The 57,179-nt window shown below is 67.0% G+C and carries 50 protein-coding genes (1 of these 50 only partly in view); 29 read left to right on the top strand and 21 right to left on the bottom strand.

Translation table 11 applies throughout. From position 1 onward, the window contains the following. On the bottom strand, positions 1-1,303 hold the 5' portion of the coding sequence (locus ACQR10_RS30335; RefSeq protein ID WP_316216513.1) for a methyl-accepting chemotaxis protein. 128 nt of this gene lie to the left of the window's left edge; only the first 1,303 of its 1,431 coding nucleotides appear in the window; the start codon lies at positions 1,301-1,303; its stop codon lies off the left edge, out of view. 45 nt (positions 1,304-1,348) lie between these two features. Beyond that, the gene (locus tag ACQR10_RS30330) at positions 1,349-3,097 is read right to left on the bottom strand and encodes a methyl-accepting chemotaxis protein (RefSeq protein ID WP_316216514.1); all 1,749 of its coding nucleotides are present in this window, start codon (positions 3,095-3,097) and stop codon (positions 1,349-1,351) included. Between the two features lie 220 nt (positions 3,098-3,317). Between ACQR10_RS30330 and ACQR10_RS30325 the strand changes: the two genes are divergently transcribed. The 7 genes from ACQR10_RS30325 to ybgC all read left to right on the top strand — a co-directional run bounded on the left by ACQR10_RS30325 (position 3,318) and on the right by ybgC (position 8,310). Then, positions 3,318-4,064, top strand: a complete 747-nt coding sequence (locus ACQR10_RS30325; RefSeq protein ID WP_316216516.1) for a YebC/PmpR family DNA-binding transcriptional regulator — start codon at positions 3,318-3,320, stop codon at positions 4,062-4,064. A gap of 74 nt (positions 4,065-4,138) precedes the next feature. Next, positions 4,139-4,666: a crossover junction endodeoxyribonuclease RuvC gene (ruvC, locus tag ACQR10_RS30320; RefSeq protein WP_316216517.1), complete on the top strand. Its 528-nt coding sequence runs from the start codon at positions 4,139-4,141 to the stop codon at positions 4,664-4,666. After that, entirely contained in the window at positions 4,663-5,280 is a 618-nt protein-coding gene (gene ruvA / locus ACQR10_RS30315; RefSeq protein WP_008961684.1) for a Holliday junction branch migration protein RuvA, read from the top strand. The genes ruvC and ruvA overlap by 4 nt, the downstream gene beginning before the upstream one ends. A gap of 46 nt (positions 5,281-5,326) precedes the next feature. Next, positions 5,327-5,746, top strand: a complete 420-nt coding sequence (locus tag ACQR10_RS30310; RefSeq protein WP_315804798.1) for a cytidine deaminase — start codon at positions 5,327-5,329, stop codon at positions 5,744-5,746. Next, positions 5,743-6,789, top strand: coding sequence for a Holliday junction branch migration DNA helicase RuvB (gene ruvB / locus ACQR10_RS30305; RefSeq protein WP_315804799.1), 1,047 nt, complete (start codon positions 5,743-5,745; stop codon positions 6,787-6,789). The genes ACQR10_RS30310 and ruvB overlap by 4 nt, the downstream gene beginning before the upstream one ends. An 84-nt stretch (positions 6,790-6,873) precedes the next feature. Then, entirely contained in the window at positions 6,874-7,794 is a 921-nt protein-coding gene (locus ACQR10_RS30300; RefSeq protein WP_316216519.1) for a metallophosphoesterase, read from the top strand. 66 nt (positions 7,795-7,860) lie between these two features. Further along, positions 7,861-8,310 (top strand): tol-pal system-associated acyl-CoA thioesterase, encoded by a 450-nt coding sequence (gene ybgC, locus ACQR10_RS30295; protein WP_316216520.1) that lies wholly within the window; start codon positions 7,861-7,863, stop codon positions 8,308-8,310. A gap of 304 nt (positions 8,311-8,614) precedes the next feature. On the opposite strand, the gene ACQR10_RS30290 is transcribed toward ybgC, so the two are convergent. After that, on the bottom strand, positions 8,615-8,917 hold the full coding sequence (locus tag ACQR10_RS30290; protein ID WP_316216521.1) for a hypothetical protein: 303 nt from the start codon (positions 8,915-8,917) through the stop codon (positions 8,615-8,617). 338 nt (positions 8,918-9,255) lie between these two features. Further along, entirely contained in the window at positions 9,256-9,783 is a 528-nt protein-coding gene (locus tag ACQR10_RS30285; RefSeq protein ID WP_315804803.1) for a ParB N-terminal domain-containing protein, read from the bottom strand. A 276-nt stretch (positions 9,784-10,059) separates the two neighbouring features. On the opposite strand from ACQR10_RS30285, the gene ACQR10_RS30280 reads away from it, so the two are divergent. Both ACQR10_RS30280 and ACQR10_RS30275 read left to right on the top strand, forming a co-directional pair. Next, the gene (locus ACQR10_RS30280; protein ID WP_316216522.1) at positions 10,060-11,040 is read left to right on the top strand and encodes a catalase family peroxidase; all 981 of its coding nucleotides are present in this window, start codon (positions 10,060-10,062) and stop codon (positions 11,038-11,040) included. An 835-nt stretch (positions 11,041-11,875) separates the two neighbouring features. Next, complete coding sequence (locus ACQR10_RS30275; RefSeq protein ID WP_316216523.1) at positions 11,876-13,414, top strand: outer membrane protein; 1,539 nt, start codon at positions 11,876-11,878, stop codon at positions 13,412-13,414. A gap of 84 nt (positions 13,415-13,498) precedes the next feature. Here ACQR10_RS30275 and ACQR10_RS30270 read toward each other — a convergent pair whose 3' ends face one another. Next, complete coding sequence (locus tag ACQR10_RS30270; protein ID WP_434848566.1) at positions 13,499-15,688, bottom strand: methyl-accepting chemotaxis protein; 2,190 nt, start codon at positions 15,686-15,688, stop codon at positions 13,499-13,501. Between the two features lie 521 nt (positions 15,689-16,209). Further along, positions 16,210-16,716 (bottom strand): hypothetical protein, encoded by a 507-nt coding sequence (locus tag ACQR10_RS30265; protein ID WP_316216525.1) that lies wholly within the window; start codon positions 16,714-16,716, stop codon positions 16,210-16,212. Between the two features lie 453 nt (positions 16,717-17,169). Between ACQR10_RS30265 and ACQR10_RS30260 the strand changes: the two genes are divergently transcribed. From ACQR10_RS30260 to ACQR10_RS30245, 4 genes are all read left to right on the top strand, one after another. Beyond that, entirely contained in the window at positions 17,170-18,189 is a 1,020-nt protein-coding gene (locus ACQR10_RS30260) for a helix-turn-helix domain-containing protein (protein ID WP_316216526.1), read from the top strand. A 147-nt stretch (positions 18,190-18,336) separates the two neighbouring features. Beyond that, positions 18,337-19,854: an aldehyde dehydrogenase gene (gene adh / locus ACQR10_RS30255; RefSeq protein WP_315804808.1), complete on the top strand. Its 1,518-nt coding sequence runs from the start codon at positions 18,337-18,339 to the stop codon at positions 19,852-19,854. Between the two features lie 443 nt (positions 19,855-20,297). Continuing rightward, entirely contained in the window at positions 20,298-20,819 is a 522-nt protein-coding gene (locus tag ACQR10_RS30250; RefSeq protein ID WP_315804809.1) for a PAS domain-containing protein, read from the top strand. Further along, positions 20,797-22,107: a methyl-accepting chemotaxis protein gene (locus tag ACQR10_RS30245; protein WP_316216667.1), complete on the top strand. Its 1,311-nt coding sequence runs from the start codon at positions 20,797-20,799 to the stop codon at positions 22,105-22,107. The genes ACQR10_RS30250 and ACQR10_RS30245 overlap by 23 nt, the downstream gene beginning before the upstream one ends. Positions 22,108-22,173: 66 nt before the next feature. On the opposite strand, the gene ACQR10_RS30240 is transcribed toward ACQR10_RS30245, so the two are convergent. From ACQR10_RS30240 to ACQR10_RS30215, 6 genes are all read right to left on the bottom strand, one after another. Further along, positions 22,174-22,512, bottom strand: coding sequence for a Rieske 2Fe-2S domain-containing protein (locus ACQR10_RS30240; RefSeq protein WP_316216527.1), 339 nt, complete (start codon positions 22,510-22,512; stop codon positions 22,174-22,176). A gap of 239 nt (positions 22,513-22,751) precedes the next feature. Next, entirely contained in the window at positions 22,752-23,699 is a 948-nt protein-coding gene (locus ACQR10_RS30235; protein ID WP_316216528.1) for an ABC transporter substrate-binding protein, read from the bottom strand. 100 nt (positions 23,700-23,799) lie between these two features. Next, entirely contained in the window at positions 23,800-24,840 is a 1,041-nt protein-coding gene (locus tag ACQR10_RS30230; RefSeq protein WP_315804813.1) for an ABC transporter permease subunit, read from the bottom strand. After that, on the bottom strand, positions 24,833-26,356 hold the full coding sequence (locus ACQR10_RS30225) for a sugar ABC transporter ATP-binding protein (protein ID WP_316177369.1): 1,524 nt from the start codon (positions 26,354-26,356) through the stop codon (positions 24,833-24,835). Before ACQR10_RS30225 ends, ACQR10_RS30230 begins: the two co-directional genes overlap by 8 nt. A gap of 149 nt (positions 26,357-26,505) precedes the next feature. Next, positions 26,506-27,951 carry a xylulokinase gene (gene xylB, locus ACQR10_RS30220; RefSeq protein ID WP_316216529.1) on the bottom strand — a complete coding sequence of 482 codons (1,446 nt, stop codon included), beginning with the start codon at positions 27,949-27,951 and terminating at the stop codon, positions 26,506-26,508. A gap of 243 nt (positions 27,952-28,194) precedes the next feature. Further along, positions 28,195-28,656, bottom strand: a complete 462-nt coding sequence (locus tag ACQR10_RS30215) for a hypothetical protein (protein WP_316216530.1) — start codon at positions 28,654-28,656, stop codon at positions 28,195-28,197. 333 nt (positions 28,657-28,989) lie between these two features. Here ACQR10_RS30215 and ACQR10_RS30210 point away from each other — a divergent pair, with 333 nt between their 5' ends. The 4 genes from ACQR10_RS30210 (at position 28,990) to ACQR10_RS30195 (ending at position 34,176) form a co-directional block, all read left to right on the top strand. Next, positions 28,990-29,802 carry an SDR family oxidoreductase gene (locus tag ACQR10_RS30210; protein WP_316216531.1) on the top strand — a complete coding sequence of 271 codons (813 nt, stop codon included), beginning with the start codon at positions 28,990-28,992 and terminating at the stop codon, positions 29,800-29,802. A 172-nt stretch (positions 29,803-29,974) separates the two neighbouring features. Further along, positions 29,975-31,111, top strand: a complete 1,137-nt coding sequence (locus tag ACQR10_RS30205) for a GGDEF domain-containing protein (RefSeq protein WP_316216532.1) — start codon at positions 29,975-29,977, stop codon at positions 31,109-31,111. A 94-nt stretch (positions 31,112-31,205) separates the two neighbouring features. Continuing rightward, positions 31,206-32,540 carry an acyclic terpene utilization AtuA family protein gene (locus tag ACQR10_RS30200; RefSeq protein WP_316216533.1) on the top strand — a complete coding sequence of 445 codons (1,335 nt, stop codon included), beginning with the start codon at positions 31,206-31,208 and terminating at the stop codon, positions 32,538-32,540. Positions 32,541-32,625: 85 nt separating this feature from the next. Continuing rightward, on the top strand, positions 32,626-34,176 hold the full coding sequence (locus ACQR10_RS30195; RefSeq protein ID WP_316216534.1) for a GMC family oxidoreductase: 1,551 nt from the start codon (positions 32,626-32,628) through the stop codon (positions 34,174-34,176). Positions 34,177-34,179: 3 nt separating this feature from the next. Here the strand turns inward: ACQR10_RS30195 and ggt are convergent, their stop codons facing one another. After that, entirely contained in the window at positions 34,180-35,853 is a 1,674-nt protein-coding gene (ggt, locus tag ACQR10_RS30190; RefSeq protein ID WP_316216535.1) for a gamma-glutamyltransferase, read from the bottom strand. A 217-nt stretch (positions 35,854-36,070) separates the two neighbouring features. Between ggt and ACQR10_RS30185 the strand changes: the two genes are divergently transcribed. Then, positions 36,071-37,564 carry an amidohydrolase family protein gene (locus tag ACQR10_RS30185; protein WP_410051419.1) on the top strand — a complete coding sequence of 498 codons (1,494 nt, stop codon included), beginning with the start codon at positions 36,071-36,073 and terminating at the stop codon, positions 37,562-37,564. Then, entirely contained in the window at positions 37,561-38,490 is a 930-nt protein-coding gene (locus ACQR10_RS30180; RefSeq protein ID WP_316216536.1) for a CobW family GTP-binding protein, read from the top strand. The genes ACQR10_RS30185 and ACQR10_RS30180 overlap by 4 nt, the downstream gene beginning before the upstream one ends. Before the next feature lie 16 nt (positions 38,491-38,506). On the opposite strand, the gene ACQR10_RS30175 is transcribed toward ACQR10_RS30180, so the two are convergent. After that, complete coding sequence (locus ACQR10_RS30175) at positions 38,507-39,643, bottom strand: GGDEF domain-containing protein (protein WP_316216537.1); 1,137 nt, start codon at positions 39,641-39,643, stop codon at positions 38,507-38,509. A gap of 93 nt (positions 39,644-39,736) precedes the next feature. After that, complete coding sequence (locus tag ACQR10_RS30170) at positions 39,737-40,801, bottom strand: J domain-containing protein (RefSeq protein WP_316216538.1); 1,065 nt, start codon at positions 40,799-40,801, stop codon at positions 39,737-39,739. A gap of 129 nt (positions 40,802-40,930) precedes the next feature. Here ACQR10_RS30170 and ACQR10_RS30165 point away from each other — a divergent pair, with 129 nt between their 5' ends. The 3 genes from ACQR10_RS30165 to ACQR10_RS30155 all read left to right on the top strand — a co-directional run bounded on the left by ACQR10_RS30165 (position 40,931) and on the right by ACQR10_RS30155 (position 44,707). Continuing rightward, the gene (locus tag ACQR10_RS30165) at positions 40,931-41,098 is read left to right on the top strand and encodes a hypothetical protein (protein ID WP_315804823.1); all 168 of its coding nucleotides are present in this window, start codon (positions 40,931-40,933) and stop codon (positions 41,096-41,098) included. Positions 41,099-41,281: 183 nt separating this feature from the next. After that, complete coding sequence (locus ACQR10_RS30160) at positions 41,282-42,157, top strand: dihydrodipicolinate synthase family protein (RefSeq protein WP_315804824.1); 876 nt, start codon at positions 41,282-41,284, stop codon at positions 42,155-42,157. 216 nt (positions 42,158-42,373) lie between these two features. Continuing rightward, complete coding sequence (locus ACQR10_RS30155; protein ID WP_434848565.1) at positions 42,374-44,707, top strand: xanthine dehydrogenase family protein molybdopterin-binding subunit; 2,334 nt, start codon at positions 42,374-42,376, stop codon at positions 44,705-44,707. An 86-nt stretch (positions 44,708-44,793) separates the two neighbouring features. Here ACQR10_RS30155 and ACQR10_RS30150 read toward each other — a convergent pair whose 3' ends face one another. The 4 genes from ACQR10_RS30150 to ACQR10_RS30135 form a co-directional block, all read right to left on the bottom strand. Then, a complete protein-coding gene (locus tag ACQR10_RS30150) occupies positions 44,794-45,879 on the bottom strand; it encodes a tetratricopeptide repeat protein (protein WP_316177388.1) in 1,086 nt (361 codons plus the stop codon). A gap of 8 nt (positions 45,880-45,887) precedes the next feature. Continuing rightward, entirely contained in the window at positions 45,888-46,790 is a 903-nt protein-coding gene (locus ACQR10_RS30145) for a tetratricopeptide repeat protein (RefSeq protein ID WP_434848596.1), read from the bottom strand. Positions 46,791-47,132: 342 nt separating this feature from the next. Continuing rightward, positions 47,133-48,512, bottom strand: a complete 1,380-nt coding sequence (locus tag ACQR10_RS30140; RefSeq protein ID WP_316216542.1) for a sensor histidine kinase — start codon at positions 48,510-48,512, stop codon at positions 47,133-47,135. Continuing rightward, on the bottom strand, positions 48,487-49,152 hold the full coding sequence (locus ACQR10_RS30135; RefSeq protein ID WP_315713962.1) for a response regulator transcription factor: 666 nt from the start codon (positions 49,150-49,152) through the stop codon (positions 48,487-48,489). The genes ACQR10_RS30140 and ACQR10_RS30135 overlap by 26 nt, the downstream gene beginning before the upstream one ends. 119 nt (positions 49,153-49,271) lie before the next feature. Between ACQR10_RS30135 and ACQR10_RS30130 the strand changes: the two genes are divergently transcribed. The 6 genes from ACQR10_RS30130 (at position 49,272) to ACQR10_RS30105 (ending at position 54,316) form a co-directional block, all read left to right on the top strand. Then, a complete protein-coding gene (locus tag ACQR10_RS30130; RefSeq protein WP_315796993.1) occupies positions 49,272-50,051 on the top strand; it encodes an ABC transporter ATP-binding protein in 780 nt (259 codons plus the stop codon). Between the two features lie 17 nt (positions 50,052-50,068). Beyond that, positions 50,069-50,935 carry an ABC transporter permease gene (locus ACQR10_RS30125; protein ID WP_434886734.1) on the top strand — a complete coding sequence of 289 codons (867 nt, stop codon included), beginning with the start codon at positions 50,069-50,071 and terminating at the stop codon, positions 50,933-50,935. Between the two features lie 40 nt (positions 50,936-50,975). Further along, positions 50,976-51,989, top strand: a complete 1,014-nt coding sequence (locus ACQR10_RS30120) for an ABC transporter substrate-binding protein (protein ID WP_316216543.1) — start codon at positions 50,976-50,978, stop codon at positions 51,987-51,989. Positions 51,990-52,277: 288 nt separating this feature from the next. After that, complete coding sequence (locus ACQR10_RS30115) at positions 52,278-52,889, top strand: LemA family protein (protein WP_315804832.1); 612 nt, start codon at positions 52,278-52,280, stop codon at positions 52,887-52,889. A 15-nt stretch (positions 52,890-52,904) separates the two neighbouring features. Further along, positions 52,905-53,801 (top strand): TPM domain-containing protein, encoded by an 897-nt coding sequence (locus tag ACQR10_RS30110; protein WP_315804833.1) that lies wholly within the window; start codon positions 52,905-52,907, stop codon positions 53,799-53,801. Positions 53,802-53,818: 17 nt separating this feature from the next. Then, positions 53,819-54,316 (top strand): TPM domain-containing protein, encoded by a 498-nt coding sequence (locus tag ACQR10_RS30105; RefSeq protein WP_434912180.1) that lies wholly within the window; start codon positions 53,819-53,821, stop codon positions 54,314-54,316. A gap of 129 nt (positions 54,317-54,445) precedes the next feature. Here the strand turns inward: ACQR10_RS30105 and ACQR10_RS30100 are convergent, their stop codons facing one another. Further along, positions 54,446-55,414, bottom strand: a complete 969-nt coding sequence (locus ACQR10_RS30100) for a helix-turn-helix transcriptional regulator (protein WP_434886732.1) — start codon at positions 55,412-55,414, stop codon at positions 54,446-54,448. 87 nt (positions 55,415-55,501) lie between these two features. Here ACQR10_RS30100 and ACQR10_RS30095 point away from each other — a divergent pair, with 87 nt between their 5' ends. Then, positions 55,502-56,146 (top strand): glutathione S-transferase family protein, encoded by a 645-nt coding sequence (locus tag ACQR10_RS30095; protein ID WP_434886731.1) that lies wholly within the window; start codon positions 55,502-55,504, stop codon positions 56,144-56,146. A 117-nt stretch (positions 56,147-56,263) separates the two neighbouring features. On the opposite strand, the gene ACQR10_RS30090 is transcribed toward ACQR10_RS30095, so the two are convergent. Continuing rightward, positions 56,264-57,124: a hypothetical protein gene (locus tag ACQR10_RS30090; protein ID WP_434846168.1), complete on the bottom strand. Its 861-nt coding sequence runs from the start codon at positions 57,122-57,124 to the stop codon at positions 56,264-56,266. Between the last annotated feature and the right edge of the window lie 55 nt (positions 57,125-57,179).

Genomic DNA, 57,179 nt, shown 5'->3' with positions numbered 1-57,179 from the left:
GAAACGGCTTGTTGCTGGCGGCGGCGACCTTCTTCACCGCGCGGTCGTCGAACAGCCGGCGGTTGCGGCAGTTGGCGTTGTTCCAGACCGGATCGGGCCCCTGCGGCCTGCGGTAGTTCGGATTGTGCGTCGGCAGATAGCCGCCGCGCGCCCAGGCGACGCAGAACACGATGCGCTGGTCGCTGCCCTGGATCGGGTCCTGGATCGCGGGCAGCACGCGGTCGGTGAACTCGACGTAGCGCGTCATGTACTGCTTGGGATTGGTGCCGGGGATCTCGCGATAGCTCTCGTCCATCAGGTCGGCGAGCGTGATCTCGCCGCGATCGATCGCCGCCTCGAAGGTCGCCGAGATCTGCCGGGCGGTGTCGACGACGGTCTTGATCAGCGGCGCGTCCGTGGTCTGTACGCCGCTTTCGGCGATCAGCCCGATCAGCGCCTCGGAACGATCGAGCAGCTTGGCGATGCGGCTGTCGGCCTGTTTGAGCTCGACCGAGGACTGGTCGACGCCCTTGGCGAGCTCGTTGAGCTCGCTGATCACGGCGTCGCAATGCGCGAGGTTGGAGGTCGCGGCCTTCGCCACGCCGTCGATCTCCTGGCCGACGCTGGTGAAGCCGTCCTGGACGCGGACGATGATGCCGCCGATCTGCTGGGCGCCTTCACCCGCTGTCTTGGCGCGCGACGAGGCCTGGCCGCTCTCGCCGAGCAGGCTCTTCACCTGCGAGTCGAGCCCGCGCAGGGTATCGCCGATCTCCTGGGTGGCTTGGCGGGTCGCCTCGGCGAGCGACTTCACCTCGCTCGCGACGACGGCAAAGCCGCGGCCGGCGCTGCCGGCGCGCGCGGCCTCGATGGTGGCGTTCAGCGCCAGCAGGTTGGTCTGCTTGGCGATCGCCTCGATCGCCACCGAGACCTTGGCGACCTGCGACAGCGCATCGCCGACCGAGCCGAGCCGCTGCTCGATGCGCTCGACGGACTCGACCAGTTCGGCGATGTGCCGCACCGCGGTGTCGACCACGTTGCGCGACTGGGTGATGTCGCCGACCGCGGCGGTCGTGGCCGATTGCACCGCCTGCGAGGCGGTGGCGATGTCGTGATTGGCCGCGACCATGGTCTTGGCCGTGGCCTGCAGATGCCCGAACCGCTGCGACTGGTAGCTGACGCGGTTGGCGACCTCCTGGACGTTGCCGGCGACGTCGGCGAGCTCGACGCCAAGGCCGCCGATGCGGTCGGCGATCTCGTCGATCAGCCGCTCGGCGCCGGTGCGCGCGTCGTGACTTTCCAGAATGGCGCGTTGCGCGACCGACATGTCCAGACTCCCGGGCTTGATAGGATCAGAAAATCGCCGCTTGGCTCACAATTTGTAGGCGGTGCGGAAGCCGCCCCAGTGCCGGCCGCGGACGCGGATCGGTACGTCGATTTCGCGCATCATGATGGTGTTGCCGTTGCCCATGTCGCGCGCGTAGCTCTGGATCAGATAGGGCCGCTGGTTGCGCCCGGCCGCGAGCCCGGCCGGATCGTTGAAGATGCGGCGGTTGCGGCTGTTGGCGGTATTGAAGGCGACATCGCCCGGCCGCTGCGGATGCGAATAGATCTTGTTGTGCACCGGCAGATAGCCGTTGCGGTCGATCGCGACGCAGAACGCCAAGCGCTGGTCCTTGGCCAGGAAGGCCTCCTGGAACGCAGGCAGCGCGCGCTCGGCCCAGTCGAGGATCCGGCTGCGATGCTGCTGCGGATTGGTGCCGGGGATCTCGACATAGTTGGTGTCGAACATGTCCTCGATCGTGACCTCGCCGCGCGCGACGGCGCTCTCGAACATCCGGTTCAGCTCGGTGCCGGCTTCCATGGCGCGGGTGACGAACTCGTTGTTCTCCTCGTGCAGCGCCCAGAGCTTGTCCTCGATCTTCTCGCGCAGTTCGGCACTTGGCGCATCGAACCGCGCCTGGGCGCCGGCCTTGACCTGCTCGGTGACGCGCAGGCGGCACGGACCGACGTCCTCCAGCACGGCGTCGAGACGCTCGTTCACGGGCAGGCGGCTGGCATCTGGGCCGGTGATCAGAAGGCCGTCGTTGGAAATCTCATAGACCGGCGCATCGATCGTACGTGCGCCCGACTTGATCTCGAGCTTGAGGTGACAGGGCAGACGCTCGCTGCCGCTGCGCACGGGCCGATCGCCCTGCCGCAGCAGCACGGCGCAGCGCGCCTTCAGCTTCTGGGCGTACATGGTCACGGCGCGCCCGGCGTTCGTGACGCGCTCGCCATAGCTCTCGGCCTGCTGGGTGGCGCTGCCGATGTCGGCGGCGCTGTCGACCACCGAGGATATGAACTGCGAGGCCTGGGCCGCATTGTTCGACATCTCGCCGGTGGTCTGGTTCTGTTCGGCGACGGCGCCGTTGACGTTGGTGAAGACGGGGCGGATCGCCTCGATCGCCTGGGCGATGCGGTGGACGGCGTCGGCCGAGCCGGCGGCGTCCTTCTGCAGTGCCTCGATCTTGCGCGTGATCTCCTCGGTCGCGTTCTGGGTCTGCACGGCGAGGGCCTTGACCTCGGTCGCGACCACCGCGAAGCCGCGGCCGGCCTCGCCGGCGCGGGCGGCCTCGATGGTCGAGTTGAGCGCGAGCAGGGTGGTCTGGCGCGCGATCTGGGAGATCAGGTTGACGACGTTGCCGATCGCCGCCGAGGATTCGCGCAGGCGGTCGACGTTGGCCCGGGCTTCCGTGGCGGCGGCGCTGGCCTGGTCGGCGAGCTGGCCGGCGTCCTGGACCTGGGCACGGATACCGTGGGCGGACTGGGTCACCTTCTCCGCGGCGTGGGCGAACGTCGCCGCCGTTCCTTGCGCGGCGCTGCTGCGCCCGCTCAGCGCATCGGCGCGCTGGCGAATGTCCGTCAGCGTCCCCGCCGTCGCCTCGGCGCCGCTGGCGACCGCATCGGCGGCGCGCTCGAGCTGGCGAATCATGCCGCCGAGTTCCAGCTCCAGCAGGTCGAGGATGGCCTTGGCCGAATCGGCATCCGACGACGTCGGCGGCTCCGGCGGGGCCACCGGCTTCGGTTCGGCCGCCGGATCGGGCGCAGAGGGTCGTCTTGCAAAGAAACCAAACGCCATGGGGTGGGCCCCGGTGCGGGTGAAAAGGTGCAGAGGGGCGGGATCGTTGCACTTGACTGTGAAGCCATGGTTAACATTGGCTTATGCTGCAGGGCACCCGGCCGGCTTCCCGAAGGGGGCAGCCACCGCAGAATCCACCTCAAATCTTTGATTTTGCCGATTCCCGGCCTATAAGGCCGCGCTTCCCTCATTGATCCCCTACGATTGCAAGAGACCTCGCATGGCCGGCCATTCCCAATTCAAGAACATCATGCATCGCAAGGGCCGGCAGGATGCGATGAAGTCCAAGCTGTTCGGCAAGCTGGCGCGCGAAATCACCGTCGCCGCCAAGCTCGGCACGCCCGACCCGGCGATGAACCCGCGGCTGCGCGCCGCCGTGGTCGCCGCCCGGGCCGAGAACATGCCCAAGGACAATATCGAGCGGGCCATCAAGAAGGCGCTCGGCGGCGAGGGCGACAATTATGCCGAGATCCGCTACGAGGGCTATGGCCCGGGCGGCGTCGCCGTCATCGTCGAGGCGCTGACCGACAACCGCAACCGCGCCGCCTCCGACATTCGCTCCTATTTCACCAAGTCCGGCGGCAATCTCGGCGAGACCGGCTCGGTCTCGTTCATGTTCGACCGCGTCGGGATCATCGAGTTCGACCGCAGCGTCGCCTCTGACGACGCGGTGCTGGACGCCGCGATCGAGGCCGGCGCGGATGATGTGATCTCGGGCGAGGGCGGCCACGAGGTCTATGCCTCGCCGGACAGTTTCCACGAGGTCGCCAAGAACCTCGAGGCCAAGTTCGGCGAGCCGCGCAAGGCGGCGTTGACCTGGAAGCCGCAGAACACGGTGGCGGTCGACGACGAGACCGGCGAGAAGCTGGTGAAGCTGATGGACCTCCTGAACGAGCACGACGACGTCCAGAACGTCTACGCCAATTTCGAGATTTCGGACGCGCTGATGGCGAAGATGGGCGGTTGACGGACGCTTGACCACGTCGTTCGTGCGTTCCGTTTATGTTTCCATCGGTGCGGCGCAAGGCTATCTCTGAACCCATGAAAGCCCAGCCGATTCGCGCAGCCGTCCGCATCATCGGGATCGATCCTGGCCTCCGCCGCACCGGCTGGGGCGTGATCGAGAGCGAGGGCAACCGCCTGATCTATGTCGGCTGCGGCTCGGTCGAGCCGCCCGACGACCTGCCGCTGGCGAACAGACTTCTCGCCATCCACGAGGGTCTCGCCAAGGTCCTGAATGACTTCCAGCCGCTTGAGGCCGCGGTCGAGCAGACCTTCGTCAACAAGGACGGCGTCGCCACCCTGAAGCTCGGCCAGGCCCGCGGCATCGCCATGCTGGCGCCGGCGATGTTCGGAATTTCGGTCGCCGAATACGCCCCCAACCAGGTCAAGAAGACCGTGGTCGGCGCCGGGCACGCCGACAAGGGCCAGATCGCGGTGATGCTGAAGATCCTGCTGCCGAAGGCCGAGCTGTCGTCGGCCGACGCGGCCGACGCGCTGGCGATTGCGATCACCCACGCCCATCACCGCCAGGGCCAGGCGCTGCGCATGAAGGTGGCCGGGCTATGATCGGCAAGCTCAAGGGGTTGATCGATTCCTACGCGGAGGATTTCGTCATCCTCGACGTCGGCGGCGTCGGCTATCAGGTGCACTGCTCGGCGCGCACGCTGCAGGCCTTGCCGTCGCCCGGTGAAGCCGCCACGTTGTCGATCGAGACCTATGTGCGCGAGGACCAGATCAAGCTGTTCGGTTTTCGCTCGGATGTCGAACGGGAATGGTTTCGCCTTTTGCAGACGGTACAGGGCGTCGGCGCCAAGGTCGCCCTCGCGGTCCTAGGCACTCTGCCGCCGGCGGACCTCGCCAATGCGATCGCGCTGCGCGACAAGGCCGCGGTGGCGCGCACGCCGGGCGTCGGCCCCAAGGTCGCCGAGCGCATCGTCACCGAGCTGAAGGACAAGGCGCCGGCGTTCGCCGATGTCGATCCCGGTGTCGTCAGGCTGTCCGGCGCCATCGAGGAATCCCGCGCGCCGCAGCCGATCGCGGACGCGATCTCCGCGCTCATCAATCTCGGTTATGGCCAGCCGCAGGCGGCTGCCGCCATTGCCGCCGCGTCACGTGCGGCCGGCGACAAGGCCGAGACCGCGCAACTCATTCGCCTCGGCCTCAAGGAGCTGGCGAAATAGGCTATCGTCGCCCGGCCGGGCGAGCAGAAGGACATCCGTTTACCCCATGGTGAGCAAGAAGGACAAGGAGCTGATCGAGGCGGCCGCATCAGCGGTGAAGAGCCGCTATCGCAACGATTGGCAGGAGGTCGGCGCAGCCATGCGCACGCGCGACGGCCGCATCATCACGGGCGTCAACATCGATGCCTATCTCGGCCGCAACGCCGTCTGCGCCGAGGCCATCGCGATCGGCCGCGCCATCACGGAGTACGGCGACCACGGCATCGAGACCATCGTCGCGGTGCGCCATCCCAAGCCCGGCGAGCCCGGCGAGGTCGCCGTGGTCTCGCCCTGCGGCACCTGCCGCGAGCTGATCCACGACTATGATGCCAAGGCGCGCGTCATCGTGCCGTCGAACGGCAAGGGGCCTGCGGCGGTGACCATCGGCGAGCTGCTGCCGAACAAGTACAGGCGCGGCAACGAATGAAGCCGCCTGCGCGCATGGTCAGTCCTGAGCGGCGCTCCGATGATGTCGGCGACACCGCGCTGCGTCCGCAGCAGCTGTCGGAGTTCGTCGGCCAGCAGCAGGCGCGCGCCAATCTGTCGATCTTCATCGAGGCGGCGCGCAAGCGCGGCGAGGCGCTCGACCATGTGCTGTTCGTCGGCCCGCCCGGCCTCGGCAAGACGACCTTGGCGCAGATCGTGGCGCGCGAGCTAGGTGTCGGCTTCCGCGCTACCTCGGGTCCGGTCATCGCTAAGGCCGGCGATCTCGCGGCGCTGCTGACCAATCTCGAAGAGCGCGACGTGCTGTTCATCGACGAGATCCATCGTCTCAGCCCGGCGGTCGAGGAGGTGCTCTATCCCGCGATGGAGGACTTCCAGCTCGACCTCATCATCGGCGAGGGACCGGCCGCGCGGTCGGTGAAGATCGATCTGTCGAAGTTCACCCTGGTCGGCGCCACCACCCGCGCGGGCCTGCTGACTAATCCGTTGCGTGACCGCTTCGGCATCCCGATCCGCCTGAACTTCTACACCGTCGAGGAGCTCGAAGGCATCGTCACGCGCGGTGCCCGCGTGCTCGGAGTCGGCATGACCGCGGACGGCGCCAACGAGATCGCGCGGCGCGCCCGCGGCACCCCGCGCATCGCCGGCCGGCTGCTGCGCCGTGTGCGTGACTTCGCCTCGGCGGCAAACGCGGACGCGATCGATCGCGCCATCGCCGATCACGCGCTGAGCGCGCTGGAGGTCGATGCCGCCGGGCTGGACGCGATGGACCGGCGCTATCTCTCGACCATCGCGCTGAACTACGGCGGCGGCCCGGTCGGCGTCGAGACCATGGCGGCGGCGCTGTCGGAGCCGCGCGACGCGATCGAGGACATCATCGAGCCCTATCTGATCCAATGCGGCTATCTGCAGCGCACGCCGCGCGGCCGGCTGCTGACCACGCACGCGTTCAAGCATCTCGGCCTGGCCGAGCCGAACCGCGATCCCAGCCAGTTCGGCCTGTTCGGCAATGAGGACGATGATTAACGAAACTGCTGACAATCTGCACAGACGCACCCGAAATCGGTTGCAATGATCAGGGAGAAGGGAGCCGCTGCGAGGAGTTTATCGATGCTGTCACGCCGTCGCTTTCTGTCATTCTCAGGCGGTCTTGCCGCGACCGGTTTTTCGACTGCGACCTATGGCGTCGGCGTCGAGCCGCTCCGTCTCGGCGTCACCGACTATCACATCCATCCGCACAACTGGCCCGCTGGGCTGAGACTGAAGATCGCGGCGATCGCCGATATCCATGCCTGCGATCCGTGGATGTCGCTGGTGCATATCGACGGGATCGTCCAGCGTGCCAATGCGCTGCAGCCGGATCTGATCGTCCTGCTCGGCGACTACGTCGCCGGTCATCGTCATCACATCGGACGCATCGACGCCGCCGCCTGGGCGCCGGTGCTCGGCGGCCTGAAGGCGCCGCTGGGCGTGCACGCCATCCTGGGCAATCATGATTATTGGGATGATCGAACCGTGCAGCGCGACGGCCGCGGCGCGCCGTATGCCCAGAAGGCGCTCGAGGCCGCCGGCATTCCCGTCTACGAGAACGACGTCGTGCGTCTCACGAAGAACGGCCATGCCTTCTGGCTTGCCGGCCTCGGCGATCAGTTGGCCTACATGCCGGCGCGCCGCTTTCGGCCGATGCCGCGGATCGGCATCGATGATCTCGCAGGGACGCTGCGTAAGGTGACGGACAGCGCCCCGGTCATTCTGCTGGCGCACGAGCCCGACGTCGCGCTTCGGGTGCCGCCGCGCGTGGCGCTGCAACTGTCGGGGCATACGCATGGTGGCCAGATCCGCCTGCTCGGCTGGTCGCCGGCCGTTCCCGCGCGCAATGGCGTCAATCTGGCCTACGGCCACATCCGCACCCAATGCGACGTGATCGTCTCCGGCGGCCTCGGCTGCAGCATCATGCCAGTCCGGATCGGCATGCCGCCGGAAATCGTGCTGGTCACCGTCGGCAGGGAACCCGTCGAGGTGACGTCCTAGCCTGCTCTTGCGCTGGCCGTTGAACTGGGCGAAACGATCGCCATTTCCGGCTATCGAGGGCGTACCTTGACCCATCACCATCTCGACGGCGAGATCCGCGACGGCCGTCACCACATGCAGGTCCGCGTCTACTACGAGGACACGGATTTCTCAGGCATCGTCTACCACGCCAACTACCTTCGTTTCATGGAGCGCGGCCGTACCAATCACCTGAGGCTGATGGGCGCCGAGCAGCACGCGCTGTTCGCGGAGGCGGCAAGCGAAGCCCCGGGTTTCGCCTTCGTGGTGCGCTCGATGACGCTCGACTTCCTGCGGCCGGCCCGCATGGACGACGTGCTCGACGTCGTCACCTGGCCCGTGGCGGTGAAGGGGGCGTCGATCACGCTGGCGCAGGAGGTCAGGCGCGGCGAGGAGGTGCTCGTCAAGGCCGACGTGAGAGTCGCGTTCATCAGCGGCGGCAGGGCGCAGCCGATACCGAAAGCGCTGCGCGACCTGATGAAGGCGGACATCGCCTAAAGACGTGCTAACGGCGGGGCGGGCGGAGGGATGAAGATGCGCCTGCCGGCGATCGCGACCTCGCCGCCGTCCGGTCGGCCGCGCCATTTGCGCCGCGAACGCGGCGACAGCTCCGAGAATAGGCTCTTTCAGCCGAAGGCGGCTGCGACGGAGGGACGTGGCGGCCAACGTCGCTGCCATTGGCATGCTCGCAGTGCTTGCCGCGCCCGTCGCATCGCGCTGAGTCGGACGGGCGTGATCGGAGTTGCCTAGCCCGTCCAGCACTGTCCTCCGCGGAGCAACGTGCGGGACGGACACGCGGCGCCTACGGGCAGAACCAGGCCGGTCCGATCTGCATGCAGCCCCGGCGGTGATGGTCGTGCGGGCGGAAGCGATAGCGGTGCCAGCCGGCAGGAGGACCGTGACGCCGTCCGTCGTGGCCGCGATAGCCGTGACGTCTTTGCTCGTGCTGCCAGCGACCGTCTCCGTTGCCGTGATCCCGCTGCGCAAGGCGCATCGGAGAAGCAGCCGCTTCGCCCTCATCTGCCGCGGCGGCCATCGGCGCCGCCGAGGCTCCGACGGAGCTGACGAGAAGGATGGCGGAGAGTGCAACGATGGTTGCTCGCATCAGGGGCTCCAATTCATTGTCGGGGTTGGGTTGTGCCGGTTGATGGGATGGCGCGGGTCGGCTTGGCTGCACGGCAACGCCGCGCCGGCTTTGCGGATTTCGTTCCCGCGAGTGTCAGCAACGTGCGGCCGCAGGGCGCGTTCCCCACGGATCGCCGCGAGAGGCGCGTCAAACTGCCCCTGCGCGGGCCGGGGTCCAGCGCTGCTGCGCGCATGTGCGGGGATGGACGTGACTGTGCTGAACTGCGACGCGAGGCGGCGGATCACGCTGCGCTGATCCGCCAGACGGACTGCCGCTCAATCAGACCGCGGCCGGGGGGCACTCGCGCGTTGAAACCGTCAGTATCGCCCGCCGCTGCGCTCTTGTTGCTTGATCCAATCCGACAAGGTCCGGGGCGACGATCCTTGTCCGGGGCGCGATGGCTTCGCGGTGGCAGTCCTGTTGCTCCGGTTCGTCGTCTCGGTCGGCCCGCGCGGGCGCGTCGCGGCATGGGCGCCCGAGACGCCTCTCGGGGCCGTTGCGAGCTTCTCCGCTTCCTCCTTCTCCAGCCGCAGCTTGCGCAGCCGCTCCATCTTCTCGCGCTCCGGATCGACCGGCGGCGGTGGCAGCTCGCGCTGGCGGGCTTCCTCGGCGGAGATCAGCAGACCCATGATGGCGCTTTCGCCGAGGGCCTTGCAGGCTTCGAGGCGGTGCAGACCTTCGACCAGGACAAAATGGTCCTTGTCGCGGCGGACGAGGATCGGCTCGCGCTGGCCGGCCTCCAAAATGCTTTCGGCCAGCGCGTCGACCGCGTCCTGCCTCAGCGCCTTGCGCTTCTTGTCGGGGACGTGGATCCTGTCGATGGGGAAGCTTTCCGGTGCGGACACAGTCGAAACTCCGTCGTGGGCGCGCCGTCCGGCGTCAGGGTCGGAGGGGGCACGATCCCCCGATCCGCACCGCGGAGGGAGGCAGACCGGACACGCGCGACTACAATAGAGACATTCGCCATCTCGCCGCAAGGAGCGGGTGACGGGGCGTAATGGCTCCTGTCAGACGGCAAGGTGGATCATGCGGTGAGGGGCGCCCATCGGCCGCGCTCGAAAGTCGCTCGCGCGTCAATTCATGCTGCTATGCTGCATCGCTCATACAGGAGGACGCCGCTCATGACGACACGTACACTCGTTGCCGCGCTGGCCGGGATTGCCCTCGCGTTGCCGGCCGCTGCCCTCGCACAGGAGCCGCCGGTCGAGGAGCAGCTCGTCAATGCGATGAACAAGGTGTTCGGCGTGCACGCCGGCTTTCGCGCCAATCACGCCAAGGGCGTCGTCGTCGAGGGCAAGTTCAAGCCGTCGGCCGAGGCGGCGACCTTGAGCAAGGCGTCGCTGTTCAGCGGCGGCGAGGTTCCGGTCACGGTGCGGTTCTCGGACTCCACTGGCGTGCCGAACCTGCCGGACGGCTCCGGCGACGCCAATCCGCACGGCATGGCGGTGAAGTTTCATCTCGCCGACGGCAGCGACATGGACCTCGTGATCAACTCGCTGAAATTCTTCCCTGTCTCGACGGGGGCGGAGTTACGCGATTTGTTCCTGGCGATCGCGGACTCCGGGCCGAACGCGGCCAAGCCGACCAGGCTCGAGCAGTTCATTGCCAGCCATCCCTCGGTGCCGGCGGCGCTCGGCACCATCGCGACGCCGGACAGTCTTGCCGACGAGGCCTATTTCGGCGTCAACGCCTTCGTCCTCGTCAACAAGGCCGGCGAGAAGCAGGCGGTGCGCTGGCAGATGCTGCCGGAGAAGGTCGTGCATATCGACAAGGAGGACGCGGCGAAACGTGCGCCGGACTTCCTGATGGCCGAGCTGCCGGCGCGGCTGAAGCAGGGGCCGGTGACGTTCCGCTTCAAGGCGCAGCTCGCCGCGGCCGGCGACGACACCAGGGATCCGGCAAAGCCGTGGCCTGACGATCGCAAGCTGGTCGAGCTCGGCGTGCTGACGATCGACAAGGCGGTCGAAGACAGTGACGCGGCGCAGAAGAAGCTGCTGTTCCTGCCGGGCCAGCTCACCGACGGCATCGAGGCCTCCGACGATCCGATGATCGACATCCGCAACGGCGCCTATGCCATCTCGTTCTCGCGGCGCAATCCGTGATGCCGATGGCATGACGCGAAATCGGCCGCGCGCCGCCGCGCCACATCCGGCCGCAATCATGGATGTTTCGCGGCGCGCTGCTCCGATGAATTGCCGCGACGTCGACGAAGGTCCGCCCCATTCGGTGCGATTGCGGCGGCCTTTGCCGCTTTCTCTTCTGATCGATGACGTCGCGCTGGTGATCGATGACGTCGCGCTGGCTGCGCAATAGCGGCGAAACCAAGGGCAGGACTTGTCGACGCGCATGGATAGCCGAGCGTCGGCGCGTCGACGGCGAAGGCGACCGCACAGACCAAGTGCCGCCCTCTTCGCTGTAGTGCAATCGGAGCGTGTGGTTGATGTGAAGGCCGACGATCGCGAGGTGCGCGCGATCAGGACGCATGCCGCCGAGCGCGCTCTGCGCTTGCTGTGAGTTCGGTGCGGACGTTCGTCTACTACGAACTCATGAGCCGCTGCGGCATCGCGTGTCGCGCCGTTTGTCGCAATCGTGTCGCGCGCTGCTTCATTTTGCCAGAATCCTGCATCTTGCGTGCAACAGTCAAAGCCGAATTTCGATCGCGTCGGCGTCGCGATCTGCATTCCTTCCGAATGACATTTTTCAATTCAGTTCGCGACACAATCTCACCCTCCTGATGCGGCCGCCGTTTGTTGCGGCACGTGTTCAGGAGTTGTGAGTTCGATGCGTCGCGTATTTGGCGTATGCCTTTGCCTATCTACTTTCGCAGGAAGTACGACATCGGTCTGGGCGACTGATCTCGCCTTGCCTCCCCCGCTCCCGCCGCCCGACGTCTTCGCCTACAGGTGGAGTGGCTGCCATGCCGGCGCGAACGCCGGGATGGCCTGGTCGCGTCAGCAGCAGACGTGGAGCCAGGTCGCCAATGCCGCCGCCGCGCCGGTTCAGCCCGTGCAGCAGCCCGTCGGCAACGCAAACAACCCGCCGGTGGTCAAGCCGCCTGTGGTTGCAAACCCCGCGCCGAACCCGCCGCCGCCGAACAACCCCGGCGGGAACAACGGCGGATGGAAGCCGCCGCCGCATAAGCCGCCGGGCAAGCCTCCGATCTGCGAGCGCAACGACAAGGGCTGGTGGCAGCCCGGCAAGCAGTATCATGGCGACAAGGATCACGGCTGGCCGAACGACAAGCCGTCCTACAAGCCCGATCACGACGGTGGTCATCATTGGCCACAGGTTGGATCGAAAGGCGGCGACAACAAGTCTTCCTGGCCGTCGGCTCCATCCAAGAACAAGGACGACAATTACAACGACGTCAAATATGGCAGCGGCTGGTTCGACAAGCCTCACGACGACGACCATGGCAAGTCGAGCGGCTGGTCGCAGCTGCATTCGAGCGGCTACTCCGACCGATCGGCTTGGCTGCACCGTGATCGGCAGGACGATCACGACAAGCCGGCTTCCGGCTGGGGTGGGAAGAAGGACGACGGCACCGACAAGCCGCTTGGTTTCGGCTGGTCGAAGCAGCCGATGAAGAGCGAGCGTGACAGCTACGCCTGGATGAAGCCGGATGACCGGAACGACGACAAGCATGGCGGCTACGGCTGGGGCGGCAAGCCGCACGACAATGACGACGGCAAGGGCGGCTATGGCGACAAGCAGCCCGACAAGGATCATTGGCAGCAGCAGGGCGGCAATTACCATCATGGCGGATGGCCGCATCATCCGGACAAGCCCTGGCCGCCGAAGAATCCGCCGCCGAACAATGGCGGCGGTCAGCCGAACCCGCCGCCACAGGCCAACAATGGCAATCCGCCGGCGCAGAATCCACCGCCGGTGGCCGGCGGCGGCAACGTGGCGCCGCTGCCCGTCGCGGCCGTGCAGATTCCGACCGCCATCTCCAGCAATGGCAGCGACGTCGTCGGCGGCCTGCAGCTCGGTTGCGACTACCAGATGGACCGCTTCGTCGTCGGCATCCAGGCGATGGCCGATCTCGGCATCATCAACGCGTCGAGCCAGCTCGGACCGGCGCTGACGATGAACACGCGAACCAGCAACCTCTACACCGCCACGGTGCGTGCAGGCTATCTCGTGACGCCTGAGATCCTGGCCTATGTGCGCGGTGGCGCGGCGTGGACACGGACCAATGTTTCGGTCGTCAACACCGCCACCGGACAGTCCGCCAGCGTGGCGTTCAACCGCAGCGGCTGGACGGTCGGCGCCGGCGTCGAGTGGATGTTCGCCCGCAACTGGTCAGCCTTCGCCGAGTATGATTACGCCGATTTCGGCACGGTGACCGGCACGCTGCCGGGCGCCGCCGCGATCACCGGCGGGCCGAACGTCGTCAGCCAGAAGACCCAGCTCCACACGGCGATGATCGGCGTCAACTACCGCTTCGAGATGCTGTCGCGCGGCGGCCGCTGAGATCAGCGGCGGACGCATCGCATCCAACACGATAAAGGCCGCCTGGATCATCCAGGCGGCCTTTTCGCTTTTGTCGGCCGGCGTTCAGCTGGCGCGCACCGAGGTCAGGAACTTGCCGACCTCCTCCCTCAGTCGGCCGCTGTCGCGCGACAGCAGCTTGGCCGCGGACAGCACCTCGGATGACGCCGTCCCGGTGTTGCTGGCGCCGCGCTGCACGTCGGTGATGTTCGACGAGACCTGCTGCGTGCCCTGGGCCGCCTGCTGGACGTTGCGCGAGATCTCCTGCGTCGCCGCGCCCTGTTGCTCGACGGCGGCGGCGATGGTGGCCGAGATCTCCGACAGCCTTTCGATGGTCTCGCTGATCTCGCGGATCGCGCCGACGGACTCCTGAGTGGCGGTCTGGATGCCCGCGATCTGCTGGCCGATGTCCCCGGTCGCCTTCGCGGTCTGCTCGGCGAGCGCCTTGACCTCGGTGGCGACCACGGCGAAGCCGCGTCCGGCATCGCCCGCCCGCGCCGCCTCGATGGTGGCGTTGAGGGCGAGCAGGTTGGTCTGGCCGGCGATGCTGTTGATGAGCTCGACGACGTCGCCGATGCGCGCCGCCGCCTTCGAGAGCTCGCCGACCCGTCCGGTGGTGGAGCGTGCCTGCGTCACGGCTTCGTTGGCCATGCGCGCGGATTGCTGCACCTGGCGGCTGATCTCGGTCACCGAGGAGGCCATCTCCTCGGTGGCGGACGCCACGGACTGCACGTTGGTCGACGCTTGTTCCGAGGCGACTGCGACCGTGGTCGCGAGCGACTGCGCCCGCTCCGCGGTCGCGCTCAACGATCCGGCCGACGTCTCCAGCGTGCCCGAGGCGGCCGACACGGTTTCGACGATGCCGCCGACCGACGCCTCGAACTGATCCGCCATCGCGTTCATCGCGTGGCGCCGCTGGGCGTCGGCGGCCGCCTGGTCCTCGGCGCGCTGCGCGATGCTCTGCTTCAGGTCGCCCTGCATCGCCTTCAGGGAGGTGGCGAGGGCGCCGACCTCATCCGCCTGCTCGATGGTCAGGGTCTGGTTGAAGTCGCCTTTGGCGATGCCATTGGCGAATACGGCGCAATCCCGGATCGGACGGGCAATGCCCCGTGCCGCGACCCAGATGAGGAAGATCGCAAGCGCCGTAATCACCGCTCCGACCCCGAGCTGCCACAGCGTGTTGCTGGTCGAACGGCCGCTGAGCGAGGCGTCGAGCTGCCGTGCCGAGGCGAGTACCACGTCGCGTGGGATCGAGATCACGACCGACCAGGGCGTGTCGGTGAGACCGAATGTGATCGGGGCGTAGATGTCGACATTGGGATTGCTGGGCTCGTCGAGGACGGTGCCCTTGCCGGTGCGGACGATGGCGGCGCTGTCGGTCCAGCGCGAGTCGGCCTCGGCGGCGGGCCTGCCGATGACGTTCTGATTGGCGCTGTCGGCGACGACGAGGCCGGTGTCGTTCAGGATCACGACCTTGCCCTTGCCGTCGAACAGGGAGGTATTGATCTTGACCGCCAGCCTCTGCACGAAGTCCAGATTGTAGTCGGCGCCCGCAACGCCGCGGAATTTGCCGTCGATCATGACGGGCACCGACATCGTGGCCAGGAACACCGGCTTGCCCTGGACGATGTAGGGCAGCGGCCCGAGAATGTTCTCCTTCGCGGTAGTGCTCGGGTTGATGTACCAGGCGCCCTTCACGAGGCCATTCTGATGGCGCTCGCTGCTGTCGTACTCGACCAGCGGCTGGACGGCGATCGCGCCGCCGGCGCTTCGCGTCCAGTAAGGGAGAAAGCGGCCGGTGTGATCGGAGCCCATCTCCTTGTTGGCCTTGAAGGTGCTATCGTTGCCGTCGAGCGCATCGGGCTCCCAGGCCGAGTAGGTGCCGTTGAAGGCGGGATTGAGCTCCAGGACACGCCGCAGCACGGCGTTGAGCTGCGCGCGGCGTGCGCTCGCGGCGGTCCCGGTCTTGGCATCGGCCAGAACCGCAAAGGACTGCGCCAGCGTGCGCGCCGCGTCGAACCCGACCTCCAGCTCGGCCTTGATGACGTTGGCCTCGGTGGATGCCCGGTTCATCAGGCTCTCCTTGGTCTGGCGATCGACCAGCTGCATGACCTCGTGGTTGACGTACTGGTTCATGCTCTGCGTCGAGAACAGGCCGTAGCCGATCAGGATGACGCAGGTGAGCGCGAGGCAGAAGCCGGCGATCAAGGCAATCTTGGTCTGGATGGAGCGTATTGCCGCAAAGGATAGGCGCATGTTTCCCTCTCATATTGCTTCGCGAGACCGGCAATGACGTTCGTCGGTGCGAAGCGCGTGCGGGAACCATCCGCGACGGGGATTAACGCGTTTTGAGAAACTGGATTCGTGCGGGGGCTTCCGGCCCCATTCGGGCGAGAGAGTGTCGCAGCCTTGCGACACCCCCGTAGTCATCCGGGGCCTCTGTGCCGGTGCGACTGCCCTCACCGACGGAGGAGGGGCGCTCTCGCTGCGCTTCCCCGGACACCGCTCGGTGCAGTCGTGCGCCGTCCGGTGACAAGTCGCGCACACCGCGGACAACGCGGTCTCGTTCGTCCAGGTGACCTGTTTCGTCGGGAAGCGCCTTGCACCGCCTGGTGCCCTCGGGGGCCGCGGCCGCCTTGCGGCACCTGTCATGGCCGATGCGAAGGGAGCTGCCGTCGAACGAGCCGCGTCCCTGCGTCGTCCAGATCGTCTGCTCGCCGCCGGTCACCGCGGTGGCAGCGGCGATGCGGGGGACTTCGGTCGACATGTGCTCCTGGTCATGAGCCGGAATTCTTCGACGGACAGACGTTGCCCGGCCCGACATCCGGCTCCGCCGAAGAGTGATGCTGCATGATCTTTCCGTTGTGAAAGATGTAGGTGTAGCGTGCGCGTAGCAGGATCGGGGTGGGCTGCCCGTTCAGCGCGAACTCGTAGAGCCCGCTTGCAAATGTGTAGTCGCAGCCGCCGATCTCCGCCTTGTTCGGATCGACCGTGACTCTTGGCTTCTTCTTGAGGAAATCTACGAAATACTTCCTGATGTCTGCTTCATTGGTCAAGGGACCGTTGGCGCAGGTTGGCAGCAGGACCGCGTCTTTGGGAGCATAGGTCCTGAGAACCGGCGCTGGATCCGTTGACGAGGAGTTGTTCAACGCCTCCGCCCAGTTCGCCACGAGGCGGCGGACCTGATCGGTTTGGCATTGAAGCCGGCCCTTCCGCGACCAGCCCTCGGACGGAAAGGCGAGAAGGAGGAGGGCAGCAGATCCAAGCAGGGCGATGTGTTTCATGACGTGGCCTCGTCGCGGCATTCGTGGCAGGCTCGGTCGGGCAACGGTGCCCGCCTTGGCCTTTCATTCGACGGATCGTGTGATGGCTCGAATGAGGACGCGGACGGGCATTCGCGAGGGGCGTCTCAACTCACTCCACGTGCACGATCAAGCAAGGTCGGACGCCGATGATGCAATGGCGATGGTCAGACTAGCGGGGCGAAGGTTTTCACGTAAAGATAGCAAATACTAATTGATGCATCTCTTGAGTGTGTCGGACATCAGCCTTGGATAGAGCAGGGGACGTCGGGAGCACCGCAGCAGGGCCATCTTCGTGCGTATTCTGGTGGCGACCGGCTTCATCACCGTTCCTTGACGCGCGTCAAGGAGCGGTGCTGTATTTGCTCCAATATGCCGCCAAGTCGGGCTGCGCGTGGAACGCAGGGCCTGGGGGAGAGAGCCGGGAGGACGGACATGGGGCGTTCGCCCGGGAATGCCCATTCGGATCGCGTGCTCGACGCCCTCGCCAAGGGCGATGCGAAGCCTGACGACAGGCCGGGAAACAGAGCTGACTGCAAAGCAGACAAGACCACGCCGGCGGTCTCGGCGCTGGCGGCATCATGGCGCCGCTCCGGCCATCTGCATGCGCTCGATCCTGCCACCCCGAAGCTGCCGGCCCGGCTGACGGCCGCCGAGATCGCTGATGCGCGCGCCCGGCTCGGGCGGCTGCTCGCGATCGCGCAAGCGAGCCTCGACCGGCTGTTCCTGGCGGTCGGGGGCGTCGGCTGCTCGGTGCTGCTGGCCGATGCCGAGGGCACCGTGCTCGAGCGCCGCGGCGCGCGCGGCGACGACGCCACCTTCGAATCCTGGGGCCTGTGGACCGGCGCGGTGTGGAGCGAGCGGCACGAGGGCACCAACGCGATCGGCACCTGCCTGGTCGAGAAGCGGCCGCTGACCATCGACCGCGACCAGCACTACCTGTCGCGCAACGCGCGCCTGTTCTGTACCACGGCGCCGATCTTCGACGAGCATGGCCAGCTCAAGGCCGCGCTCGACGTCTCCTCCTGCCGTGCCGATCTGACCGAAGGCTTCAGTCGGCTGATCGCGACCACCGTCGCGGATGCCGCGCGGCTGATCGAGGCGGAGAATTTCCGCCAGGCCTTTCCACACGCCCGCATCGTGCTGACGCCGGACAGCGAGCGCGAGATCAACTCGCTGCTGGCGGTCGATCGCAACGACCTCGTCATCGGTGCCACACGGGCGGCGCGGCGGGCGCTCAACCTGTCTCCGTCCGCGCTGGCGCGCCCGGTGCCGGCCGGCGACCTGATCAAGGACACGACCACCGGTGGCGACGACATCGACGCCGCCGAGCGCGCCGTGCTGAAGCGCGCGCTGGCGCGCGCCGGCGGCAACGTCTCGAAGGCGGCGAAGGAGCTCGACATGTCGCGCGCCACCCTGCACCGGAAGATGAAGCGGCTCGGGCTCGAGCGATGAACGCGCCGCGACTGTCGAATCGCAGCCAACATGTCGCAGAACTGCGACACTTGTTCGGACGCGCTCGTTTCAGCCTCTGGTCTGTCGTGCCGGTTTGATCGAGCCTCCCTGCAACGCCGTGTGCATCGGCGTGAATGGGAGAGAGAGATGACCAAGGTTGACGTCAATGCGGCGCTCAAGCCGCCTTTCGCTGCGCGTTACGACAACTTCATCGGCGGCGCCTGGAAGGCCCCCAACGCCGGCAAATATTTCGACAACATTTCGCCGATCACCGGCCAGCCGGTGTGCCAGATCGCGCGCTCCGATGCGTCCGACATCGAGGCCGCGCTCGACGCCGCGCATGCCGCCAAGGACGGCTGGGCCCGTACCAGCGTGACCGAACGCGCGATGGTCCTCAACAGGATCGCCGACCGCATGGAGGCCAATCTCGACAAGCTCGCGCTCGCCGAGACCTGGGACAACGGCAAGCCGATCCGCGAGACCACCGCCGCCGACATCCCGCTCGCCATCGATCACTTCCGTTATTTCGCCGGCGTGATCCGCGCCCAGGAAGGCTCGATCGCCGAGATCGACCACGACACCATCGCCTATCACTTCCACGAGCCGCTCGGTGTCGTCGGCCAGATCATTCCGTGGAATTTCCCGATCCTGATGGCGGCGTGGAAGCTCGCGCCGGCGCTCGCCGCCGGCAATTGCGTCGTGCTCAAGCCGGCCGAGCAGACGCCGGCCTCGATCCTGGTGCTGATGGAAATCGTCGGCGACCTGCTGCCGCCGGGTGTGCTCAACGTCGTCAACGGCTTCGGCCTCGAAGCCGGCAAGCCGCTGGCGTCGTCGAACCGCATCGCCAAGATCGCCTTCACCGGCGAGACCTCGACGGGGCGCCTGATCATGCAATACGCCTCGCAGAACCTGATCCCGGTGACGCTGGAGCTCGGCGGCAAGTCGCCGAACATCTTCTTCAAGGACGTCTGCGCCGAAGATGACGACTTTCTCGACAAGGCGATCGAAGGCTTCGTGATGTTCGCGCTCAACCAGGGCGAGGTCTGCACCTGCCCGAGCCGCGCGCTCATTCACGAGTCGATCTACGAGCGCTTCATGGAGCGCGCGCTGCAGCGCGTCGGGGCGATCGTGCAGGGTAGCCCGCTCGATCCGGCGACGATGATCGGCGCGCAGGCCTCCTCCGAGCAGATGTCCAAGATCCTGTCCTACATCGACATCGGCAAGCAGGAGGGCGCGCAGCTCCTGATCGGCGGCGAGCGCAATGTGCTCGGCGGCGATCTCGCCGGCGGCTACTACGTCAAGCCGACGGTGTTCAAGGGGCACAACAAGATGCGCGTGTTCCAGGAGGAGATCTTCGGACCCGTGGTCTCGGTCACGACCTTCAAGACCGAGGACGAGGCGCTGGCGATCGCCAACGACACGCTCTACGGCCTGGGTGCCGGCGTGTGGAGCCGCGACGCCAACACCTGCTACCGCTTCGGCCGCAACATCCAGGCGGGGCGCGTCTGGACCAACTGCTATCACGCCTACCCGGCGCATGCGGCATTCGGCGGCTACAAGCAGTCCGGCGTCGGACGCGAGACCCACAAGGTGATGCTCGACCACTACCAGCAGACCAAGAACATGCTGGTCAGCTATAGCCCGAAGAAGCTCGGCTTCTTCTGAGGCAGGGGGCGCCGGGCCGGTCGGGCATGAGCGCCCCGACCGGCCCGTGCGCGTCTCATGAGGTTGCGGGGCGTCACGTACGCACCTCCTGGTCCTTGTGCCACATCTTCCGACAAGGCGACGGCCGACGCGATCCTCCGGCCAGCGGTCCGCACCGATCGCCGGCCATCGAGCCGGCGCGCCCCGTCCCCGCCGCGGGCGCCACCTGTATTCTGGCGGGGGCTCCCAGTTAACGCGATGTTTCACAGTTAACGTCAGATTGAGGCCGGGAGGCGGACAGCCTTCTCCTGGGCCCGGCGAAAGCCGGCCGATGGGGTCCTGGCGACACCTGGCCGCACGCCGGGCGGCGCCGGTTGTGCCCGCGCGTCGACCGGACCGGCCGTACGGGCCGGGCCATCCCGTCTGTCCGCCCCGCATCGTGATGACCGCAAGGAGGACCAGTCATGGCCCACATTGTGAAACCGACCGGCATCGAGCACATGCTCGGCGAAGAAGACCTGATCGTCTCGAAGACCGACCGCAAGGGACGCATCACCTACGCCAACGACGTCTTCGTTCGCATGGCCAGGTACAGCTATGACGAGCTCCTGGGAGCGCCTCACAGCCTGATCCGCCATCCCGAGATGCCGCGATGCGTCTTCAAGCTGCTGTGGGACACGCTGGAGGCCAAGCGCGAGATCTTCGCCTATGTCGTCAACCTGGCCAAGGACGGCAGCCATTATTGGGTGCTCGCCCATGTGACGCCGACGCTGGACGACCAGGGCAATATCATCGGCTACCATTCCAACCGCCGCAGACCCGAGCGTGGGCCGATCGAGAGCCTCAAGCCGATCTACAAGACGTTGTGCGACGAGGAGGCGCGCCACGCCAATGCCAAGGACGGCCTGCGCGCAAGCTTTGACATGATGGTCTCGGCGATCAAACAACAAGGCGTTGATTATGATGAGTTCGTGCTCTCTCTCTAAGGCCCAGATCGCGATCGCGGCCGCGGCGCTGCTGGCACTCGGCGGGCTGGCCTGGCTCGTCGTCGCCGGCGCGACCCCGCCCGCCGCAGGCGGAGCGCTGCTCATCGCTGTTGCGCTGCTGCTCGGCCTTGGCTTGTGGCAACTGCGGGTGGCATCTGCCGTGATCGCGGAGGCGGCCAAGGTCTGTCACAGCGCAGCCAAGGGCAATCTCGAGCCGCGGCTGCTGAGCCGGCGCCAGCACGGCGACATAGGTCTGTTGCAGAAATCGATCAACGACATGCTCGACATCACCGACGCCTTCGTGCGCGAGGCGTCGGCGTCGATGGACTATGCCAGCCGCGGCAAGCATTTCCGCAAGATCATGGTGCGGGGCCTGCCTGGCGCATTCCGCCGCTCGGCGGCGATCATCAACCAGGGCACCGACGGCCTCGGCCGCCGGGTGGTCGACATTGCGGGTCTGGCACGGCAGTTCGGCACGCAGCTCGATCAGATCGTCGTCAGCCTCGTCGGCGCGGCGGGGGATCTCGAGTCCGACGCCGGCCACGTCGCGACGGCCGCGACGGAAACCAGCCGCCGCACCGAGGATGTGATCGCGGCTTCGGGGCGCGCGTCGTCCAATGTGCAGACGGCGGCGGGCGCGGCGGATCAGCTCGCGTCCTCGATCGCCGAAATCGGCCGGCAGGTCTCACGCTCCACCGAAAGCGCGGGGCGTGCGGTCGGTGAGGCCAACCGTGCCGGCGGCGAGATCCGCGAGCTTGCCGATGCGGCGGTCCGGATCGGTGACGTGGTCAAGCTGATCAGCGAGATCGCTGAACAGACCAACCTCCTGGCGCTGAATGCGTCGATCGAGGCGGCGCGGGCCGGCGATGCCGGGCGCGGCTTTTCCGTCGTTGCGGCCGAGGTCAAGAGTCTCGCCGACCAGACCGCCAAGGCGACCGAGGAGATCAGCGCCAAGGTCAACGAGATGCAGCACTCGACCTCGACGTCGGTCGCGGCGGTCGAGGCGATCGCGCGGACGATCGCCGAGATCGACGAGATCGCGTCCACCATCTCGGCCGCGGTCGACCAGCAGGCGGCGGCGACGCAGAACATCGCGCACAACGTTCAGGAAGCCTCGTCCGGCACGGCACGGGTCGCGTCAGACGTCGGCGCGATCAGCAGCGCTGCCGCCGACACCGGCCGGATCGCATCGCGAGTCAACAATGCCTCCGAGCGGGTCCATGGCGAGGTCGAGACGCTGCGTCGCGAGGTCGACCAGTTCATGAAGCGGCTGATGGTGACCGGATAGCCGGCGCTACATGCGGCCAGATGTCTGCCGCGCGACCGTCGAGCGCCCGTGGCCGGTCTTGCCCGATCAGCTTGCGGCGCGTGCCGGCTTCACCGGCCCGACATCCACCAGGATCTCATCGCCCTCGACTTGCAGCGGGTAGACGTGCAGCGAATTGCGGACGAGGTGGGTGACGCACTTGCCATGGGTGGCGTCGAAGCCCCATTGATGGTGCGGGCAGGTGATCGTCCGGCCGTCGAAGGTCGCTTCCGTCAGTGGCACGTCGGCATGCGGGCAGCGGCCGCGATAGGCCTTCAACTCGCCGCCACGGGGCCAGAGCAGCAGCACGCTCTTCTTGCCGACCTGGTACAGACCCATGCCGCCTTCGGCCATGGCGGTTGTCGGACAGACTGCGGTGAAAGCCATCGGATCGGCTGCTGATTGATGCCGTCAGGCAGGCCCACGCAAGTTCCGGACCAGCGGGGAGGGCGATCTGCACCGCCCGATCAAGTGGATCATTGTCGCAAATGCGACAGACGTGGACTGCCATGCTGATTGTCGTGACGCCCGCGCATTTCAGTTCCCAAAGCAAGACGCCGCCCGGCAAGGGGCGGCGCCGAACCTCATGTGGGATGTTCGAGCTATGTCGGGTCGGCTATTCCTGGCTATTCCTTCCGCTCCGAGGTCCAGCCCTTGTACTCGCCGACATTGTCGCGCGTGATCAGCTTGGAGGGCAGCAGCTCGACGGTCGAGGCGGGCTTCTGGCCGTTGAGCAGGCCGACGCCGATCTGCACGGCGCGGCGCGCCATGAAGAACGGATCCTGCGAGGCCGAGGCCTGGATCTGCTGCGAGGCCGGATCCTTCAGCGCGGCTTCGATGTCGGGCGCGCCGTCGACCGCGGTGATGACGATGCCGGTGCGCCCCTGCTGACGCGCGGCGAGATCGGTGCCGATCGCCTGCGGATCGTTGATGGCGAAGATCGCGTCGATCTTGGGGAAGCGCGTCAGATAGCCCTGCGTCACCGTGAGGCCGCCCTCGCGCGAACCCTTGCCGTCCTGGTCGCTCGACAGCACCTTGATGCCAGGAGCCTTGGCGAACACGCTCTTGCAGCCGTTGACGCGGTCGATCACGGCCGACACCTGCGGTCCGTTCTCGATGATGACGTCGCCCTTGCCGCCGAGCTTGTCGACGATGTACTGGCACGAGATCTCGCCGGCCTGCACGTTGTTGGTGGTCACGGTGGCGTCGGCGCCCTCGGCCGCGGTGTCGACCGCGACGACGATGATGCCGGCGGCCTGCGCCTTCTTGATCGCAGGACCCACCGCCTTCGGATCACCCGGATTGAGCAGGATCATGTCGACGCCCGCGGCGATGAAGTTGTCGATCTGGGTGACCTGCTTGCCGAGATCGTATTCGAAGCCGACCGCGGTGATCTTGACGTTCGGGTTGGTCTTCTTGGCCTCGAACTCCGCGCCCTTCGACAACGCGACGAAGAACGGATTGCCGAGCGAGCCCAGTGAGACGCCGATCGATTTCAGCTCCTTGGCCGACAACGGCGCGGAGCTCATCACGAGCGCAAGCGCGGCACCGGCAAACAAAACCGACTTCAACATTGGTTTCCTCCCTGGCCCTTCCTGTTCGTCTACGCACGGCGGACCAGTGGCCGTGGAAGAATGCGTCGCGGCGGGCCCCGGTGGAGCCCGCCATGTCGTCTCAGGTGCGGGCCGAGCCCTGCAGCCGGTAGCGGTCGAGCGCGACGGCGCCGATGATCACGAGGCCCTTGATGACGTATTGCCAGATGTCGGACACGCCGACCAGGATGAGCCCGTTCGACAACACCGCGATGATGAGCGCGCCGACCAAGGTGCCCCAGATCGAGCCGATGCCGCCGACGAACGACGTGCCGCCGAGAATGACCGCGGTGATGGCGTCGAGCTCGTAGGACTGGCCGAGCTGCAGGCCGTTCGCCGCATAGAGCCGCGCCGCCTGCATGCCGCCGCCGAGGCCGGCGAGCAGGCCGGACATGCCGTAGACGAAGATCAGCACCGCCCAGACCTTGATGCCGGCGAGCCGCGCCGCGCTCTCATTGCCGCCGACGGCATAGATGTGCACGCCGAGCACGGTCCGGCGCAGGATCAGCCAGGAGCCGAGGATCACGAGCAACGCGATCACCGACAGCCAGGGGATCGAGACGACGCCCGGAATGATCGTCAGCGAGGCGTTGCCGATGAAGGCATAGGGAATGGACGGGTTGAACACGGTGGTGTCGCCACCCATCAGGCGGGCGAGACCGCGCACCGCGGTGAGCGATCCGAGGGTCACGATGAACGGCGGCAGCCGCAACAGCGCGATCAGCGCGCCATTGACGACACCGAAGGCAAGGCCCGTCAGCACCGCGGCCGGCAGCCACAGCGCGCCGAGATCTGGCATCTTCGACAGTGTCAGCCCGGCCATCGCCGCGGCGGCCAGGATCGAGCCGACCGAGAGATCGATGCCGCCGGTCAGGATGACAAAGGTCATCCCGGCGGCGAGCACGGTGTTGACCGCGGCCTGCTGCAGCACGATGCCGAGATTCTGTCCGGTGAAGAAGCGTCCCTCCGACAGCAGGTGGAAGCCGACGCAAAGGATGAGCAGCACCGGCAGCATGCCGGCGGCGCGGATCATCAGCCGCAGCCGCTGCTGCTTGTTGTCCGACGCGGACGGCAGGCCGGATGAAGGCGCGGTCTTGGCTTGCGACGAACTGTTGTCAGGCATCGACGTGCTCCGTCCCGGTGGCCAGCGCCATGATGTCTTCCTGGGTGATGGGTGATGTCGTGCTCTGCTGCAGCTCGCCGGCCAGGTGCCCTTCGCGCATCACCAGCACGCGGTCGCAGATGCCGAGGATCTCCGGCAAATCGGACGAGATCACCAGGATCGCGGTGCCCGACTTGGCGAGATTGTCGATGATCGAATAGATCTCGGACTTGGCGCCGACGTCGACGCCGCGCGTCGGCTCGTCCAGGATCAGGACCTTCGGCGCGGTCGCAAGCAGGCGCGACAGCAGCACCTTCTGCTGATTGCCGCCCGACAGCCCGCCGACGGTGACGCCGGGATTGGGGGCGCGGATGCCGAGCGCGGCGAATGCTTCGTCGGCGCGCGTCTTCGCCTTGTCGCGATCGAGAATGCCGCCGAGCTTCGCGTCGCGTCCGATCACGGCGAGGTTGATGTTGTCGGCGCAGGACATGTCGAGAAACAGGCCCAGCGCCTTCCGGTCCTCGGTCAGATAGGCGATCCCGGCATCGAGCGCATCGCGCGGCGTGTCGATGCTGACTTTCTCGCCGTCGAGCTCGATGTGTCCGGTCGTCTTCGGCGCGGCGCCGATGATGAGATGCGCGAGCTCGGTGCGTCCGGCGCCGATCAGCCCGGCGAGGCCGACCACCTCGCCGGCATGAACGGTCAGCGAGCAGTTCTTGACGCGATGGCCGTCGCCGAGATCGACGGCGCTGAGCACCGCGCGGTCACGCTTGGCGTGCGGGTCGTGGTCCTTCTTGTAGAACGACGACACGTCGCGGCCGACCATCATGCGGACGATGCTGTCGGCGCGGATCTCCGGCTTGTCGAGCGAGCCGACCAGCCGGCCGTCGCGCAGCACGGTGACGCGGTCGCCGAGCGCATAGACCTCGTCCATGCGATGCGAGATGTAGATGATGGCGAGCCCCTCGGCGCGCAGCTGGCGGATCAGCGCGAACAGCTTCTCGCTCTCGCCGGCGGACAGCGACGTGGTCGGCTCGTCCATGATCAGGATCTTGGACCGTGCATGCAGCGCGCGGGCAATCTCCACCAGCTGGCGCTGGCCCATCGACAACTCGGCCACCAAGGTGGACGCGGTGAAATCGGCGCCGAGCCGGTCCAGGATCGGTCCAGCGCCCTCGCGCATGGTGCTGCGCGCGAGCAGGCCGCTCTGCGACAGCTCGCGCCCGAGATAGATGTTTTCGGCGACCGTCAGGTTCGGCGCCAGCGACAACTCCTGGTAGATGATCGAAATGCCGGCGTTGCGGCCGCCCATCGGCCCTTCGATGCGCACCGGCCGGCCCTCGATGCGGATCTCACCGCCGGGATCCGGGCGATAGGCGCCGGAGAGAATCTTCATCAGCGTGGATTTGCCGGCACCGTTTTCGCCCATCAGCGCATGGACTTCGCCGGCGTAGACGGTGAGGTCGACCTTGTGCAGGGCCTTGATGGTGAAGAATGACTTCGACACCCCTCGCATCTCGAGGATCGGACCGCTCATCGTGCCTCCCAATGCACGTCGTCTTGTCGTCCGCGGCTCGTTGATCGCTGGCGCGGGGTAGCCATTAAACTAGAGGCTGTTGCCGAATACAATATGAAAGAGACGCCGCTGCAACGCGTCGCCGCGACGAATGCCTTTCGGAGATCGGGTTAGCTCGGCCGACGATAGAGCTGTTGCCAGCGCGGCCGCCGCTCGGCATAGGCTGCCGACAGCGCGACGTCCGGCGCGAAGGTCCGCATGCGCGCGGGCGGCGTGCAGACCGCGCCGATGTCCTCGCCGGTAACGGCAAGACGTGCCAGCCGGGCCGCGCCGAAGGCGGCGCCGGTCTCGCCCTCGGCCAGCCGATGAACGGGAATGCCGAGGACATCAGCCAGGATCGCCAGCCAGAGGTCGGAGCGCGATCCGCCGCCGATCGCATCCGCTTCGGCAATCACGAGGCCGGTTTCCCTCAGCGCGTCGCGGCAGTCGGCCAGGGCGAAGGCAACGCCCTCGAGCACCGCCTGGACGATGACGCTGCGATCTGTCGCATGGCTCAGGCCGTCGAGCAGGCCGCGGGCATGGGGATCGTCATGCGGCGTCCGCTCGCCCGCGAGATAGGGCAGGAAGCTGACTGGCGACGGCGCGGCGGGCCGTGCGCCCAGCGGGGCAAGCAGCTCCGTTTCGCTCGCGCCGAGCAGCCGCGCGACCCAGGCGAGGCATGAGGCCGCCGACAGCATCGCGCCGGCCTGCAGCCACATCGCAGGGACGGCATGACAGAAGGTGTGAACGACGCGCTCGGGATTGGCCGTGACGGCGTCGACCGGCGTGATCACGGCGCCGGACGTGCCGAGCGTGATGAAAGTGGCGCCCGGCCTGACAGCGCCGATGCCGACGGCACCGGCCGGGTTGTCGCCCGCGCCGCCCGCGAAGGCCGGACGCTTCGTCATGCCCCAGCGTTCCGCGAGGTCGCTGCGCAACCGGCCCGCCGGCGCGCAGCCTTCGACGAGGCGCGGCATCTGCGCACGCGTCAGGCCGGTGGCGGCGAGGCCCTCGTCCGACCAGTCGCGCCCGACGACATCGAGCCAGAGCGAGCCGGACGCATCGGACATGTCCTCGATCACATCGCCCGTCAGCACCAGCCGGACATAGGCCTTTGGCAGCAGAACCAGCCGCGTGGCCGCGAAGATCTCGGGCTCGTGCGCCGCGATCCACATCAGCTTCGGCGCGGCAAAACCAGGCATCGCCTTGTTGCCGGTGATCATGCGCAAGGCGGGCCAGCGCTGCTCCAGCGCGAGGCATTCCCGCTCCGACCGCCCGTCGTTCCAGAGAATGCAGGGCCGCAACGGATTCATCGCGGCATCGAGCAGCACCGGGCCATGCATCTGGCCCGACAGGCCGATGGCGTCCACCGCCGTCAACGCGCCGGGATGATCGGCCTTGAGCGCATCGAGCGTGGCGAACACCGCGGCGATCCAGGCGGCGGGGTCCTGCTCGGCCCAGCCCGGTCGCGGCACGTCCATCGTCAAGGCGCGGCTGCGGCTCGCAACGACGCGCTGCGCGTCATCGACGATGATCGTCTTGACCGCGGATGTTCCAAGATCGATGCCGAGATACATGAAGGACCCGCTTGCCGCTCGTTGGCCCGCGCGCCCGCCACGGGTCTTCGTCGCGAACGTCCGAGGAGTCGTTGTCGACGAAGTGCGGACAAGCAGCGCCGCAGGCGATGTCGACGACCGCCTGCGGGATTGACCGTATCGCGTTGTATCGCGAAGTCCAGCGCGTATGCCTTGGACGGGGTCGTCGGAGGTGAGGCTGCCGCCGCGGCGGGAGCCCGTAACTGAAGATGGGTGGCCTGAACTTCAAGTCTGGATTTTCTGCGCTTGCCAGCGCTGCCGCCCGGACCCATCATCATCCTTGATGAGGTTCACCTGCTTGCCGTCCGAGGTGCAACTCAGATAGACGCGGCCGCCACTGGTCCCACCGACCACGATGATCTGGTAGTATTCGCAGATCGGCGAATCTGCGGGAACGAACCGCCAGCGCTGCCGCCCGCTGAGATCGTCCTCGGCGATCAGGTTGACTGTCTCGCCGTCGGATGTGCAACTCAGATACGTATATTTGGGCTCAGTGCCACCCTGCACCCTGATGTTGTACACGCCGGGAAAATCGGCAACGGGCACCAAGTCCCAGCCTTGGAGCTCACCTGCCTTGCCGTCCTCGCTGGACAAGCTGACGCTGCCGTTGGTCGCGCCGCTCAGCAGCGAATTGGCCGAAGTGAGGCCACGAAGGACTTGGAAATTGTGCAGGCCGGCTTCGATCATAATCGTCCTCCTCAATATCGGATGGTTGGAAACGCAAGGATTGTAGTCCAGTGGCGGCGCGTCGAACCGTGAAGCGGTTCACACATTCAGCAATCTTAGATTGTAGAACCGTTTTGAAGATCGCGGTAACCTTTCCTCAATGGTCACGTGGGCGAAGCCCGAATCGCAGGCACCAATGCGATCCAAGCTCTACTGCACCGATGCTCCCCGTTCGTCCGATGCAGACTGGTCTTGATGGGGCGCATCCGTGTGGATAACAGATGGCCGGAGCAGATGATCGTATGGTGATCCTCGATTGTCGTTTCGAGCGTCAACCGATCCCCGGAGGAACCCATGCAGCAGCCATCGCGTCTCGCCGGACATTACGCGCTGGTGACCGGTGCGGCCCAAGGCATCGGCCGCGCGATCGCGGTGCGCTTTGCCGAGGAGGGCGCGCATGTCGCGATCAATTTCGGCGGTCCGTCGCCATCGGGCGATGAGACCCTGGCGCTGGTGCACGCGGCCTCCGCCGCGCATGGTCACGGCGCGCGCGATCATTTCGCCGTGAAGGCCGACATCGGCGTCGAGGCCGAGATCGCCGAGATGTTCGAGACCGTGCTGACGCGCTGGCCCCGGCTCGACTGCCTGGTCAACAATGCCGGCTTCCAGCGGGAATCGCCGAGCGAGGCGCTCGACGTCGACGCCTATCGCCAGATCCTCGAGGTCAACCTCAACGGCGCGGTGCTGTGCGCGCGTCATGCGCTGGCGCATTTCGTCGCGCGCGGCGGCGGCAACATCATCAATACGTCGAGCGTGCACCAGATCATTCCGAAGCCCGGCTATCTCGCTTATTCGATCAGCAAGAGTGCGATGGCGGGCCTCACCCGGACCCTCGCGCTCGAATTCGCCGGCCGCGGCATCCGCGTCAATTCGGTCGGGCCCGGCGCGGTCGACACGCCGATCAACGCCGCCTGGACCGATGACCCCGCCAAGCGCGCGGCGGTCGAGTCCCACATTCCGATGGGGCGGGTAGCGAGCCCGGAAGAGATCGCCGGCGTGTTCGCCTTTCTCGCCTCAGCCGAGGCGAGCTACATCACCGGACAGACGATCTATGCCTGCGGCGGCATCACGCTGTTCGGCGAGTTCCGCGACAATTGGGCGAGCTGATCCGACGCCCTGTGTCGCTCTGGCGCGTCATGCGCTGACATCATTCGCATTGTCAGGGTTGCGGTGAGCATCTCTTAAGCATCCGCGGCGCATGGCAGCCCTTCGCGGGTGCAGCGAGATTTCGTTAAGGCGTGGGTACGAGAGTGCGCGCAATTGCCGAAACGGAATTGCGATGCATCGATTGGACCCGGACATTCGTCGCGACCTCGCGCACCTGCTTTACAGCTCGATGCCGCTGGTCGGGACGATCGCGGTCGCGGCCGTCGTGATCGGCAGCGTGATGGCCTGGGTGGCGCACGATCCGGGCTACGCCGCGATCACGGTGGCGCTGCTGGTGATTGGCGCGCTGCGCGTGGTCAAGCTGCGGATGTTCGCCGCGCGCTTCGATCGGCTCGATCACGACGCCATCATTCGCTGGGAACGCCTCTACGGCCTCGGCGCCGCCGCCTTCGGTCTGGCCATCGGTGCGCTGTCGGCCCGCGCGTTCCAGATCGGCGACGGGCCCGGGATCTGGATGTGCTTCGGCCTGTCGATGGCGTTCTGTGTCGGCATCGTGTCGCGCGTCAGCCCGTGGATCGTCATGACCTCGTCGGCGGTGCTGCTGATCCCGACCGTCATCGCCTGCCTGATGCAGCCCGAGCCGGTCTACCGGATGGGCGCCGGCATGGTCGTGCTGTTCTGGATCACGCTGCGCGGGACGTCCTATCGGCTGACGGCCGCCTTCACCGAGCGGATCATGGCCGAGCAGGCGCTGGCGCGGCAGGCGCTGCGCGATTTCCTCACCGGCCTGCCGAACCGGGCTGCATTCATCGCCGCGCTCGGCCGGTGCGATCGTCCCGTGGCGATCATTGCGGTCGATCTCGACGGCTTCAAGCTCGTCAATGACCGGTTCGGCCATCAGGCCGGCGACGAGCTGTTGTGCCAGGTCGGTGCACGCCTGCAGGATTGCCTCGGCGAAGCCGGCCTGGCGGCGCGGTTCGGCGGTGACGAGTTCATGCTGCTGCTGCCCGCAGCCGGACGTGACGCCGCGCTCGCGCTCGCGCAAGCCGCGGTGACGGCGCTGTCGCGTCCCTTCACGCTGGCTGGAACGCGCGTGCAGATCGGCGCCAGCGCCGGCGTTCTGGTCGCGGGGGATCGGCGGGCGGACACGGAAGCGCTGCTCGACCGAGTCGATCGCGCGCTCTATGCCGCCAAGCGCGCCGGCGGCCAGCGATGGTGCTGGGCCGACGAGCACATGGCCGTTGCCGTCGCATGCACGGCGAGCAGCGAGGCCCCGACGCTGGCGCTCGCGGATGAGCAGCATGCCTGATCGTCTCATGCGGACGTTGGCAAGGTCGCACCGCGGCCGCTAATGTGGCCGGCAGAAGCCGACGAACGGCGCATGATGTCAGGAGGAGCGGCCGATGCGAAGCATCAGGATCGGCGCCGGCGCGGGCTATTCCGGCGACCGGATCGAGCCCGCGGTGGAGCTCGCGGCGAAGGGTGGCCTGGACTATCTCGTGTTCGAATGCCTTGCGGAGCGCACGATCGCGCTGGCGCAGCAGGCGCGCATGAAGGATCCGGCCGCCGGCTATGATCCGCTGCTGGCCGCGCGCATGCAGGCGGTGCTGCCGATCTGCCGCGCCAACAAGGTCCGTATCGTCACCAACATGGGCGCCGCCAATCCGGTCGCCGCGGCCGAAGCCACCCGCGCCATCGCGCGCCAGCTTGGATTGACGGGGCTGAAGATCGCGGCCGTGACCGGCGACGATGTTCTGGAGCCGTTGAAGACAGCGGATGTCGTGCTCGACACCGGCGACATGATCCATGCCCTCGGCAATCGCGTCGTCTCCGCCAATGCCTATGTCGGCGCGGGCGCGATCGCGGAGGCGCTCGCGGGCGGAGCCGATGTCGTGATCACCGGGCGCGCCGCCGATCCGGCGCTGTTCCTCGGCCCCCTGATCCATGAGTTCGGCTGGGCTTTGGACGATTGGGACCGGCTGGGGCAGGGCACCGTCGTCGGTCATCTGCTCGAATGCGCCGGCCAGATCACCGGCGGCTATTTCGCCGATCCTGGACTCAAGGACGTTCCCGATCTCGCCCGGCTCGGCTTTCCGATCGGTGAGGTGCGCGAGGATGGCGAACTGATCGTGACCAAGGTCGCGGGCTCCGGCGGCTGCGTCACGCCGGGAACGGTGAAGGAGCAGTTGCTCTATGAGATCCACGATCCCGCGCAATATTTCCAACCCGACGTCGTGGCGGATTTCTCGCAGGTGACCGTCGAGGAGCTCGGTCCGGACCGGGTCAGGGTGGTCGGCGGCCGCGGCCGGCCGAAGACGGGACTGCTGAAGACGTCGGTCGGCTATCTCGATTCCTATGTCGGCGAGGGGCAGATCTCCTATGCCGGTCCCGGTGCCGTCGCGCGCGGCCGCCTCGCGCTCGACATCGTCCGCGAGCGTCTCGCGCTCACCGGCGTGGCGGTGAGCGAGCTGCGCTGCGACCTGATCGGGCTGAATGCGCTGCATGGCGACGAGCGCGCAGAGGGTGCCGAGCCCCATGAGGTGCGCATTCGTGTCGCCGGGCGGACCGAGACGATGGCGGAGGCGATCCGCATCGGCAACGAGGTCGAGACGCTCTACACCAATGGCCCGGCCGGCGGCGGCGGCGCCTGGAAATCGGCGCGCGAGGTGATCGCCGTGGCCTCCTGTCTCGTGGCCGAGGATGCGCCGCAGCTCTGCGTCGGCATGCTGGTGGCCTGAGTTTTCCAGGGCTTCACGGATCGCGCCCGGCAGCGCAAGCTGGCCGTCATGATTGCGACGCCAGAGAACAGCGGGAATTCAGTCCATGTATGACGTTATTGTGGTCGGCGGCGGCTCCGCGGGCGCGGCCGTGGCTGCACGCCTGTCGGAAGACTCCCGGACGCGGGTCCTGCTGCTCGAGGCCGGCGCCGACTGGCGGGCGGACGAGGCGCCGTGGGAGATCGTGACGCCGAACCCGATTCCGATCATCCATGATCGCGCCTTCCAGGAGACATGGCAGTGGCCGCAGCTGATGTCCCGCCGCGTCGCCGGGCAGGACATGCGCTTCTACTGGCGCGGCAAGGGGCTGGGCGGCAGCTCGATGATGAACGGCCAGATCGCGATCCGCGGCGTGGCCGATGCGTTCGACGAATGGGCGGCCAATGGCTGCACGGGATGGTCGGCCAAGGACATCATGCCGCTGTTCGCGGTGATCGAGGACGATCTCGCGCTCGGTGATCGCGAGGGCCACGGCCGCGGCGGGCCGCTTCCGGTCTACCGCGCACCGCCTGACACATGGGGGCCGATCGACCGCGGCCTGCGCGATGCCGCGCTGGCGAGCGGTTATCCCTGGTGCGACGATCTCAACGGGCCTGACGGCGAGGGCGTCGCCTGCTATCCGATCAACAGCCGCAATGGCCGGCGCATCTCCACCAACGAGGCCTATCTGGAGCCGGCGCGCGGCCGTTCGAACCTCGAGATCCGCGGGCGGGCGCTGGTCGAGCGGCTGCTGATCAGCGACGGCAGGACGACCGGCGTGCGCGTCCATGGCGAGGGTGAAGGCGTGAAGGACATCGCGGCGCGCGAGGTCGTGCTGTGCGCCGGCGCCATCCATAGTCCGGCGATCCTGCTGCGCTCGGGCATCGGCCCCGCGGCGGATCTTCAGGCGCTCGGCATCGCCGTGCTGCGCGATCTTCCCGTGGGACGGCACTTCTTCGATCATCCGCTGTTCCGCACCACCATTCAATTGCGCGAGGCGCTACGTCCGACCGACCGCGACACCCGCCACACCAACTGCTGCGTCACCTACTCGTCGGGCCTCGCCGGCGGCGGCAAGCGCGACATGATCCTGATCGCGTTCAACCATCGCGGCATCGGCGTGCCCGGCGCGATCGGCGCCGGCCTGTTCAACGCCTTCTCGCGCGGCACGTTGAAGCTCGCCTCGACCGATCCGAGCGTGGATCCGATCGTCGAGGAGAACATGCTGGCCGATGTCAGCGACATCGCGCGGATGCGCGATGCGGTGAAGCGGCTGGCGCTGATCACGGTGCAGCCGGCGCTGCGCGACATCGCCGACTGGATTCGCCTCGGCGATACGGAGTTCACCCTGCCGCAGGCGGCTGCGCTGCCCGATGCCGAGCTCGATGCGCTGCTGCGGCAGGTCACCGGCGACATCCAGCATGCCGCCGGGAGCTGCCGCATGAGCGGCTTCACCGATGACGATGGCGTGGTCGATCCGGACGGCCGCGTGAAGGGCATCGCCGGCCTGCGCGTAGCCGACGCCTCGATCATGCCGTCCGATTGCCGCGCCAACACGCATTTCACCACCGTCGTGATCGGCGAGGCGATCGCGCGGATGATGCGAAAGCGCTCGTAGACCTCAGGCGATGGCGAAGCGGAGCCCGGCGCGGGCGCGCCCGCCGGAGATCGCGATCGGCGTGCCGTCGGCGCGCCAGCACGCGGCACCCGTCAGCGTGCCGTCGTCGCCGAACGCGATCGCGTTCATGCCGCCGGCCACGACCGGCTCGCGCTTGATCTCGTGGCCGCGTGCGGCGAGCTGCTGCGCCACATGGTCGGGGAAGGCCGGCTCCAGCTCGAGCACGCCGCCCTGCGTCCACAGCCGCGGCGCCTCGACCGCCTCCTGCAGCGACATGCCGTGGTCGATCAGGTTGACCAGCGCCTGAAAGGCCGAGGGGAAGATGCGCAGGCCGCCGGGCAGGCCAAGCGCATAGCGCAGGCGGCCGTCGCGCAGCGCCATCATCGGCGCCATCGAGGTGAAGACGCGCTTGCCCGGCTGGATCGACAGCGCGCGGCCCGGATGCGGATCGAAATTGTACATGTAGTTGTTGGCGGTCATGCCGGTGCCCGGGATCTGCACGCAGGCGCCGAACAGGCCGTTGATGGTCTGGGTCGAGGCCACAACATTGCCTTCGGCGTCGGCGACCGTGACATGGGTGGTGTTGGCGGACTCCGTCGGCGCAAGCCCAGGACCGAAGCTCCGTGCCCGGCGCATGTCGATCTCTGCCCGCCGCTCGGCGGCATAGGTCTTGGATGTCAGGCGCGCGACCGGCACGTCGACGAATGCAGGATCGGCGGTGGCGACCGCCCGATCGGCGAAGGCGATCTTCAGCGCTTCGGCGAGCAGATGGGCGCCGTCGGCCGAGCCGAAGCCGAGCCCGCCGACGTCGAAGCCCTCGAGGATGTTCAGCATCTGCACGATGTGCACGCCGCCGGACGAGGGCGGCGGGGGGCCGATGATCTCATGGCCGCGATAGAGCCCGCGGATCGGCGCGCGCTCGATCACCGCGTAGGCGGCGAGGTCGGCCGCATCGATCAGGCCGCCACTTTGGGCCATGTAGTTGGCCAGCGCGATCCCGAGCGGACCGCCATAGAGAGCGTCCGGACCGTGCTCCGCGATCAGCCGCAGCGAGCGGGCATAGTCGGCCTGGATCACGCGGGCGCCGGGCCTGACCGGCGTGCCGTCCGGCAGGAACAGCGCGGCGAGATGCGGATCGCGCGCGAGGTCGTCCGCGACCAGCCGCACGCAATCGTTGAGATAGGGACTGGCGATGAAGCCGTGCTCGGCGAGCCGGATCGCCGGCGCCATCACCTCGGCCAGCGGCAGCCGGCCGAAGCGCGACAGGGCCTCGCACCATCCCTTCAGCGCACCGGGCACGGCGACCGCGAGCGCGCCTGCGACATTGCGGCGGCCGCGCGTCTCGCGCGCCAGCGCGATCTCGTCGGAGACCGGATCATACATTCCTGGCGTGGCGCGCCGCGGCGCGGTGCTCAATCCGTCGAGCACGATGTGCCGTCCATCCGCAAGTCGGATGTGCGACAGGCCGCCGCCGAGAATGCCGACCATCATCGGCTCGACCACCGTCAGCGCGAACAGTGCGGCGACCGCGGCATCGATCGCGTTGCCGTCGCGCATCAGCATCTCGGCGCCGGCGCTGGAGGCGAGCGGATGGTTGGTGACGACCATCCCGCGCGCGCCGGTCGCCGGCTGCTTCTCGCAGGTGAAGTCGGCGATGCGCCGTGTGGGCGAATCCATTCGGGTCTCCTCTGTCGAACGGCGGATGCCGAGAGGTCGCTTTTCGCAATCCTGACCGATCGCTTGCGCAAGGGGAAGAGCGGGGGCGGCAGGTCGACGAACTGATAAGTGCGCCACGCATGGCTCGGAGAGAATCGATCTCTCCCGCCGCGTTCTCATCGTCGCGCATCTGTGTTAGGGCTTTCAGCAGTTCCACTTCGCGAGCCCAGCTGATTTCATGCCTCACTACGATCTGATCATTCGCGGCGGTCGCGTGCTCGACCCGGAAACGAAGCTCGACGCCACGGCCGATGTCGCCATCAAGGATAGCGCAATTGCTGCCGTGGGCGATGTCGGCGGGGCTGCCGATCAGGTGGTCGATGCGGCCGGCCTCGCCGTCGTACCCGGCTTCATCGATCTGCACGCCCACGGCCAGTCGCTGCCGGCGGACCGCATGCAGGCGTTCGACGGCGTCACCACGACGCTCGAGCTCGAGATCGGCGTGATGCCGGTGGCGCGCTGGTATGACGAGCAGGCGGCGATCGGCCGCCTTCTGAATTACGGCGCAGCGTCGGGCTGGGTGTTCGCGCGCATCGCGACGATGACGACCCAGCAGACCGCGTCCAACATCGCCGGCATGGGCGAGGCGATGCGCGACAAGCGATGGGTCGAGGAGGTCGCGACCGCGGCCGAGACCGCCGAGATCGTCGAGCGCACCCGGCAGGGTCTGGAGCAGGGCGGTCTCGGCATCGCCTTCCCGAATGCCTACGCGCCCGGCACCGGCATGAAGGAGCTGTCGGAGCTGTGCAGCCTGGCGGCCAGGCACGACGTGCCGACCTATACGCACATCGCCTACATGTCGAACGTCGATCCGCGCAGCTCGGTCGATGCCTACACGCGGCTGATCGGGCTGGCCGGCTCGACCGGCGCCCACATGCACATCTGCCATTTCAACAGCACGAGCCTGCAGGATGTCGAGCGCTGCGCCGAACTGGTGCAGACCGCGCAGAAGCAGGGCCTGAAGGTCACGACTGAAGCCTATCCCTACGGCACCGGCTCGACCGTGGTTGGCGCCGGCTTCTTCGCCGACCCCGCGTTCTGCCAGCGCATGGGCACCGGCTATGACGCGATCGAGATGGTGGCCGAGCGCCACCGGCTCGGCAGCCGCGACGAATTGCTCGCGCGGCAGCAGGACGATCCTGGCGCATTGGTGCTGATCCATTTCCTCGATGTCGCCGTCAACCAGCGCCACCGCGACCTGCTCGACGTCTCCGTGCTGTTTCCGGGCGGCGCCATCGCTTCCGATGCAATGCCGTGGATCCTGTCCAACGGCACCGACTACACCGGCGACGCCTGGCCGCTGCCGGATGACGCGGTGTCGCATCCGCGCTCATCGGCGACGTTCACCAAATTCCTGCGCGAATGGGTGCTGGACCGCAAGGCGGTGCCGCTGATGGAGGGCCTCGCCAAGTGCACGCTGATTCCGGCCCGGATTCTGGAACCGTCGACGCCCGCGATGCGCAAGAAGGGACGGCTGCAGGCCGGCTGCGACGCCGACATCGCGGTGCTCGATCTCGTGGGCCTGCGTGACCGCGCCGACTTCCTCAACATGAACCGGCCGTCCGAGGGCGTGAGGCATCTGCTTGTCAATGGCCGCGCGGTCATCGCCAATGGCGAGCTCGTTCGCGACGTCAGGCCGGGACAGGCCGTGCGCCGTCCGGTCCTGTCATGAACGTCCCGGTCCTGCTGGTTGCCGGCTCGCTCGGCGCCGGCAAGACGACCCTGCTCAATCATCTGCTCGCCAATCCGGGCGGGCGGCGCATCGCCGCCGTTGTCAACGACTTCGGCGCGGTCGACATCGACGCGCAATTGCTCGGCACTGTCACGGAAGGCGTGATCAGCCTCAAGAACGGCTGCATCTGCTGCTCGCTGCAGGGCGACCTGCTGCGCACGCTGTCCTCCGTCATCAAGCGCGATCCGGCACCCGATGCGATCGTGATCGAAACATCGGGCATCTCCGATCCCGCCGAGATCATCCGCAGCCTGATGGATCCCGTGATCTTCAGGGTCGCGCCGCTGGAGACCGTGGTCACGCTGGTCGATCCGCAGCGGCTGCGCGATGATCCCGGGATCGCGCAGGACGCGCTGTGGCGCTCGCAACTGCGCGCCGCCGATTTCGTGCTGCTGACCAAGGCCGATCTGCTCGACCGCGCCGCGCTCGATGCGGTCCGCGGCGTCGTCGGCGGCATCAAGCCGCAATCGGCGATCTTCGAGATATCGCATGGCGTCGTCGCGCCGGACCTGCTGTTCAGCCGCGACATTCGCGCGCCGCGAGAGCTACCCAAGCAGGTGCCGACGATGTCGCAACCTTTCGCAACCCTCACCTGGACCTCCCGTGCTCCGCTGTCGCTGGCCCGCTTCCAGCAGGTGATCGGCAAGCTCGCGCCGCGCACCCTGCGCATCAAGGGCATCCTGCTGTTCACCGGCCATCCGGGACAGCCGATCCTGTTTCAGTCGGTGGCGACGCGTGGCACCTTGGCGCCGTCGCCGGTGTCGCCCGCCGATGGCCTCACGGCGCAGCTCGTGCTGATCGGACGCGAAGGTGAGCTCGACGCCGGGGAGATCGACGCGCTGCTGCGCGAGGTGATCGTCGCCTGAGATCGAAGGCCGCGCGTCAGCCCGCCTGCCGCAACGCGCCGTCCGCAGCTTCGGCCCAGGTGCAGCAGCCGCCCCCGGCGCGCTTGGCGGCGTAGAGTGCGCTGTCGACCTGGCGCAGAACCTCGTCCATGGACTCGTCCGTGAGCGGCCGGTCGTTCACCAGCAGGCCGGCGCTGGCGCCGATCACCACGGGAATGTCGGACAGCAGGAACGGCATCGACAGCGAGCGGACCGCCTCGCGCGCGAGCGCCAGCGCCTCGTCGCGTCCGTCCGCGCCGCTCGCCACCGGCTTCAGCAGCATGAACTCATCGCCGCCGAAGCGCGCGGCGAGACCGCCCCGGCCGACACAGCTCGACAGCCGGGCTGCGACCTGACGCAGCAGGTCGTCGCCGGCGTGGTGACCGTGGCGGTCGTTGACGGGCTTGAAGCCATCGAGATCGATGGCAACGATCGCGACAGTCCCGGTCGTGCGTTCAAGCGCAGCCAGGAAGGCCGCCCGGTTGGGCAGGTCGGTCAGGAAATCATGGTTGGCCTGGCGGGCCAGCGCGTGCTTGGCCTCGAGCCGCTCGATGAACGCGGTGCTGAGATGGCGCGAGGCTTCGCGGATCGAGAACCAGAACAGCACCAGCAGGACGGCCCCGAGCTGATAGGGCAGCTCGGGGCGCATCAGCCCCGCGATCAGCGTGGGGGCGAGCAGCACGGCGGTAGTCGTCAGCACGACCCACGGGCGGATCGCCGCGCGCGACACCATGCCGACGCAATAGGACATCGACAGGCCGAACGCGATCCATGCGCCCGGAGCATCGTCGAGCTGGAACGCGCGGAAGGTGAGAGCGCCGAGCGCAAGGCCGAAGGCGGCGGCGCCCGCGGCGTACACCTTCTCCCACAGGATCACGTCGCGATCGGACAGGCGTCCCGCATATTGTTTGTAGCGCAGCAGGCTGACCACGCGACCGATGGCGTTGACGATGATCGCGAATGAGATCGCGATGTAGCCGGGATCGCCGTGCAGGACCGCAAGCGTGACCGAGCCGGTGATGGCGGCCGCGTTGATCGACATGACCTGCGGCAGAGACGTGTACAGCAGATCGACGAGCTCGCGCCGGATCGCCGGGTTCGGATGGATGAATCTGGAAAGCAGCCCGTGTCCCATGGGACCACCATGGGACACCTTTCCTAACAGTTGATGGGCGCGAACGATTCGCGCGACGAAGGTTCGGAGTTACCTTAAATCTTCGTCAATCGCTCAGGGCGCGCGGCTGGGGTCGCTGGTTGGATAGACCGGCGTCGCCGTCGACATCCGCGAGGGCATCGGCGCCGCCGCCGCCATTTTCGGCGCCTCTGCCTTCGGCGTTTCCGCCTTGATGTCGGATTTTGGCGGGTCGAGCTTCAGCGGCCGCAGCGGCTGACGCTTCGCCATCGCGTCGAGCACGGCGCGGTTCGTCTTCTCGATGCGCTTTGCGGCCGCGACGTCGGCAAAGGCCCGGTCGAATTTGCGCATGCGATAGAACACGATGCCGCGGTCGATATAGGCCTCATGGTAGCGGGGATCGAGCTGGATCGCCGCGTCGAGATCGGCCAGCGCCGCCGCGAAATCGCCTTTCTGGAACGCGGCCATGCCGCGATCGTGATGGGCCTGGGCCTCGTTCGAGGCCGTACCCCCGGCGAGCATGGCATCTGCTCCGCATGGTGCGGTGGCGCCTGCCGCACAGGGCGCGCGATCCTGCTCGGCCGAATAGACCACGTCGACCTTGCTGGCCCGCAGCGGCAGTGGCTCGGTGGACGCCGCGTTGTTGCTGCCCGATGCGTTTCCGACCGTTGTGCCGGCAGCCGCCTCGTTGCCTGCGGCCGCGTCGACGGCCGTCGCCGTATCGGTGGGGCCATCGATCGGCTTGGCGGGAACCTCGTTCGGCTTCACCTTGTTGGTGGCAACCACGATCGGCTCGAGCGGCGCGACGGACGCCGAGGACATGTGCGTGAACAGCAGGTAGCCCGTCAGCGCCAAGGCGGACGCCCCGGCCAGCGCCATCACGCCGGACGCGACCGTGTGAACCCTGGCGACGACCGCGAGCTTGGAATCCTGCCGATGCTCGTCCTGCGCGGCTCCGAGCAGCCGGTCATAGGCCGTGCGCTGCTCCTTGTCGCCGAGAATGTCGTTGGCGCGGATGATCTGTCGAAACCGCAGCGCGGCGTCCGGATCGCCGGGATTGACGTCGGGGTGGCTCTCTTTGACCGCTTTGCGGAAGGCCGCCCGGATATCGTCAGCGTCATCGTCCGGAAGAGCTCCGAGTAAATCGTAAAGCGTCTTCATCGCCGTTCTCGCTGCAGGCTTCCCTCGTCTCCGATCGAAATTCCTACGGCGAATTTACGCTGGAGCACTCGTACTAACTGTTTCCGCTTGGCATGATGGTTGGTCAATCCGGCGGAAAAATGACTGAAAATGGCGAAGTTCGTAGCCATTTTTGCCGTGTTTGACGCCACCGCGTTCGCCCTTCCTCGTCATGGTGCGCGCAATCGCAGATTGAATCGCTGCTTTCTCATCGCCTCTGCCGCCGGACCTTCCTCCATGGTGAAGAAGAAGTTTGAAGCTGGGTTTAACGCGAACTGATCGGCAGGTCAGTTGTGAGCGACAACATGCGATTGCTGCAGCAGTGTGACACCGTTGCACCCGCCCGCGCGAGCCAGGTTCCGCCCGGACGGACGCGTCGCTGGAAGCACTCAGTGCCGAGGGGGCTGCCCGCGATCATGCGCGTGCTTGCGGAGGCGGCGGCCCGGCCGCTATACCCGCCGCATGACTGAATTTCATGGTGTCTTCCCCTACCTGGCCTCGCCGATCGGCGCGGATGGCACGATCCGGACGGAGGTGCTGGGGCGGCTGTGCGATGATCTCATCCATGCCGGCGTGCACGGCCTGACGCCGCTCGGCTCGACCGGCGAGTTCGCCTATCTCGACCGCGCGCAGCGCATGACCGTCGTGGAGACAACCATCGAGGCCGCCCAGGGCCGCGTTCCCGTGATCGCAGGCGTGGCCTCGACTGCGATCGCTGACGCGGTGGCGCAGGCCAAGGCTTACCAGAAGCGCGGCGCAACCGGCATCCTGGCCGTGCTCGAAGCCTACTTCCCGGTCAACGACGCCGGTATCAAGGCGTATTTCCGGGCGATTGCCGATGCCGTCGACATTCCCGTCGTCATCTACACCAATCCCCAGTTCCAGCGCTCCGACCTGTCGCTCGACGTCATCGCTGATCTCGCCGAGCATCCGCGCATCAACTACATCAAGGACGCGTCCACCAACACCGGCCGGCTGTTGTCGATCATCAATCGCTGCAGCGACGCCATCAAGGTGTTCGCGGCGTCCTCGCACATTCCGGCGGCGGTGATGCTGATCGGCGGCAAGGGCTGGATGGCCGGGCCGGCTTGCATCATTCCGCGCCAGAGCGTCGAACTCTACAATCTCTGCAGGGCGTCGCGCTGGGACGATGCGATGCTGCTGCAGAAGAAGCTGTGGCGCGTCAACGAGGCCTTCGCCCGCTTTAACCTCGCGGCCTGCATCAAGGCCGGCCTGTCGATCCAGGGGTACGACGTCGGCGATCCCGTGCCGCCGCAGGCCCCGCTCTCGCCCGAGCAGCGCAAGGTCGTCGAAGAGGTGCTGCGCAGCCTGGCGTGACGCTGGTCTGGCTTGACCCGGCCATCCATCCCAAACGGAGACGGGACTGTGGATGCCCGGGCCTTCGCTGGGCCGAAGCGGTTTCGGCTGCGCAGGCGGGCCAAGCCCGGGCATGACAGTGCGGTATGACGCACCAGCACAATCATGGCTTGGCCAGCGGAACATCGATCCGCTAAAACCCCATGCAATTACATTGAACTGACCAAGGATTCCCGAATGAACATTCTTCCCAACAATATGCGGTTTGGTGCGGGGCAGCCCGTCAAGCGTCTGGAGGACCAGCGGCTGCTGACCGGGAAGGGGCAGTTCATCGACGACAAGGCGGAGGACGGCGCGCTGTGGCTCTACGTGCTGCGCTCCCCGCATGCGCATGCCAGGATCCTGTCGATCGACACCGCCGCCGCCCGCGAGATCGCGGGCGTGCAGGCGATCTACACCGGTGCGGACCTCGTCGCCGACGATGTCGGCACCATTCCGACATTGGCGATCTTCAAGCGTCCCGACGGCAAGCCGATGACGGTGCCGCCGCGCCGCCTGCTCGCCCATGAGGTCGTCCGCTTCACCGGCGAGGCGGTCGCGGCCGTGGTCGCGGCGTCGCGCACGATCGCGCAGGAAGCGGCGGAAGCGATCGTCGTCGACTACGAGGTGCTGCCGGCGGTGACCGATCCGGTGAAGGCGCTCGAGCCGGGTGCGCCCGTCGTCTGGGCCGAGGCGCCGGACAATATCGTTGCCGCGATGAGCTATGGCGATGCCGCCAAGGTGGAAGAGGCCTTCTCCAGCGCCGCGCACAAGGTGTCGCTCGACATTGCCAGCCAGCGCCTGGTGCCCTCGGCGATGGAGCCGCGCTCGACCATTGCCGAGATCGAGAAGAAGACCGGCCGGCTGCTGCTGTACGTGCAGTCGCAGACGCCGGCCTCGACCCGTGACGTGCTGGCGGAAGCCGTGCTGAAGCGGCCGAAGGAAAGTGTGCGCGTGCTGGTCGGCGACATCGGCGGCGGCTTCGGCCAGAAGACCAACCTCTATCCTGAGGACGGCATCGTCGCCTATGCCGCGACCAAGCTCGGCAAGAAGATCCGCTGGCGCGCCGAGCGCACCGACGAGTTCGTCGGCGGCACGCATGGCCGCGACCTCACCTCGACCGCCGAGTTCGCTTTGGACGCCAAGGGCAAGGTGCTGGCCTATCGCGTGCGCTCGATCGGCGCCACCGGCGCCTATTCATCGGGTGCGGCCAACATCATTCCGCTGGTGCTCGGGCCGTTCGTGCAGACCGGTGTCTATGACCTGCCGCTGGTGCATTTCGAGGTGAAGACCGTGATGACGCATACCGCGCCGGTCGGTGCCTATCGCGGCGCCGGGCGTCCCGAGGCGGTGTTCATCGTGGAGCGCCTGTTCGACGCGGCCGCGCGCCAGATCGGGATCGATCCGCGCGCGATCCGCAAGGCCAACTACATCAAGCCGGCGCAACTGCCCTACACCAACGCCGTCGGCCAGGTCTATGATTCCGGCGCCTTCGCCCACATGCTGGAGCGCGCGTCCAAGCTTGCGGACTGGGACGGCTTCAATGCGCGCAAGCGCGAAGCGAAGAAGCGCGGCATGCTCTACGGCCGCGGCCTCACCTCCTACATCGAATGGACCGGCGGCCGCGCCCACACCGAGAAGGTGTCGCTGCACGCGACCTCCGAGGGCCGCGTCATCCTGCACTCCGGCACCATGGCGATGGGGCAGGGATTGCAGACCACCTACACCCAGATGATCTCCGACACGCTGGGGATCCCGCTCGACAAGATCGACGTGGTGCAGGGCGACACCGATCTCGCCACCGGCTTCGGCAGCGTCGGCTCGCGCTCGCTGTTCGTCGGCGGCACCGCGGTGGCGGTGTCCTCCAACGATCTCATCAGCAAGGCGCGCGAGAAGGCGTCGAACCTCTTGGAGACCGCGGTCGAGGACATCGAGTATCGCGACGGCGTCCTCACCGTCGTCGGCACCGACCGCCGCATCAGCCTGTTCGAGATCGCGCAGAAGGAGCAGGGCGCCAAGCTGTCGGTCGACAGCGAGGGCGAGGTCGATGGTCCGAGCTGGCCGAACGGCACCCATATCTGCGAGGTCGAGATCGATCCGGAGACCGGCATCAGCCGTGTCGTGCGCTACACCACCGTCGACGACGTCGGCGTTGCCGTCAATCCGATGCTGGTGGCCGGCCAGATCCATGGCGGCGTCGCCCAGGGCATCGGCCAGGCGCTGTACGAGAACGTCGCCTACGATGCCGATGGCCAGCTCCTGACCGCGACCTATCAGGACTACTGCATTCCGCGCGCCGACGACGTGCCGCCGATCGTCGTCACGCTCGATGATTCCGCGCCCTGCAAGACCAACCCGCTGGGCGCCAAGGGCTGCGGCGAATCCGGCGCCATCGGCGGCCCGCCCTGCGTCACCAATGGCGTGATGGACGCACTGTTCGAGCTGGGCATCACCAATCTGCAGACCCCGCTGACGCCTGAGAAGGTATGGACGGCGATCCGGGATGCGAAGGCCAAGAAGGCGGCGGCGTAAGCATAACTTCACTTCTCAGACCGCCGCATCCGTCTGCCGCTTGCCGGCATTGAGGATGCGGCGGTCAGGCCACCGCAGACGAGATGCTACCCGCGGATGGCGATGCCGCGGCCACATGCACTGTTGATGAAGCAGGCGCGCAGCGCGTCGTCGAGCTGGTCGGACCGTTTGCCGTTCAGAGCGAGGTCCGGAAAGCCATGACCCCGCAGGTAGACCTGCATCTGCAGGATCGCGCGATTGCCGCCCAGCGCGACGATGGTTTCGAGGTCCTGCCTGGCATCCGGCTCTCGTCCGGTGCGGGTGAGGATCAAGGCGCGCTGCACGAACATGTTGACGAGGTCGGGTCGGGCCGGGCCGGGAAGCACCCGCTGTCCGGGCGGACCGAGAACCTTGTTCAGGTCGGCAAGCGCTGCGCTGTCGTCTCCCAGCCCGGCCAGTATCGTCGCCCGCATCTGCAGCGCCTGGAGATCAGACCCCGCCGCGAGGATCGCATCGAGATCCTCCTTGGCGCCAGCCGCCTTGCCGGTCTGCAGCCTGATCTCGGCGCGTGTCATGCGGCTTCGCCGATCGTCGGGCTCGATTGCGATGGCCCGATCGAGATCCGCCTCCGACTGCTCCGGCCGGCCGCTTCGGTTTGCAAGGATGGCCCGGATCCAGAGCGCATCGACCGATGGCGGGTTGCGGACGAGGGCGTCGGTGGCCAACTGAAGCGCGGCCTGATCGTCCTGACCGATGAGGATGAAGGCCATGGTCGCCAGCGCGTCGGCATTCTCAGGGGCGGCCTGCAGCGCCGCCTTCACGTCGCGCGTGGCCTCGGTCAGCTGGGCGGGTATCCTTAGGCGGGCGCGGAGCAGCAGCGCCGGCACGTTGCCGGGCTGCTCGGTAATGGCGGTATCAAGCTCGGCGATCGCCTGCGGCAGCCTGGCGATCTCGGTGAGCTGACGCGCGCGAACGACGCGCTGCTGCGAACGGACATCCGCCGGCAGTGTTGCTGAAACTTCCGGCGGATCACATTCGCCGCGGGCTCTCGCCGGATAGGGCAGCTTGCATGTTCCGAAGCCGAAGGAGCGGATCGGGCCCGCCGTTCCAAGCATGTCTTCGGCGAGAGAGGGCGTGCCCAGCAGCCCGGCGATCAGGATGAGCGGGATGGCGGAGCGAATGCGGGATGTCATCGGAGGACTCACTTGCAGAGCTTGTCGAGCATGCAGGCGCGGATCGCGTCCTTGAAGTCGGGCGTCAGTTCGTCAGGCGCCTGGTTCGAGCGCCAATAGCCGGCGGTGCGCAGCGCCAGAACGGTCCGCTTGAGCACCGACTCTTCGATGCTCACGGCCAGCACCATGTCGTCGAACGCGAGATCGGTCTCGTCGAGTTCCCGATGCATCAGTGCACGCATGCGGAACGCCTCGCCGGATGGCGGATCAATCGCCGCGGCACGATCGAATTCGGCGATCGCCTCGCGGAATTGCTGACGCTTGGCGTGGATGAGCCCGAGGTCGAAGAAGGTCTCATATTGCTCGGACCCGAGCGATTTGGCTTCCTGCAGGTCGGCAAACGCCTCCTGCTCTCGTCCGGGTCTGTAGGTGAGCAAGTGGCCCCGTGCCGTGAGCGACAGGGGAATCCGTCGATAGGTTACGGCAGCGTTCAAGTCCTGCTCTGCACGGTCAAACTGGCCGACTGTCCAGTAAATGCGCGCGCGGTTCTTCAGAGCGACGATGTAGAAGTCGAGCCGGTTACCATAGCCGTCGAAATAGGGCTGCAGATTGATCTCGTCGGGACCGAGCGCAACCAGCGCGTCAGCGGTTTTCAGCGCTTCGTCGAAGCGGCGCAAACGCTGATGACTGTCGCTGCTGAGCAGCAGCGCATACTGGTTTCTCGGCGCGATCGCCAAGGCCATGTCATAATAGCGGATCGCGGAGCGGTCGTCACCGGCGTCTGCATAGGAGGCGCCGACGCGCCAGATCGCATTCGGATTGGATGGATTGAGCGTCAGGACCTTCTCGATGAGTGAGTGGCTCAGTGTGAGATCGCCGAGACGGGACGCCGTCGTCGCGCGGGACAGCAGCAGTTCTTCATCGGTCGGCATCAGCGCGATGGCGGCATCGTAATCCTTCGCTGCAAAGTCCCACCGCTTCGTGTGATAGTAGCCCGAGCCTCGAACCGAGAGGGCGCGGCCACGCTCGGCCGAGGATGTGTTGGGCTCGGCAAGGATTCGGGAGCAGGCCGCAATGACGATCTCGGGGGAGGTCCTGAGCAGGGACTTCGCGCATTCGCCGTTCTGATCCGCGGCGGTTGCCGGTGCGGTGCATGAGAGACTGGCCGCTGCAACAATTCCTAGAACGGCAAGCCGTACCATGGTGGTTCCCCTGATGCTGGGAACGACATACCGTTGATTTCAGAACGGGCGTGTAATGAAACAACTAAAGGTTTAGCCATGGGGCTGGGGTGGTAGTTCCAGGATCACGCTGAAGTCGCCCGCGCTGCCCGCAAACCGCAGGTTTCCGCCGTGGGCCTCCGCGACGTCCTTGGCGATCGCAAGCCCAAGCCCCGATCCATGCGAGCCGTCGCCCTTCTGAAACGGCGCCAGCAGTCCGGTCTGCGCCTCCTCGGCGATCCCCGGCCCATCATCCCAGACGACGATCGCGACACCCGCCGCCGCCTTCTCCACCCTCACCATCAGCCGCGTCCGCGCGCCATGCGCCAGCGCGTTGTGGATGAGGTTGGCAAGCGCCTCGCGCAGGCTGATGGCGTCGGCGGCGACCACCGCGTTCTCCTCCGACGCCACGAAGCTGACCGAGACCTCCCGATCCAGCGTCAGCGGCACGCTTTGCGACAGCACCGATTTCGCCAGCGCGTTGATATCGGTCGCGGCGAAGCGCGGCGCCTGGGCGCGGTGCTGGATCATGGCGTGGTCGAGCAACTGACTGGTGAGACGGGCGAGGTCGGCGATGCGGCCGCGCAGCCGGTCGAGCGCCTTCGGGTCCTTGGTGTGATCGCTCAGCAGCTCGACCTCGGCATCGATGGCGGCGAGCGGCGTGCGCAGCTGGTGGGTGGCGTCGGCGATGAAGCGCTGCATCAGCGTGATGCGCTCGGCGAGGCGCTGCATGAAGCCGTCGATGGCGCCGACCAGCGCGCGCACCTCGCGCGGCGGCGTGATCGCGATCGGGCTGAGATCATCGGGGCGACGCTTGACGATCTCGGCCTCGATCCGCGTCAGCGGCGCGAACACCAGCCGCAGGCAGAGCGCGGTCGCGACCAGCGCCAGCAGGCTCATCGCGGCGATCAGGCCGATCGCCTTCGAGGCAAGATCCCAGGTCAGCGCGTCGCGGGCGCGCAGGGTCTGCGCCAGCACGATCAGGCTCCAGCCGTCGCCAGGCGCGCCGTCGAGCTTGCGCGCCACCGCGGCGATGCGCACGGCCTGGTCGCGATAGACACCGTCGCGCAGCACCACGCCCTCGCGCAGCGCCCTGGCGGGCACGGTGACGGCGAGGTCGTCATAGCCGGCGATGACGACGCCGCGCGGGTCGGTGACGCGATAGAACACGAGGTCATAGGCCGACAATGTCGCGAACGCTGCCGCCGGCGGATCCAGCGTCACGACGCCGCCCTGCATGTAGATGTTCTCGGCGATCTGCACGGCGCCGCCCGCGAGCAGCTTGTCATAGGCGTCCCGCGCGGCGGTCGCGGCATATTGCCAAGCGGCGAGGCTGAGCACGACGGCGCCGATGGCCAGGATCGCGCCGATCGCGATCAGCAGCCGCGCGCGCAGCGACGCCCTGAGGTCACGAAGCGTGGAGCTGATAGCCAAGGCCGCGCTCGGTCTTGATTTCGACTGACGTCGCCGCCAGCTTGCGCCTGAGACGTGCGACGAACTGCTCGACCGCGTTCGGGCTCGGGTCCTGGTCGAAGCTGAAGAGCTGCTCGACCAGCTCCTCCTTGGCGACGTAGCGTCCGGGGCGTGCGGCGAGGATTTCCAGCACGGTCAGCTCGCGCCGCGTCAGGTCCAGCGGTTGGCCGGCGACGCTGGCGGTGCGCCCGGCGCGGTCGATCACCAGCGGCCCGAGGGTCAGCAGATTGTCGGACTGGCCAGCCGCACGCCGCAGCAGCGCACGGGCACGCGCTTCGAGCTCGCGATAGTCGAACGGCTTGATCAGGTAGTCATCGGCGCCGAGATCGAGCGCGCCGATTCGGTCGTCGACCGCCGAGCGCGCGGTCAGCACCAGCACCGGCGTGCGCAGGCCGCGCTTGCGCAAATGTTTCAGCACCGCGAAGCCGTCCATGTTCGGCAGCATCACGTCGAGCACGATGAGGTCATAGGTCTGCACCTCGATCAGCTCGCTCGCGGTGCGGCCGTCCTTCTCCCAGTCGACGGCGTAGCCGATCCGCTCGAACCGGCTGGTCACGGCGGCGCCGATCTCGGGCGTGTCTTCCACCAGCAGGATGCGCAAGGTCTCGTTGTCCGCCTCGGAGTCAGGTTCGCGTCAGTCTCCTCCTCTATCACTTCGAATAAGGGCGCCGAAGTGCACCAGGCGAAATTTCGCACTGCAATATAGAGGAGGGGAGGACGATGACCGTCCATCAATCGCCGTCTCAGTTCGAGCCGCTGCTCTCGGTCGAGGGCGTGACGCTCCAGTACAAGACGCCGGACACCTTGGTCACGGCGACCTACCGCGTCGATTTCAAGGTCTTCGACTCCGACCGCTTCGTGCTGCTCGGCCCTTCCGGCTGCGGCAAATCCACGCTTCTCAAGGCGATCGGCGGCTACCTGAAGCCGACCGAGGGCCGCATCCGGCTCAAGGGCCACGACGTCAGCGAGCCCGGCCCGGACCGCATGATGGTATTCCAGGAGTTCGACCAGCTGCTGCCGTGGAAGACGGTGCGCGAGAACGTCGTGTTCGCGCTGACCGCCAGCGGCCGGCTCGGCACGGCCGAGGCCAACGAGCGGGCGAAGTCCTATATCGACAAGGTCGGCCTGACCAAGTTCATCGACTCCTATCCGCACATGCTGTCCGGCGGCATGAAGCAGCGCGTTGCAATCGCGCGGGGCATGGCGATGGAGCCCGACGTGCTGTTGATGGACGAGCCGTTCGCCGCCCTGGACGCGCTGACCCGGCGCAAGATGCAGGATGAGCTGCTGCAGCTCTGGCAGGACACCCGCTTCACCGTGCTGTTCGTGACGCATTCGATCGAGGAGGCGATCAAGATCGGCTCCCGCATCCTGCTGCTGTCGCCGCATCCCGGCCGCGTCCGCGCCGAGCTCAACAGCGTGCCGCCGGGCACGATGGGCTCGCCGGAACAGGTCGCGCTCGAAGGGCGCATCAACGACATGCTGTTCGGCCATCACTAGAGAGGAGGAGAGCATCCATGAGCGAGACGCTGGCGCTGCGCCCCGAAATCGTCAATGCAGACACGCCCCTCGGTGACGTCAAGGTCGAGGCGAGCCTGTCCTGGCTGGAACGCATCTACCGCATCGGTGCGGTCCGCAAGGCCATCATCCTGGTGGCGCTCGCCGCGCTGTGGCAGGCCTATGGCATGTGGCTCGGCAATCCCCTGTTGTTTCCGACCTTCACCGACACGCTCTCAGCCTTCTTCGAGAACATCGGCAACGGTATCATCCCTGCGCGCACCCTGGTGTCGCTGGAGACGCTCTTGATCGGCTACGGCATCGGCATCGCGCTGGCGGCCGTGCTGACCACGATCGCGATCGGCTCGCGGATCGGCGCCGACATGCTGGAGGCGCTGACCTCGATGTTCAACCCGCTGCCGGCGATCGCATTGCTGCCGCTGGCGCTGATCTGGTTCGGCCTCGGCAAGGGCAGCATCATCTTCGTGCTGGTGCATTCGGTGCTGTGGGCGATCGCGCTCAACACCCATTCCGGCTTCCGCTCGGTGTCGAACACCTTGCGCATGGTCGGCCTGAACTACGGCCTGCGCGGGCTGAAGCTGGTGCGCTTCATCCTGATCCCCGCGGCCTTTCCGGCCATCCTCACCGGCCTGAAGGTCGGCTGGGCCTTCGCCTGGCGCACCCTGATCGCGGCCGAGCTGGTGTTCGGCGTGTCCTCCGGCTCGGGCGGGCTCGGCTGGTTCATCTTCGAGAACCGCAACCAGCTGGAGACGGCGAACGTGTTCGCCGGGCTGTTCACCGTGATCTTCATCGGCCTCGTCGTCGAGAACGTCGTGTTCGCCACCATCGAGCGCAAGACGGTGCGGCGCTGGGGCATGCAGCACTGAATTTCGAGTTATAAGCACAACAACAAGGAAGGAGACGACCATGTCCTGGAGCAAATCATTCACGGCCGCCGCGCTCGGCCTCGCCGCGCTGCTCGGCGCCACCGCCGCGCAGGCCGAGGTCAAGGAGATCAGGCTCTCCAAGGGCTACGGCATCCTCTATCTGCCGCTGATCGTGATGGAAGATCAGAAGCTGATGGAGAAGCAGGCGGAGAAGGCCGGGCTCGGTCCGTTCAAGGTGAACTGGCAGATGCTCGACGGCGGCAACATCATCAACGACGCGATGATGGCCGGCTCGCTCGACATCGCTGGCACCGGTGCGCCCGGCTTCATCACGCTGTGGGCCAAAGCCAAGGGCATTCCGGCGGTGGAGGTGGTCGGCGTCAGCGGCCTCAGCTCCACCTCGCTGTGGATGAACACCAACAATCCCGAGATCAAGTCGCTGAAGGATTTCAAGCCGAGCGACAAGATCGCCCTGCCGGGCATCAAGACCTCGCTGTCGGCGGTCATGCTGCAGATGATGGCAGCGCAGGAGTTCGGCAAGGAGAACTACGCCAAGCTCGATCCGATGACCGTCGGCCTGCCGCATCCGGAGGCGCTGGCGGCGCTCACCTCGGGCAAGACCGAGATCACGGCGCATTTCACCTCCCCGCCGTTCTCCTACATCGAGCTGAAGGATTCGAAGATCCGCCGCGTTGCCAATTCCGCCGACGTGCTCGGACGGATGACGATGGACGTGGTGTTCGCGCCCAAGCGCTTCGTCGACGCCAATCCCAAGGTCGTGCAGGCGTTCCTCGACGCGCTCGACGAGGCCTGCACGCTGATCGCCAACGACAAGGCTGCCGCGGCCGAGATCTACGCCCGCACCGCCAAGGTGAAGACCACCAAGGAGGACGTGCTGGAGATGCTGCAGGACAAGGACACCTGGTTCTCCGCGACGCCCGAGGGCGTGCTGAAGATCGCCGAGTTCATGCACGGCGTCGGCTCGATCAAGGTCAAGCCCGCGAGCTGGCAGGACATGTTCGTGACCCAGCTGCGCGACCGCAAGGGCAGTTGAGCGGGAGTTCGGCGAGTCGGTTGCAAGATTGCGTCTCAACTGCCTCCGTCCGTCTTTGCGAGCGCAGCGAAGCAATCCAGGGTGGTGGGCGGGACTCTGGATTGCTTCGCTCGCGCTCGCAATGACGGCGGAGGGTATGTCCTCCAACGCTGCCTGAGCCCCGGAACTTCCCTGAACCGACCCACCGGCCGCCGCGACCCATGTCCGGCGGCCGGCTGCCGTCATTGCGCCGTCGCCAAAGCTGTGCTGTGTGAAGGCGGTACAACCGGATGAAGAGGGGGACGCGCGATGCGGAGATTGCTGACCGTGCTGGCGGCGCTGATGACGCTGAGCCTGACCAATTGCGGCTACAACGCCATCCAGACCAATGACGAGCAGGTCAAGGCGGCCTGGTCGGAGGTGGTCAACCAGTATCAGCGCCGTGCCGACCTCGTGCCCAACCTGGTCAACAGCGTGAAGGGCTTTGCCCAACAGGAGAAGGACGTGCTGCTCGGCGTCACCAACGCCCGCGCCAAGGTCGGCAGTGTCCAGGCCACGCCCGACGTCGTCAACGATCCCGCGGCGCTGCAGAAGTTCCAGGCGGCGCAGAGCGAGCTGACCTCCGCGCTGTCGCGGCTGCTGGTCGTGACCGAGAACTACCCGCAGCTCAAATCGGACGCGCTGTTCCGCGACCTGATGTCCCAGCTCGAAGGCACCGAGAACCGCATCACGGTGGCGCGCAACCGCTACATCAAGGCGGTGCAGGAGTATAACGTCGGCATCCGCACCTTCCCGAACAATCTGACCGCGATGGTGTTCGGCTACAAGGAGAAGGCCAACTTCACCGTCGAGAACGAGCGCGAGATCTCGGTGGCGCCGAAGGTCGACTTCAACGCGCCGTCGCCTGCGCCGTCGAAATAGCCGGAGCAGGGAATCGTGCGCGCGCTGCCGGTCCTCAAGGCGCTGCTTGCGACGCTGTTCGTCTGCCTCGCGACGATCGTGCTGGCGGACGTCGCGGTGCCGCAGCTCACCGGCCGCGTCGTCGACCAGACCGGCACGCTGTCCTCCTCGGACATCGCGGGCCTCACGCAGAAGCTGAAGGACCTGGAAACCCGCAAGGGCAGCCAGGTCGCGGTGCTGATCGTGCCGACGACGCAGCCGGAGACCATCGAGCAGTTCTCGCTCCGTGTCGCCGAGGCCTGGAAGATCGGGCGCAGGAAGGTCGACGACGGCGCGCTGCTGGTGATCGCCAAGAACGACCGCAAGCTGCGCATCGAGGTCGGCTACGGCCTCGAAGGCAGCCTCACCGACGTCACCGCGCGTCGCATCATCGACGAGGTCATCACGCCGAAATTCCGTACCGGCGATTTCGCCGGCGGTATCGATGCCGGCATCGACCGTATCATCGGCGTCATCAACGGCGAGACCCTGCCGGTGCCGCAGCCGCAGGCCTCGCATGGCGACGATTTGGATTTCGATTCCATCAGCTCGTTCGCGCCGGTGGCGCTGTTCGGCGCACTGGTGATCGGCGGCTTTCTGCGGACGCTGCTCGGCCGGCTGATCGGCTCGCTCGCGACCGGTGGCGCCATGGGCGTGCTCGCCTGGCTGATGGTGGGATCGGTTGGGCTGGCGGCGCTGTCGGCGATCGCCGGCTTCGTCATCGCCTTCGTTGCCGACGCCTTCGGCGCGATGACGCCGGGCAGCGGCCGCCGCGGCGGCTGGTCGAGCGGCTCGTCGTCATCAGGCTGGAGCAGCGGCAGCTCGAGCGACAGCGGCAGCTTCTCCGGTGGCGGCGGCAGTTTTGGCGGCGGCGGCGCCTCGGGCAGCTGGTGAGGACGGGGCGCGCGACCATGGGCATCAGGCGGATCGGCCGGCATCTCCTGCAGCATCACTGGCAGCTCAGGCGCATCTTCACGCCGGCTGTGCTGGCCCGCATCGAGCAGGCGATCAAGGACGGCGAGCGCACCCATGCCGGCCAGCTCCGCTTCGTCGTCGAGGGCGCGCTCGACGGCCGGCCGCTGTGGCGCGACCAGCCGCCGCGCGAGCGCGCGCTCGACGTGTTCTCGCAATTGCGCATCTGGGACACCGCTGATAACAACGGCGTCCTGATCTACCTGCTCTTGGCTGATCGCGACGTCGAGATCATCGCCGACCGCGGCATTCATCACCGCGTCGGCGCCGAGGGCTGGGAGACGATCTGCCGCGCGATGGAGGCTGAGTTCCGCGCCGGACGGTTCGAGGAGGGCGTGATGCAGGGCATCGCGGCCGTGTCGCGCGAGCTCGCCAGGTACTTTCCGCCGCATGCGGGAGAGACGAACGAGCTGCCCGACGCGCCAGTGGTGCTGTAGCGCTGATCGTACCAGTCGCACTCACTTCGCCGGTCGCGCTCATCCTAGCTGGATGTGAGCGCGCCCCCTCTTCGCTGCGCTCGCAACGACGCGGATGGAAAATACGTCCACAACTCACACCGTCGCAGCTCAGGCGCCGTAGCGCTTCGCCATCGCCTGCGCTAGCTCGGCCATCTTCGCGCGCAACTCCGGCGGATCGAGCACCTCGGCCTCGGGGCCAAACCGCAGTAATTCACCCGCGGCGTGCCACAGCGTCGTCCCGGTCGGGATCGTCGCGATACGCCAGCCCTGCGCATCGGCCTCGTCGGCGAGGCGCATGCGGGCGCGCACGTAAGGCTGGCTCCACACTTCCAGCAGTTTCACACCGAGCGGTGACAGGCGCACCGTGGCCGTCTTCGGATGCAGCTCCGCCTCCAGCCGCTCCGTCGCGGCGCGCCAATAGGCGGCAAGGTCGAAATCGGCGGGCCGCGCGAAACTCTCGTTCGTCACCGTGCAGTCAAGGATGCGCGCGACGCGATAGGTGCGCACGCTGCGCTCGACCCCTCCTGCGAGATACCAATTGCCGCCCTTCAGCACGAGGCCGAGCGGCGCGACGCGGCGGCGCTTCTCGGCGCGCCAGGTCTGGTAGCGGATGTCGATCTGCCGCTCGGCGAGCAGGGCATCGGCAATGGCGCGCAGATGCGTCGGCTCCTCGGACTCGCCGAACCAGCCAGGCGCGTCGAGATGGAACCGCGCCTGCATGCGGCCGGCATTGGCGCGCAGGCTCTGCGGCAGCGCTGCCACCAGCTTGGTCTGCGCCGCGCTCATCGCGTCGTCGAGCCCGAGGGCTGCGGCGGGGCCGGGCAGGCCCGCCATGAACAGCGCATCGGTCTCGGCCGGGGACAGCCCGTTCAGCCGCACGCGATAGCCGTCGAGCAGGCGGAACCCGCCTTCGGCGCCGCGCTCGGCATAGACGGGGATCCCCGCCGCGGCGAGCGCGTCGATGTCGCGGTAGATCGTGCGCACCGAGACCTCGCAGGCGCCTGCGAGTTCGGGCGCCGTGACCTGTCCCTTGGCCTGCAAGGTGGTGAGGATGGAGAGCAGCCGGCTCGCGCGCATGACGTTGTTTAAACATACCTGACACGCCTTGTCAGGTATGGTGTGCGACAAGCCCGCCACCGCAGCCGGCAATGGGAGGAGACCATCATGACCGCCGACGACAAGATCACGCTGTATTACTCGCCGCAGACTCGCGCCGCGGGCGCGCGCATCCTGCTCGAGGAGCTGGGCGCGCCCTACGATCTGCATGTCCTCAATATGAAGGCGGGCGAGCAGCGCAAGCCGGAATTCCTGGCCGTCAATCCGCTCGGCAAGGTGCCGACGATCGGACATCGCGGCCAGATCGTGACCGAGCAGGTCGCGATCTTCATCTATCTCGCCGATCTGTTTCCGCAGGCGGGGCTGACGCCGGCGCTCGACGATCCCATGCGCGGGCCCTATCTGCGCTGGATCGCCTATTACGGCGCGTCGTTCGAGCCCGCCGTGATCGACCATTTCATGAAGCGCGAGCCCGCGCCGGTCACACAGTCGCCCTATGCCGACTACGATACGATGCTGCGTGCGCTGGAGCAGCAGCTCGCCAAGGGGCCGTATCTGCTCGGCGAGCGCATGACCGCCGCCGACGTGCTGTGGGGTGTCGCCTTCAACTGGACCATGATGTTCGGCGTGGTGCCGCGCAAGGACGTGTTCGTGCGCTACGCCGAGCGCATCACCCAGCGTCCGGCGTTCCAGCGCGTCACCGCTGCGGATGCCGAGATGGCGGCCCAGCACGCGGCCGCCGCCGGCGTCTGAGCGCCGGCACCGATACAATCGAGCGAGGTCCCGCCGTCGACGGGACCTCGCTGATGTGATTGCACGATGTCCGCCAGGCGCGGGTCGCCAGATGCCGGGCTTCCCGCAACGGCGCCGCTAGTTCAGGCTGATCCCCGTGAGCGGCGTGCCGTCGACGCCGTTGTTGCTGATCGCGTTGTTCTTGAAGGACGAGACGGAGCCGCCGCCGGTCTGGACGACGCCGTTGGAATTGCCCTGGATGACGGAATTTCCCAACGTCACGATGGCGCCGCTGCCGCTTGCCAGAACGCCGGTGTTGTTGAACTCGGAGGTCAGCCGATCGAGAAACACCCCCATCCCCGGCTTTCCGGCCGGGACCGTGGCGGATATTCCGGCATTGCCATTTTCGATGGTCCTCGTGTTCGAGACGAGCACGCTGATCGCGCTGCTCGAATTCGCGGTCGAGACCGTGACGCCGAACGCGGACGCCTTGAGCGAGGAGTCCGCGATCACCACCTGCGCGGCGCCGGACGGCGTGACCGAGATTGCGCTTTGCGAGAAGTTCTCGACGGTACAGTTCTCGATGACGAGCTTCCGGCCGGCGAGGAAATTGACGCCGTTGAGGCCGAGGGTCGTGCCGGCGCCGTTGATGCTCAGATTGCGCAGGATGATGACGTCGTTGGCGCCGGCATTCACGTTGATGCCGTTGGTCGCCGACGCCAGGACCGAGGCCATGGTCCCCCCGCCGTCGATGGTGATCGATTTGGTGATCGTGACGGCGCCGTAGCCGCCGGGATCGAGCACGTCGATCTCACCGCCGGCTGCGGTCTTCGAAATCGCGCCGGCGAAGGTCTTGCAGGGCGCCGTGCGGCTGCACGGGTTGACGTCGTCGCCGACCCCGGACACCCAGGTCCGCGTCGCCTGCGCGTGCGCGCCTGACGAGGCAAGGATCAAAAGTGCGGCGCACAAAAATCCGATCGAAGAAATGAGCTTTCGCATGAGTGCTCCCCTTGAAAAAATGGAAGTGAAAAAATAGTCCGAACGCGTAGTATTA

Source organism: Bradyrhizobium sp. HKCCYLRH2060 (assembly GCF_051168135.1).
GTDB lineage: Bacteria > Pseudomonadota > Alphaproteobacteria > Rhizobiales > Xanthobacteraceae > Bradyrhizobium.
Note: the sequence above shows the minus strand (reverse complement) of the source record. Positions and strands in the feature narration are given on the sequence as shown.

Excerpts from the sequence above, each read along its gene's own strand:
- ACQR10_RS30250 (WP_315804809.1), top strand. The coding sequence starts at position 20,298 with ATGGCCCACATTGTGAAACCGACCGGCATCGAGCACATGCTCGGCGAA.
- ACQR10_RS30180 (WP_316216536.1), top strand. The coding sequence starts at position 37,561 with ATGAACGTCCCGGTCCTGCTGGTTGCCGGCTCGCTCGGCGCCGGCAAG.
- ACQR10_RS30170 (WP_316216538.1), bottom strand. The coding sequence starts at position 40,801 with ATGAAGACGCTTTACGATTTACTCGGAGCTCTTCCGGACGATGACGCT.
- ACQR10_RS30125 (WP_434886734.1), top strand. The coding sequence starts at position 50,069 with ATGAGCGAGACGCTGGCGCTGCGCCCCGAAATCGTCAATGCAGACACG.
- ACQR10_RS30270 (WP_434848566.1), bottom strand. The coding sequence starts at position 15,688 with ATGCGCCTATCCTTTGCGGCAATACGCTCCATCCAGACCAAGATTGCC.
- ACQR10_RS30095 (WP_434886731.1), top strand. The coding sequence starts at position 55,502 with ATGACCGCCGACGACAAGATCACGCTGTATTACTCGCCGCAGACTCGC.
- ACQR10_RS30265 (WP_316216525.1), bottom strand. The coding sequence starts at position 16,716 with ATGAAACACATCGCCCTGCTTGGATCTGCTGCCCTCCTCCTTCTCGCC.
- ACQR10_RS30330 (WP_316216514.1), bottom strand. The coding sequence starts at position 3,097 with ATGGCGTTTGGTTTCTTTGCAAGACGACCCTCTGCGCCCGATCCGGCG.
- ACQR10_RS30175 (WP_316216537.1), bottom strand. The coding sequence starts at position 39,643 with ATGGGACACGGGCTGCTTTCCAGATTCATCCATCCGAACCCGGCGATC.
- ACQR10_RS30165 (WP_315804823.1), top strand. The coding sequence starts at position 40,931 with ATGGCGAAGTTCGTAGCCATTTTTGCCGTGTTTGACGCCACCGCGTTC.
- ACQR10_RS30120 (WP_316216543.1), top strand. The coding sequence starts at position 50,976 with ATGTCCTGGAGCAAATCATTCACGGCCGCCGCGCTCGGCCTCGCCGCG.
- ACQR10_RS30235 (WP_316216528.1), bottom strand. The coding sequence starts at position 23,699 with ATGTTGAAGTCGGTTTTGTTTGCCGGTGCCGCGCTTGCGCTCGTGATG.
- ruvB (WP_315804799.1), top strand. The coding sequence starts at position 5,743 with ATGAAGCCGCCTGCGCGCATGGTCAGTCCTGAGCGGCGCTCCGATGAT.
- ACQR10_RS30185 (WP_410051419.1), top strand. The coding sequence starts at position 36,071 with ATGCCTCACTACGATCTGATCATTCGCGGCGGTCGCGTGCTCGACCCG.
- ACQR10_RS30225 (WP_316177369.1), bottom strand. The coding sequence starts at position 26,356 with ATGAGCGGTCCGATCCTCGAGATGCGAGGGGTGTCGAAGTCATTCTTC.
- adh (WP_315804808.1), top strand. The coding sequence starts at position 18,337 with ATGACCAAGGTTGACGTCAATGCGGCGCTCAAGCCGCCTTTCGCTGCG.
- ACQR10_RS30325 (WP_316216516.1), top strand. The coding sequence starts at position 3,318 with ATGGCCGGCCATTCCCAATTCAAGAACATCATGCATCGCAAGGGCCGG.
- ACQR10_RS30195 (WP_316216534.1), top strand. The coding sequence starts at position 32,626 with ATGTATGACGTTATTGTGGTCGGCGGCGGCTCCGCGGGCGCGGCCGTG.
- ACQR10_RS30260 (WP_316216526.1), top strand. The coding sequence starts at position 17,170 with ATGGGGCGTTCGCCCGGGAATGCCCATTCGGATCGCGTGCTCGACGCC.
- ACQR10_RS30090 (WP_434846168.1), bottom strand. The coding sequence starts at position 57,124 with ATGCGAAAGCTCATTTCTTCGATCGGATTTTTGTGCGCCGCACTTTTG.
- ACQR10_RS30230 (WP_315804813.1), bottom strand. The coding sequence starts at position 24,840 with ATGCCTGACAACAGTTCGTCGCAAGCCAAGACCGCGCCTTCATCCGGC.
- ACQR10_RS30210 (WP_316216531.1), top strand. The coding sequence starts at position 28,990 with ATGCAGCAGCCATCGCGTCTCGCCGGACATTACGCGCTGGTGACCGGT.
- ruvC (WP_316216517.1), top strand. The coding sequence starts at position 4,139 with ATGAAAGCCCAGCCGATTCGCGCAGCCGTCCGCATCATCGGGATCGAT.
- ACQR10_RS30115 (WP_315804832.1), top strand. The coding sequence starts at position 52,278 with ATGCGGAGATTGCTGACCGTGCTGGCGGCGCTGATGACGCTGAGCCTG.
- ruvA (WP_008961684.1), top strand. The coding sequence starts at position 4,663 with ATGATCGGCAAGCTCAAGGGGTTGATCGATTCCTACGCGGAGGATTTC.
- ACQR10_RS30215 (WP_316216530.1), bottom strand. The coding sequence starts at position 28,656 with ATGATCGAAGCCGGCCTGCACAATTTCCAAGTCCTTCGTGGCCTCACT.
- ACQR10_RS30310 (WP_315804798.1), top strand. The coding sequence starts at position 5,327 with ATGGTGAGCAAGAAGGACAAGGAGCTGATCGAGGCGGCCGCATCAGCG.
- ACQR10_RS30160 (WP_315804824.1), top strand. The coding sequence starts at position 41,282 with ATGACTGAATTTCATGGTGTCTTCCCCTACCTGGCCTCGCCGATCGGC.
- ACQR10_RS30150 (WP_316177388.1), bottom strand. The coding sequence starts at position 45,879 with ATGACATCCCGCATTCGCTCCGCCATCCCGCTCATCCTGATCGCCGGG.
- ACQR10_RS30240 (WP_316216527.1), bottom strand. The coding sequence starts at position 22,512 with ATGGCTTTCACCGCAGTCTGTCCGACAACCGCCATGGCCGAAGGCGGC.
- ACQR10_RS30155 (WP_434848565.1), top strand. The coding sequence starts at position 42,374 with ATGAACATTCTTCCCAACAATATGCGGTTTGGTGCGGGGCAGCCCGTC.
- ACQR10_RS30205 (WP_316216532.1), top strand. The coding sequence starts at position 29,975 with ATGCATCGATTGGACCCGGACATTCGTCGCGACCTCGCGCACCTGCTT.
- ACQR10_RS30245 (WP_316216667.1), top strand. The coding sequence starts at position 20,797 with ATGAGTTCGTGCTCTCTCTCTAAGGCCCAGATCGCGATCGCGGCCGCG.
- ACQR10_RS30275 (WP_316216523.1), top strand. The coding sequence starts at position 11,876 with ATGGCCTGGTCGCGTCAGCAGCAGACGTGGAGCCAGGTCGCCAATGCC.
- xylB (WP_316216529.1), bottom strand. The coding sequence starts at position 27,951 with ATGTATCTCGGCATCGATCTTGGAACATCCGCGGTCAAGACGATCATC.
- ACQR10_RS30130 (WP_315796993.1), top strand. The coding sequence starts at position 49,272 with ATGACCGTCCATCAATCGCCGTCTCAGTTCGAGCCGCTGCTCTCGGTC.
- ACQR10_RS30100 (WP_434886732.1), bottom strand. The coding sequence starts at position 55,414 with ATGCGCGCGAGCCGGCTGCTCTCCATCCTCACCACCTTGCAGGCCAAG.
- ACQR10_RS30200 (WP_316216533.1), top strand. The coding sequence starts at position 31,206 with ATGCGAAGCATCAGGATCGGCGCCGGCGCGGGCTATTCCGGCGACCGG.
- ACQR10_RS30105 (WP_434912180.1), top strand. The coding sequence starts at position 53,819 with ATGGGCATCAGGCGGATCGGCCGGCATCTCCTGCAGCATCACTGGCAG.
- ACQR10_RS30145 (WP_434848596.1), bottom strand. The coding sequence starts at position 46,790 with ATGCCGACCGATGAAGAACTGCTGCTGTCCCGCGCGACGACGGCGTCC.
- ACQR10_RS30280 (WP_316216522.1), top strand. The coding sequence starts at position 10,060 with ATGACGACACGTACACTCGTTGCCGCGCTGGCCGGGATTGCCCTCGCG.
- ggt (WP_316216535.1), bottom strand. The coding sequence starts at position 35,853 with ATGGATTCGCCCACACGGCGCATCGCCGACTTCACCTGCGAGAAGCAG.
- ACQR10_RS30290 (WP_316216521.1), bottom strand. The coding sequence starts at position 8,917 with ATGCGAGCAACCATCGTTGCACTCTCCGCCATCCTTCTCGTCAGCTCC.
- ACQR10_RS30300 (WP_316216519.1), top strand. The coding sequence starts at position 6,874 with ATGCTGTCACGCCGTCGCTTTCTGTCATTCTCAGGCGGTCTTGCCGCG.